The following is a 57671-nucleotide window of genomic DNA, read 5'->3' as shown; positions in this document are numbered from 1 at the left end:
TATTGAATCTGTAGCTGCGCCTACGCCAGTTTCAGCTATTATGCACGCTGGTATTGTTAATGCTGGTGGCGTGATTCTTACACGCTTTTCTCCGGTATTTAATGACGAAATAGCCATTTCACTGTTATTAATTATTGCAAGCATTTCAGTATTGTTAGGTTCTGGAATCAGTCTTGTGCATGTTGATTACAAGAGACAACTTGTAGGTTCTACGATAAGTCAAATGGGTTTTATGTTAGTACAATGTGCGCTTGGAGCATATTCTGCGGCGATAGTACATTTAATATTGCATGGCGTGTTTAAAGCGACGTTATTTCTACAATCGGGTTCTGTTGTTAAAAGATTTAACATCCCTACGCCTCCATCTGTTAAAAAGTCATATGGATGGCTTGTATTTGGTCGTCTACTAGCTATTCTTATAGCGATAATATTTTGGTTGAATAGTGATAGACATGCCTATGATGTATTGAGCGCTCTTATATTAGCTTGGTCGTTAATGGTGTCATGGAATCAATTAGTTGCTTTTAGTCATGGACTCATCGGAAGAATTATCGGAATATGTATGATTATTGTTGTAGCACTTGTTTATATTATTACGCATCATTACTTCTTCACGACATTAAGTACTGTTGATATTTATATTGTTTCACCACCACTCATAAGTATTATTCTATCGATTGCTATTTTAGTTTTCGGCAGTATGTTAAGCATATGGGTAGCACGGCGAAGAGAATCAAAGGCATTTGCGAAGTTATACCTGTGGCTTATTAAAGTAGGAGAGGCTAAAACCCAATCTATAGAAAGTCATCCCTCATATTTAAAAAGATTTTAATAAAGGAGGATAGAAATTATGCTTCAATCAGATATCAATGAATTAGTTAATCAGGCTAAACGTGTGATTACCCCTTTATCGCCGATTTCAACATTTGCTGCACGTAATCCGTGGGAGGGGCTAGAAGATGCTTCGTTTGATCAAGTGGCACATTGGTTAAAAAGTATAGGGGATATTGACATTTATCCTAATGCGTCTTCCATTCACAGAGCGATTAGTAATAAAGAAATAGATTTAAAAGTATTTGAAGAACGGTTGGATGAAAATCGTGCGCATTATAATAATAGTTCACTATCTGACAGTGATATCAACACATATATTCAAAGAGCGAAAAATTTAAAAACGATTGAAGAAGGTTACTTTGATACAAAAGATAACGAGAAACTGGAAAAATGGGTGCAAACTTATTTTAAGGATTATAAGAAAAAAGATGATGTGATAGCGCAAAGTGCTAGTGTTTTCACAAAGGAAGGTACACGACTTATTGATGTTTTAGATGCTCATATGATTAAGTGGTCTAAATTATATGTTGATGACTTTCAATCAAGTTGGACCATGCCAAAAAGAGAAAAAGGGTTCTATCATGCTTGGCAACGTTTAGTTAAACATGATCCGCTATTCACAAAAAAACAACGACTTACTTTAGTACATCTGCCAAATCAAGCAACCGAAGCAATAGAGTACGCCTTTCAAGAATTAGGGGTAAAAGAAGAATATCGACAATCATATATTGAGAGTCATTTATTATCTTTACCAGGTTGGGCAGGAATCATGTATCATCGGTCACAGACACATAGTAATGATGATTACTTATTAACAGACTATGTTGCGATTCGTCTCTCAATTGAGATGGCACTTTTAAAGGACCACCATACAACCTTATTAAAAAAATCTATATATCTTCAAAAAAAGTTAGAGCAAATACGTTATTTGCTATTTAACATACAAATGAATGTTGAGCAGTGGTTAAATCTATCAACTAAAAAGCAACAAGCATACATTGAATTGGGGACACGATTCAGCCCGTTTTATTTTAAAAAGTTATGGTTAGATGCATGGGAAGAAACGCATGAACGTCGCTTGGTTGATGAAGTTTATCGTGTTCCAACCGAAGATACTAATCAAGCAAAAGCAAAAGTACAACTTGCGTTTTGTATTGATGTACGATCCGAACCGTTTAGAAGACATTTAGAAAGTGAAGGTCCTTTTGAAACAATAGGAATTGCTGGGTTCTTTGGTCTGCCAATTCAAAAAGAAGTACTTGATGAGCAATTTGCACATCCATCTTTACCAGTGATGGTAGAACCTGCATATCGTATTAAAGAATATGCTGATCAACATGAAATGAAAATTTATAATCAACAACAACATACACTTACATCTATGTTTTATAACTTTAAATTAATGAAAAACAACGTCTTGCCAAGTTTACTTTTACCAGAATTAAGTGGTCCTTTTTTAAGTATTGCGACTATAGCTAACACAATTTTTCCTAAAAAAGCACAACGTATTGTGCATCGATTCTCACAAAAATGGCTACGTAAACCAACAGGTAAGTTAACTATTCAGCGTGAGCAAGATGCGTATTCAAAACTACCTATCGGCTTTACTTTAGAGGAACAGATTCAATTTTCCAAAAAAGCATTACAATTAATGGACTTAACAGATGATTTTGCACCACTTATTGTTCTATGCGGACACGGTAGTGAATCACATAATAATCCCTATCATGCTTCATTAGAATGCGGTGCTTGCGGCGGTGCCTCGAGTGGATTCAATGCGAAATTATTAGCAGTAATGTGTAATCAAGAAAATGTTAGACGTGGATTAGTGATGGAAGGAATCCATATTCCAAGACATACAGTGTTTATAGCTGCTGAACATCAAACGTCAGTTGATGAGTTAAAGTATATTTATGTTCCACCATTAACTACAGAAGCTCAAAATGCCTTTGACGAACTTAAGCGTGTGATGCCAAAAGTAAGTTATAAAGCTAATTTAGAACGTTTGGCATCATTGCCAAATATAAAAAAAACTGACCAAAATCCTAAAGCTGAAGCGCATCGTCACGCTAGCGATTGGAGTGAGGTTCGTCCAGAATGGGGCCTAGCACGAAATGCTGAATTCATTATTGGGAAACGTCAAATCACCCAAAATAGTAACTTAGAGGGACGGGCATTTCTTCATAATTATGATTGGACAAAGGATGAAGACGGTGAGATTTTAAATACAATTATTTCTGGGCCGGCACTAGTAGCACAATGGATTAATTTACAATACTACGCCTCAACTGTGGCACCTCATTATTATGGAAGCGGTAGTAAAACAACGCAAACTGTGACAAGTGGTGTAGGTGTCATGCAAGGAAATGCTAGTGATTTAATGTATGGCTTACCATGGCAGTCAGTAATGCTGAATGATAAAGAGGCGTATCACACACCTATTAGGCTTTTAATTGTTATTCAAGCGCCAGATGCATATATTCAACGTTTGTTAAAACATCATGATCATTTTAGACAAAAGGTTGATCATCAATGGATAAGACTTGCTAGTATTGATGAAAATAATAGTTGGAAAGACTGGTAGAAAATACTCGGTGAGATTAACAATTAAAGATTCATTAGAAGAAATTAAGTTTTTTGATTATTTCAGTTTAATGTTAAACTATAAGTAATCAAGAAATAGGAGTCGCCCAGTTATGAAAAAGACGAGAGGTATTTATGAATCTGAAATTAGTAAAGCCATTACGCAATGGGAAAAAGATTTTTTAGGGAGAGGTTCTTTGTCTGTAAAAACAGACATTCTTCGTGATATGGTGATTGTTAGTTTACAAGGCATTTTGACACCTGCTGAATATCGCGTGTGTAAAACAAATGAAGGGCTTTTAAATATTAAACGTACACGTTCTGAACTTGTAGAGTCTGGTGAAGAGGACTTGAGTCGCATTATTAAAGATTTGACTGGACTTAATGTGAAAAGTTTTCATAGTGATTTAAGTACTATAACCGGTGAACGCGTAATGATTTTTAAGTTGGAAGATCGTTTTGATAAAGCATTACATAAGTAATAAATTATTTAACGGTACTATCTTTAATAGATAGTGCTGTTTTATTTTAAATGCAAAAAGTCATTAAAGAAGATGAATAGACGATAACCTATACCCATTAAATTTGGAATCATAATCATAGTAGCGATGAGTTTATCTGATTTAAAGCCAATGATACATAAAATAATTGGAACTATGTAAAGAATAAACAACCATACTAACAACGTATCAAAGTCTGGATGTAATGGAATAAAAAAACGAATTAAGGTAATAAGGAGCGCAATATAAATCAATATTTTTTTAGTAAACAATATGTCGCCTCCTCATTAAAATTATATTTTATGTTAAATCACATTATACATTATTGTATATGTAATGAGTATGATATTTTAAAGACATTTAAAGTATTCAAGTAAATGTTTGTTAAGTAAAATTAATGATAAAACACTGATATAGTGTAAAATGAGAAAGAATGATTATGTTTGAGGTGCGAAGACATATTTCGTATTCAAAAGAAGACAAAATAACTTAACTGAACCATATTAAAGAAATAGGTGTTGATATGAATTTTAAATATATGAATATAGCAAAAGGGATAATCCCAATTTTAATATGCATGATTATTCTTTTAAGCTTTATCGCTACTCATGTGCTAGCGCATAATCAGTGGTTGGGAATGGTTGATCTTAGCGTGCAAGAGTGGTTTAGTAAACAATTTGGGGATCCTAATAGAGTGTTTGGACATGGCTTCATCAACAACATAATGACGTTTTGCGCTACCTTTGGTGATGTTAAGACTATATTAATTGTGGCTATCCTTATTGCAGTGCTACTCATGTTTTACAAGAAGGTTCAACAAGCAATATGGCTAATCATAACGATGACTAGTGGCGCATTGATTAATTATTTAACTAAGCAAACGATTGAAAGGTCAAGGCCTGAGAATCATTTAAGTATTGATACAGGATGGTCTTTTCCTAGTGGGCATTCTAATATTAATACGTTATTCTTTTTAATGATTATGATCATTATTATCCCATTAATCCGACAGCGTGCTTTTAAATTTATAATCACAATTTTAAGTATTGTATTTTGGGTTAGCGTTTTAATAAGTAGACTGTATTTTCATGCACACTATTTTTCTGACGTTGTAGGAGGCGTAAGTTTAGCGATTATATGGGTATCGTTATTTATATTAGTGTCACCTTTACTAAATTTTTTTTGGCGGAAAAGTAAGTGAAAGTAGCTTGAAAAATTTTAAAATATCAATTTTTAGACGGTCTTGAGAGCGCAGGGAGTCTATTTTATATCAACATCTACATAAATAGGAGTGAATGTAAAAATGAAAGTTAAATCACCACAATCAATCTACTTAAAAGGACATCGTCAACAAGCTGTATTGTTATTACATTCTTTTACGGGAACTGTACGTGATGTAAAACATTTAGCACAACAGTTAAATGAAGAGGGGTTTACCTGTTACGTGCCTAGTTATCCAGGCCACGGTTTGCCGCTTAAGGAATTTACTAAACACAATATTAATGATTGGTGGGAACAAGTTACTTCAGCATATCAATTTTTAAGAAATGAAGGATATAGCAGAATTAATGTGACAGGCGTATCATTGGGTGGATTATTTACTTTAAGGTTGGCTGAACATTTTAATTTAGAACGTATAGCTGTGATGTCAGCCCCACATAAAAAGCGTGAAAGCGAGATTGCTTGGCGTCTTGAAAGGTATGGGCATCGAATGAATGAAATTTTGAGTTTGAGCGAAGAGGAGCGTCGTCACCAAATGGAAACCATCTTGTCCTATGATAAAGAAATTGAAGTATTTCAAGGTGTAATTGATGAAATTATGGCTTGTCTTGCAAATATTACAATACCAGTGAATATTATGTATGGCGATGAAGATGACCCATTATATGCTCAAAGTGCGCAATACATTTATGATAATGTAAATAGTCAAGATAAAGAACTTCTCAAATTTGAAAAAAGTGGTCATCTTATGACATACGGTGATTATGCATACAAAGTAGAACAATCTATTATCCAATTTTTCAGTAAATAAAGGAGTGTAGGAATATGAAACGTACATTTTTATTAACTTATACAACTGTATCAGGAAAAACATATACGGAATTTAAAACATTTGAAAATGGTCCTGATTACGATACATGTGTATCGCGAATCATAGATGAATTTGATGAATTGGCATACTTATATATTAAAAAAGATGTTGTACATTATATTAATGTTGATCACATTGAAAGTCTAGACATTGAAGAAGTGACAGAGGGACAACACATTACTTATGATTTTGAATAAAAATACAGCAACAATCCATAAATATCAAAAAATGTGTATTTCATTATTCTGACAATATATAGGTACATTGCACATAAAATAAACTCATGATAGAGTAGGACTTAAGCATTTTAACACTTTAGCGCTTTAAAGGGAGTTGGTAATTTGAGTGGTCATTCACAATGGAAAACGTCTACCGGTTTTATATTAGCTAGCGCAGGTTCTGCAATAGGGTTGGGTGCAATGTGGAAGTTCCCATATATGGCAGGTATATATGGCGGTGGCGCTTTTCTTTTAATGTTTTTAATTTTTACTATATTTGTAGGACTACCACTGTTAATTATGGAATTTACGGTAGGTAAAATGGGGCGTACATATACAACGCAAATATATAAGAAATTAACGGGAAAGAAATGGCTTAATATTATCGGGTGGAATGGTAATTTAGCCGTATTTATATTATTTGGTTTTTATAGTGTTATTGGTGGTTGGATTATTATATATATAGGTTATGTCATAGCACAAATCGCGATTTTTAAATCAAGTACGCTGACAAATATTCAATTTGAAACAATTATTAGTAATCCATGGTTGACTGTTTTAGGTCAAGGCATATTTATTTTGATAACAATGGTAATTGTTATGTTAGGTGTTGAAAAAGGTTTAGAAAAAGCTTCTAAAATAATGATGCCTCTATTATTTATCTTTTTAATTATTGTTGTAGCACAATCTTTAACTTTAGAAGGTGCTTTAGAAGGTGTACGTTATATACTGCAACCTCGAGTTGAAGATATGTCTATTCAAGGGGTACTATTTGCGTTAGGGCAATCGTTTTTTACGCTGTCTCTAGGTACAACCGGAATGATTACTTATGCAAGTTATGCCCCTAAAAATATGACGATAAAGTCTTCAGCACTTTCAATTGTCGTAATGAATATTTTAATTTCTGTCTTGGCTGGATTAGCTATATTTCCTGCGCTTAAAACATTTGGTTACCAACCTCAAGAAGGCCCTGGCTTATTATTTAAGGTCTTACCACTAGTGTTTAGCGAAATGACTTTTGGTACATTCTTTTACTTTATATTTTTACTATTATTCTTATTTGCGGCATTAACGTCTTCTATATCATTATTAGAGTTAAATGTATCTAATTTTACTAAAAATGATAATAGTAAAAGACAAAAAGTGGCAATCATAGGTAGTATACTTGTATTTATCATTAGTATCCCAGCAACATTATCTTTTAGTAGTCTAAGTCATTTGCGTTTTGGCGCTGGTACTATATTTGATAATATGGATTTTATTGTATCTAATATTCTTATGCCATTAGGGGCATTAGGAACAACATTGGTGGTTGGCCAATTACTAGATAAAAAATTATTAAAAGAAAGCTTTGGGAAAGACAAATTCAACCTATTTTTACCGTGGTATTATTTAATTAAGTTCGTCATGCCCATTGTCATTATTTTAGTATTTATAGTTCAATTATTTTAAATCATTGAGACGTTATTGATAAAACTAAAACAAACGGTCAATTCCATTTTTTAGTGGAGTTGACCGTTTTACTATATAAAGAATGTTATGTAGTTGATTCGAAATATCTAACACCATTAAACGAGCGAATGTTTAACTATGATCTTAAATTGTTTTCTTAAGCGGAAGATAATGAATGTTAAATAGAAGTGTCTATATTTTCTAAAGTAACATCTTGTTTTTGTAATTCATTCATTAACTTTTGCGACATAGTTGAATTAGTAATAATTACATTTTTGAACTCACAATTTTTGAATTTTACATCTTTAAATGTTGTTCCTTCAATTTCTACATTTTTGAAAGAAACGTTTTTAAAAATGATATCAGTCCATTTTACGCTACGAATGAGATTGCTATCGAACATTGCATTTTGGAATAAAGTACTATTAAATACGGATTGATCAAATGGTGTATTCACAAATGTTGAATCTTTAAATTGGTTTTTGTAAAAATGAACATCTTCGAAAATACAATTATTAAACCCGCACGTTGTAAATTTACAATTACAAATTGCTTCTATATTCTTAAAAATACCTTCATTAAAATTACAGTTTTTAAAACGACTTTTATTAACCTCTAATTCATCATACATAGAATTTCTAAAACTAGATGATGTGTAACGAAGATTCTTATAATTTTCATTGGTAAATACAGATAAAGATAAATCTTGTTTCGTCATAATTAAAGCAGCTCCTTATCATTTCTAGTGTATGTAATTCGATAACTTTTATCGATGTGCTAGCTTATTTACCCCTATCATAACACTTTCGGTATGTATTCTCATATAAACGTAATCAATTATAAAAATACTTATTTTAAATAATGTTTAAATTTCAAATTGATTGTACGTTTTTCAGAAATTGCAAAAACAATGCCGATAAGTTATAATTCATATCTGATAAGTAAGAATTAGCGCTAACATAAATAAAGAAAGTGGGTTAAGTTCAGTGATACTCATTGTTGTCATCTGAACCAAAAATAATGATTGCATACGATTTGATAGGACAAACTCCATTAGTTTTATTAGAAAGCTTTAGTGACGAGAATGTTAAAATATACGCCAAACTTGAGCAATTTAATCCTGGTGGTAGCATCAAAGACCGTCTAGGGAAGTACTTAATTGAAAAAGCAATAGATGAAGGACGACTTAAAGAAGGGGATACAATAGTCGAAGCGACTGCTGGTAATACAGGCATTGGACTTGCTATTGCTTCTAATCGGCACAAAGTAAAATGTATCATCTTTGCTCCAGAAGGATTTGCAGAAGAAAAAATTTCAATTATGAAAGCATTGGGTGCAGATGTTAGACGTACCCCCAAAGCTGAGGGAATGACTGGCGCACAGCAAGAGGCGTTGGCATACGCAACACGATATGGATATTTATATATGAATCAATTCGAAACTAAAGATAATCCTGGGGCATATACACAAACACTTGCCAAACAACTCACAGATGAACTTTCACATATTGATTATTTTGTGGCAGGTGTTGGGTCCGGTGGTACGTTTACAGGAGTTGCACAACACTTAAAAACGTATGATGTAAAAAATTATATTGTAGAACCAGAAGGCTCTGTCTTAAATGGTGGTGTCAGTCATCCTCATGCAACTGAAGGGATTGGTTCTGAAAAGTGGCCATCATTTTTAGAAAAAGAATTAGTAGATGGTATTTTTACTGTTGCCGATAAAGATGCTTTTAATAATGTTAAACTTGTCGCGAATAAAGAAGGATTGTTAGTTGGTAGTTCTTCGGGAGCGGCATTACAAGGAGCGTTGGAATTAAAAAAAAGCATTCAAAATGGTGTGATTGTTACCATCTTTCCAGATGGAAGCGATCGATACATGTCCAAACAAATATTCAACTATAAGGAGAGTTTTAATAATGAATAAAAAAACGCAAATGATACATGGGGGACATACGACAGACAACTATACTGGAGCAGTGACAACACCTATTTATCAAACAAGTACTTATTTACAAGATGATATTGGTGATTTAAGACAAGGGTACGAATATTCACGTACTGCAAATCCTACACGTGCGTCTCTTGAAAGTGTTATTGCTAATTTAGAACATGGTAAGCATGGTTTTGCTTTTGGTTCAGGAATGGCAGCAATTAGTGCAGTTATCATGTTATTAGATAAAGGAGATCACTTAGTTCTTAATTCTGATGTTTATGGTGGCACATATCGTGCATTAACTAAAGTATTTACTCGCTTTGGTATAGACGTAGATTTTGTTGATACAACTAAAATTGAAAACATTGAACAATATATTAAACCTGAAACTAAAATGTTATATGTAGAAACACCTTCAAATCCATTATTGCGTGTGACTGATATTAAAGCATCAGCAAAAATTGCAAAAAAATATGATTTGATATCTGTAGTCGATAATACATTTATGACACCTTACTACCAAAACCCTTTAGACTTTGGTATTGATATCGTATTGCATTCGGCTACAAAATATATTGGAGGCCATAGTGATGTTGTAGCTGGTCTTGTTGCTACTGCTGATGATGATTTAGCAGAACGTCTAGGCTTTATTTCAAATTCTACAGGTGGTGTACTTGGACCTCAAGATAGCTATTTATTAATCAGAGGTATTAAAACGCTAGGTCTAAGAATGGAGCAAATAAACCGAAACGTTGAAGGTATTGTGCAAATGTTACAAAAGCACCCTAAAGTTCAACAAGTATTCCATCCTAGTATTAAGGAACATATGAACTATACTATCCATCAAAATCAAGCAACTGGGCATACAGGGGTAGTATCTTTTGAAGTTAAAGATACAGAAGCGGCTAAACAAGTGATTCACGCAACAAACTACTTTACACTGGCAGAGAGTTTAGGGGCAGTTGAAAGTCTAATTTCTGTACCGGCACTTATGACGCATGCGTCCATCCCATCAGATGTAAGAGCCAAGGAAGGTATTACGGATGGTCTCATTCGTTTATCTATTGGTATTGAAGACACAGAAGACTTAGTTAATGATTTAGAACAAGCCTTAAATACTTTGAGATAATATCACTTATTTAGAGATTAAGATGATGAAATGAAACGTTTTGCATCTTAATCTCTTGTTTTATATTTACTATTGAGTTGCGTAATTTCCACAATTTTTGAGATAAGTAACCAATTGTAGAACATTATTTTTCAGAATATTAATTAATTTTGGAAAAATCAAAAAAGATTGTTGACGGTACGACATCAATTCAATATAATGCAAATATTCAGATAATTTTAATCGGAAATTGGAGGGAGAGATTAGGTGATTGAATTCAAAAATGTTAACAAAGTTTTTCGCAAAAAAAGAGAAACTATTCAAGCTTTGAAAAATGTATCATTTAAGATTGACCAACATGATATTTTTGGTGTTATTGGTTATAGTGGTGCTGGTAAAAGTACATTAGTTCGGTTAGTCAATCAACTTGAGACAGTATCAGATGGTCAAGTTATTGTTGATGGTCATGAGATTGATACATATAAAGAAAAAGATTTACGTGATATTAAAAAAGATATCGGTATGATCTTTCAACATTTCAATTTGCTTAATTCTAAATCAGTCTATAAAAATGTTGCAATGCCACTTATTTTAAGTAAGACAAATAAGAAAGAAATTAAGGAAAAAGTTGACGAAATGTTAGAATTTGTGGGGCTTGCTGATAAAAAAGATCAATTTCCAGATGAATTATCAGGTGGACAAAAACAACGTGTTGCCATCGCAAGAGCATTAGTAACGCATCCTAAAATATTATTATGTGATGAAGCGACAAGTGCTCTGGATCCAGCTACTACAAGCTCAATTTTAAATTTATTAAGTAATGTGAATCGAACATTTGGTGTGACGATTATGATGATTACACATGAAATGAGCGTAATTCAAAAAATTTGTCATCGTGTAGCTGTCATGGAAAATGGCGAAGTGATAGAAATGGGGACAGTTAAAGATGTCTTTAGTCATCCACAAACGAACACTGCAAAAAATTTCGTTTCGACGGTGATTAACACTGAGCCTTCAAAAGAGTTACGGGCCTCTTTTAACTCGAGAAAAGATTCAAATTTCACAGATTATAAACTGTTTTTAGACTCTGAACAAATTCAATTGCCAATATTGAACGAGCTTATCAACGAGCATCATCTTAACGTTAACGTATTATTTTCTTCTATGTCAGAAATTCAAGATGAAACGGTTTGTTATTTGTGGTTGAGATTTGAGCATGATGAGTCATTTAATGATTTTAAACTTACTGATTACCTTTCAAAACGACATATTCGGTATGAGGAGGTTATATAAATATGTTTGGTTCAAGTTTAGATTCATCTCAATTATTACAAGCTCTATACGAAACATTGTATATGGTGACTGTATCACTTGTAATCGGTGCTTTAATAGGTATACCTCTTGGCATCTTGTTAGTGGTAACTAGAAAAAACGGTATATGGTCGAATACAATATTGCATCAAGTATTAAATCCTATCATTAATATTTTAAGATCAATTCCGTTCATTATTTTATTAATAGCCATAGTGCCTTTTACTAAATTGCTAGTTGGCACATCTATCGGCACAACAGCAGCCATAGTACCACTCACGGTTTATGTAGCACCTTATATCGCACGCTTAGTAGAAAACTCATTACTGGAAGTCGATGACGGGATTATTGAGGCAGCTAAAGCAATGGGTGCATCACCTCTTCAAATTATACGTTATTTTTTATTGCCAGAAGCACTTGGTTCATTAATTCTAGCTATAACTACAGCTATTATTGGTCTCATAGGTAGTACAGCAATGGCTGGTGCTGTTGGTGGTGGCGGTATAGGTGATTTGGCTTTAGTGTATGGTTATCAACGATTCGATACAATTGTCATTGTGATTACAGTCATTGTACTTATTATTATTGTTCAAATTATACAAACGTTAGGTAACTTTATCGCTAGGGTTATCCGTAGAAATTAAAATACTAGTAAGTGTTTTATAAATATTTAGGGGGAATTCATTTATGAAAAAGATTTTAAGTTTTTTAATCGTTGCAATTTTAGTTTTATCAGCATGTGGCGGTAATAATGGTAAAAAGGTAACCATAGGTGTTGCATCCAACGACACGAAGGCTTGGGAAAAAGTTAAAGAATTAGCTAAAAAAGATGATATTGATTTAGAAATCAAGCACTTTTCAGATTACAATGTTCCAAACAAAGCACTTAGTGACGGGGATATTGATTTAAATGCCTTCCAACACTTTGCTTTTTTAGATCAATATAAAAAAGCTCATAAAGATACCAATATTGAAGCACTTAGCACTACAGTATTAGCTCCATTAGGTATTTATTCAGATAAAGTTAAGAACATTAAAGATGTTAAAAAAGGTGCGCAAGTTGCTATTCCGAATGATGTATCTAACCAAGCTCGAGCACTTAAGTTATTAGAATCTGCAGGTTTAATTAAGCTTAAGAAGAACTTTGGATTAAACGGAACAACAAAAGATATTGAAAGTAATCCTAAAGATTTAAAAATTAAAGCTGTTGATGCACAACAAACAGCGCGTGCACTTTCTGATGTGGATATATCAGTTATCAATAACGGTGTTGCAACAAAAGCAGGAAAAGACGCTAAAAAGGATCCTATTTATTTAGAAAAAGCAAGTTCAGATGCAGTAAAACCATATATTAATGTTGTAGCTGTCAACTCTAAAGACAAAGATAATAAAACCTACAAAAAAATTATAGAACTTTATCATTCAAAAGAAGCTCAAAAAGCATTAAAAGAAGACACTAAAGACGGTGAAAAACCAGTAGATCTTTCTAAAAAGGAAATCGAAGAAATCGAAAATGAGTTGGCAAAAAAATAATATAAAGTTTTAGCGCAACATTCACCATATAGAAATTTTTAGTCTAGAATTCCAGTTATATGTGATGGTTGCAAAACAATTTTATAGTCAATGACTAAGTTGAAGATATATTTCTATATCTTTCATGGCATTTTACCTTTTTGAAGTGGGATAAAGAATTCATAGCGAATTCTATTCCTACTTCTTTTTTTATTCGAAATGTTGCATTTAGAATCTAGAAATAAGCGTCTGTCCATTTAATATTAATTTGAAAATAGAAAAAACATTACATTCGAAATTGTAAATATAAGGTGCGAAACCATATTAATAATAATTGTGATAAAAAAGACATTGTAATTGACTGCAAAATGTATTAAATTGGATAAATGCAAATATGTTTGAGCGTAGCCCTATTTTTTATTTAAAATAATATTTGTAATCAGAATGTCATCTAAAGCAAACATGCTATACATAATTAAAGAGTATAATATCTTTGTATTGTTAAAACGCGAATAAACAAAACCTAAAGTAGAGGAGGATTTCAAGTGCAAAAAAAATATATTACTGCCATTATTGGAACAACTGCCCTTAGCGCATTGGCATCAACTCATGCACAAGCTGCAACAACGCATACAGTAAAAAGTGGAGAATCTGTATGGTCAATTTCTCACAAATATGGGATTAGTATTGCTAAATTAAAATCACTTAATGGATTGACTTCCAATTTAATATTCCCTAATCAAGTATTGAAAGTATCAGGCTCATCTTCAAGAGCAACGTCAACAAATAGTGGCACAGTTTATACAGTTAAAGCTGGAGATTCATTATCTTCTATTGCTGCAAAATACGGTACAACTTATCAAAAAATCATGCAACTTAATGGGTTAAATAACTATCTTATTTTCCCTGGACAAAAGTTGAAAGTTTCTGGTAAAGCGACGAGTTCCAGTCGTGCAAAAGCTAGTGGGTCTAGTGGTCGTACTGCAACATATACTGTTAAGTATGGAGACTCACTATCTGCAATTGCTAGTAAATATGGGACAACGTATCAAAAAATTATGCAATTAAATGGATTAACTAATTTCTTTATCTATCCTGGACAGAAGTTAAAAGTGCCTGGAGGTAGTTCTAGTAGCTCATCTTCTAATAATACTAGATCAAACGGTGGCTATTATTCACCAACTTTTAACCATCAAAACTTGTATACTTGGGGACAATGCACATGGCACGTATTTAATAGACGTGCTGAAATAGGAAAAGGTATCAGTACATACTGGTGGAATGCAAATAATTGGGACAATGCATCAGCTGCTGATGGATATACTATTGATTATCGTCCTACAGTAGGCTCAATTGCACAAACTGACGCTGGTTACTATGGTCACGTAGCGTTTGTAGAGCGCGTGAATAGCGATGGAAGTATTTTAGTTTCAGAAATGAACTGGAGTGCAGCTCCTGGAAATATGACATATAGAACAATTCCAGCTTATCAAGTGAGAAATTACAAATTTATTCATTAAGAAAATTGTTTAACAATATATAACTATCAAATTAAGCCCATTGATGATTGGATTAAGAATCATCAATGGGCTTAATTATAGTTTTATAAAGATGCTACCAAATCTTTATAATATCGGAAAACTTGACTATTTTAATAAGTCTAAGCTTTGCATAAGTTGTTTGTAATTATTCACTGCGGCGTTATATTTTAAAGTGTCTTTATTTTTCACTTTTTGTAGTGGGTGCTCAATGATGTTAATCATATGTTTTGATAAACTATCAATATCATTTTTTTCAATGAGATAGCCATTTATCCCGTTTTGAATAATTTCACTTGGACCGTAACGAACGTTATAAGATAGGACTGGACACCCCATTTCTATACTTTCCATAAGTGTTAAGCCAAATCCCTCATATTGACTTGTAAGTAGAGAGGCTTTAGAATTCTTAAATTCTTGTAAAGGTTGATTGGTATATTTAAATATTTTAACTTTATCCGATAATTTTAATTCTGAAATCAAAGTATTCATCAATGGAATTTGATTATCTTCATCTCTACCAAATAAATGTAATTCTGTTTGGTAACCACTTTGCAAAAACTTGTGATAAGCTCTAATAATATGATCAATCTGTTTCTCTGTGCTAAAACGGCCTATATATATAAAGCGATTTTGATTGTTTGAGGAATCTTGTTCTACCTCCGTATCTAATTCGATAAAATGTGGTACTAGTTGGAATTGGTCGTCACTTATATGGAAATGTTGCTGTATATCGTGCTTTTGTTGGTGAGTGAGAACAATATACTTATAAACATTTTTTGATTGATTTAAAGCAAATCGATATGATTTTTTTATTTGGTCCCCTGATAAATGCGAGCTATGTAAAACAAGAATATTTTTTGTTTGGTGCGTTTGTTTAAGTAATGGTTTATCTAAAAATCGAGCATCATTAAAGACGATATCTTGATTTTTGAATCTATTCTGAAAATAAAACTGAGCTAATAATTTATCATTTTTAAAGGTCTTATAAAGTTTTTTATTTCTATATATTTCTACGCCATTAATTTTGCTGTTTGGTTTAGTTTTGAAATATCTCTTGCAGTACATAGAGCCCTCAGTATCAAATAATTCGTCGCTATGTTTTAAAGAAGAGTCATCATAATAATATTCTTTTCTATGAAGTTGGCCGTATAAGTTATATTGATGGCGCTCATATTTCAATCCTGATGTGGGAGAAATGAAGTCCTCATATTCAAGAACATTAGACTGTCCATAATACTTTCGAGATCTCACATGACATTCATTATTATAATAATGAATAAGACCACTCTTTTTTCCTTGCTTATCAATAAGTCCTTTAATCTTTCTAGGTGTTTTAATGTATTTTGGATTCCTAGTAATCAATGTTTTTGGGACTTTAAAAAGTTTGAAATTTGATAACCATTCATACATATTCTCGAATTGTATATTTTCTGTAACTTTGTTTTCTTGTCTGTATTTTTTATAAATACTAGGATAATTACCATGATAATTAGTGGTGAGAATTTTACTTGGAATTTTAAATTCTTCATCTAACAGTTTAATTCGTCTGAGTAAAGCTTGAGTTCTACCACCATGGGATAATGGAAGGGTGGTTGTTACTGTGTATATCATAATTAATTCTCCTTTATTTCAAACTTAAATTATTAGATAAGTTGTATAAATTGTTAATTACTTATGATAAACATTTTTATGAAAATTACAAGAATTTTAATAACTATTCAGAATTTGTACTATATAACCGTGTTTGTGTTTAGTATTAAATGCAATGCTTTGTCACACTATTTTATAATTGTTTAATTTGTTTAAAATAAAAAAGAGGTGAGGAAGAATTTTTAATCTATTCATCTCCCCACCTCTTACTTTAAGATAAAAAGTTTAAAAATGATTAGAACAATATTTTTAAAACTAGTCATCTCATAAGAATATATTTTAATGTTTGGCAACTTATTTTTTCTGAAAAAATTTAATTATCAGTTTTAATTTGTTTAGTGATAGTCATATTCATCTCTAACTTTTTTAAAACTTGTGAATAAGCGTACCCCATTGATTGCAAATGATCCAAGTGCACTTAACTTACGAAGTTTAGATGCAGATTTAATAGAAATGTAAAAATCAATGATTGTTCCAAGTGCGCTTAGACCTAATGATAAATAGACAAGTTGTTTATTCTTAGCATTATAGCGAATTCCGTTATAACCATCTACAATGAATCCTGCTACATTGAATAATCTTGATAAACGTGAAGCGTTTGCTTGTTTAGCCATAAATTATGATTCCCTCCGTATACCATACTTATTTTGAAGATTAAAATATTCGAATGTATGGTTAATTGTCATATTTTCAATTAAATGTAGTTTAGTTAAATCATGTAGTAACTTATTTATGATAACATAATACTAAATATAAGTATGAAATTGAAGATATTTATTATGAATAAGGGTGAATTGATGAATGATTAAATGTGTTTGCTTGGTTGAAGAAAAGAATCATCAGTTACTACTTGTACAAGTTCGACATAGAGATAAGTATTATTTCCCGGGTGGTAAAATTGATGAGGGTGAGAGCCTTGTGGAAGCTTTACAGAGAGAATTGAAGGAAGAATTGCGCTTAGAATTAGCTAAAGATGAATTAGAATTTATTGGAACTATTGTCGGAGAAGCCTATCCACAACCTAATATGTTGACTGAACTTAATGGATTTAAAGTTAATCGAGCTATAGATTGGTCAAAAGTTGAAACCGATCATGAAATTACTGACATGAAATGGTTCGATATCAATGACAGTGAAAATATAGCGCCTGCAGTGAATACGTGGATTAAGGAATTTATCAATGATTAATAGATAGGGTTTAAATATTAACATCATATTACGCAACTCAATTTCTATTGATGTGAAGTTTTGATAATATCAAGTTTATGAAAGCGCGCTAATTGAATATTTAAACTGTGCTCATTATAGAAGCCATTAACCTAACCTAGTTGTGCAGGTACATAGATGACTGAATCTTTCTGAGTGAAAAGATTAATGGTTAGACAGTATATGAAAAAACCTATTTGCTATATTATTTTGGCGATGCATTATAGAAAGTTAATGTTGAGCAAAAGTTGTCGGTGAAAAGTGAGTAAGTTGTTACACAGATGTGAGAAAGATATATTTTCATGGGTTAAAGAATTTACGTACACTATCAAATATAAAAAAGAATATGACGAATATTTATTAAAAATGCAATTACTTTAAATTAGGTTTATACATTAAGAATAATATTAAACATCCCATCGCCATATAATAATTAAGTTAAATTGTTTGATTATCAACGCTCGCTTTAATTATTTAAAGGCGATGGGAATATTTTATTTATTTTGTTGATTCGTAAGAGTCTTCTTCTGACTGACATGTTTAATCATAAATGCTGTAATCCATGCAGTAATGGGAATGCTAATTGCAACGGCGATACCACCAAGTAAAATAGCTATAAATTCCTGTGTGAATATCTTCGAATTAATGATGTGTCCAAATGAATATTTTAATTTAAAGAACCAGAAGAATAAAGTTAATTGTCCTCCGAAAAATGCTAAATAAATGGTGTTGGCAGAAGTTGCTAATATCTCTCTACCCACACGCATACCAGACTGAAATAATTGATGCTGATTTAAATTTGGATTAGTCTCATTTAGTTCATACATAGGGGAACTAATTGTTATTGCTAAATCAATGACTGCAGCTATCACTGCAAGAACAATTGTAAATACCATAAATTGTACCATATTAATACCAATATTCATTGAATACACATATGTTTCATCCTGCTGTTCGGTGGCAAAACCTTGTAAGTGACCCATCTCAACTGAAAAGTATATCATGAGTATTAATATAAGTATTGTTACTAAAGTACCTAGAAAAGCCGCTTGTGTTTTTACATTGTAACTATTTAATACAAATAAATTAATTGCGGCTATGATAAAGCAAAATATAAATGTGACAAGATAGATTGGCACACCATATATAATTAAAAGAATACTTATTACAAGAATGATAAAATTTAAAAACAAAGTGAAAAAAGAAATGAGTCCTTTTTTACCTCCGAAAATAACCATTATCAACAATAATAAGAAACCTAAAATAGTAATTGCACTCATTGATTAACACCTCGCAGTTTAAACCATAGTTCCATTAAAGCAATTGTTATAGGAATAGTTAAAACGATACCTATCCCACCAGTTAATGCTCGAGCAACTTCTAATGACCAATTCATCGAAATAGTATAAGTAATAGTGTTAGCATTTTTTAAATAAATTAGAAACATAGGTAAGCTACCAGATAGATATGAAAAGAGAAGTATATTAGTCATTGTTCCCATTATATCCTGACCGATATGTCTTCCGGCAAGAGCCCAACGTTTCATGGAAATTTGAGGGCTACGTTTTAAAATTTCGTACATCCCACTTGCAATAGTAATAGAAACATCCATCACTGCTCCAAGTGTACCTATTAGTACGGAAGCTAGAAAGACATCCTTAGGAGGGAGAGTAAGGAAAGTGATTGTTTCGTATTTTATTCCATTTCCCCCGGTAAATTTGATGATGACTTCGGTAATTCCAACACATAAGAACGTACCAATCAGCGTACTTACAATAGTAATTAAGGTTCGGCTATGCCAACCTGTTACAAGTAGTAAAGTGAAAGAAGTGGAAATGATAATAGCACAAGTCATCAAAAAGAATAAACTTATAGCCCCATATTGATCATGTATTAAAATAGCTCCCATAACGGCAATGGTATTAACGATAAGAGATAATATAGATTGAAGTCCTACTTTTTTTCCTACAACTAAAACAGTAAGTAAAAATAAGCCGGTTATTATGACAACAATAGTATCTCGTTTTTTCTCTATAATAGTTGCGTCTTTAGGATTTTTAGAAATATGTAAAAGAACCTTGTCATTTTTGGAAAATGATTCTGAATCAGCTTGAGATTTCACATATTGGTGGGGAATCGTCGTTGTTTGCCCCTTGAATTCACCATTTAGAATCTTGAATGTTATCTTCTCTTTGTACTTAATATCTTTATTTTTGTGCTCGTCTGTTACCTTTTGTGATTGGATATCAGTAATTTGAGTGATTTGTCCTATAGGCATATTATAAAATCTATCGTTAAAAAACGTGAATATTAACGTACCTAAAAATAGGCAACTAAAGATTATCATCATCCAAGTAAAAGGTGTTTTTAAAAAATTCTTGGATTGCATCTTAAAACCTCAATTCTCAACTTAATAATCATATTGATATAGCGATTATACGACCTTTTATGATTGAACTCAAAAAGTTATCAATGAAATGTTGATGTCGAAGAGTGATAAACTTTTGAAAAGATAAGATGAATGGTTAATTTATAGTGGATTTATTTAATAATGTGTAAATTAAATTCCATGCTATATTAATGTCGTTTTTCTTGTTATCTTTTCGCATAACTACACATAGCGTTCGTTTTAATTCTGTATGATTTAAAGGGATTTTAGTCCAATTTACGTGATTATATAGTAAACAATTTTGACTAGAAATAATAAATCCCTTATCATTACTCAAAATATGTTGAGCGAGTTTCATATCTGAAATCATTCGTACTTGTGCTTTAGTCTTTTCAATCAATTTACTTTTTATAGAGTTTGCCATTGGTTCGAGACAGTATAGTGATTGATTTGTAAATTGAGATAGCGGGGGATGTATAGTCATAGCTAGCGGATGTGATTTGGGTACATACATATGATAATTTTCTTCAAATAAAGGCATGACGCGTAAATGTGTTTCCCGTTCTAACACAGGAGTAAATTCAGTGATTGCAATATCCAACTGATTGGAAAGAATTTGATCTAATAATTTATCATGTATTGTAAGTTGCGGAATCATGGTACTGTTACTTTGTTGTTCAAATGTTTGAATTAGGGGAAGAATCATTTGAGAGGCATCACTTTCTTCATATCCAATATAAATTGTCTGTTGATTATGTGATGCGTGTTGTTGAAATGAGTGAATGGTTTTATCCATTAATTCTAGTATTTGAGTTGCCTGTGAGAGTAACTGTCTACCTTCAACAGTTAATATGATATTTCTACCACTTCTTTTAAATAATGTCACCCCCAATTCTTTTTCGAGTTGAGTGATTTGACGACTAATCGCAGACTGTGCAATGTTTAGTTCTAATGCTGCATCTGAAATATGCTCTCGACGTGCAACCTCTACAAAGTATCTAAGTTGTTTTATATCCATAGTTGATTTCCCTCCATTCAATAAAATAAATACTGTCTTATTCTAAACCTAGTATATCAGTATTTTTTGGAATCGTTCTAATAATTAGATGAATTTAATCTAATTTATATATTGAACAGATAAATAAATTACATTATAGTTATTAATATCAAACAAAATTGTCAGAAAATTCTAATAAGGGAGTGTGCATCATGTACAATGAGAAATTAAAAAAAGGACTATACGATTATCGTGAAGAGCATGATGCGTGTGGTATTGGATTTTATGCCAATATGGATAATAAAAGATCTCACGATATTATAGAAAAATCTTTAGAAATGTTAAGACGGTTAGATCATCGTGGTGGAGTAGGTGCCGACGGTATTACTGGTGATGGTGCTGGAATTATGACGGAGATACCATACCAATTGTTCGAACAATTAACAGAATTCAAAGTTCCCGGCGAAGGATATTATGCCGTGGGATTATTTTTTTCTAAAGAGAAAGTTAGAGATTCAATTCACGAAGAGATGTTTAATCAATATTTTGAAAGTGAAGGTTTTAAAGTCATTGGATATAGAGATGTGCCAGTAGATACTCGCGCTATTGCTCAACATGTTGCAGATACTATGCCTTATATTCAACAAGTATTTGTTGACATCACAGGTGTAAATGAAGTTGAAAAACGATTGTTTTTAGCAAGAAAACAAATTGAAAAATATAGTGAAACACAATCCATAGATTTATATTTCACAAGTCTCTCTCATAGAACGATTGTTTATAAAGGTTGGTTACGTTCAGATCAAATTAAAGGCTTATATTTAGACCTACAAAATGAGGCATATCAATCAAAATTAGGACTTGTACACTCCCGCTTTAGCACTAATACATTTCCAAGTTGGAAACGTGCACATCCAAATCGAATGCTTATGCACAATGGTGAAATTAATACCATTAAGGGTAACGTAAACTGGATGCGAGCACGCCAAAATAAACTAGTTGAAACATTATTTGAAGATGAGAAAGATAAGGTGCATTTTATTGTTGATGAAGATGGTAGTGACTCATCAATAGTTGATAATGCGTTAGAGTTCTTATCATTAGCAATGGAGCCTGAAAAAGCAGCGATGTTATTAATTCCAGAGCCATGGTTATACAATGAATCTAACGATAAAAAAGTTCGTTCTTTCTATGAATTTTATAGTTATTTAATGGAGCCATGGGATGGACCAACTATGATTTCCTTTTGCAATGGAGATAAGATAGGTGCATTGACTGATAGAAATGGATTAAGACCTGGGCGTTATACAATAACTAAAGATAATTTTATTGTTTTTTCTTCCGAAGTAGGTGTCATTGATGTTCCGGAAGAAAATGTAGCATTTAAAGGACAACTTAATCCTGGGAAGTTATTACTTGTAGACTTTTTACAAAATAAGGTTGTAGAAAATAATGAGCTAAAAACTAATATTGCTAATGAGTTGCCCTACGAACAATGGCTAAAAGATTATAAAAATCAAAATGATTTAGATAATATTTATTACCAATCTTCCGACTGGGATGATCAAACACTCTTCCGCTTACAGAAACAATTTGCTTACACTAAAGAAGATATCAATAAATATATGACAGATTTAGTCATCAATAAAAAAGATCCCATTGGAGCGATGGGATATGATGCACCTATTGCAGTTCTTAATGATAAGCCTGAGTCGCTATTTAATTATTTTAAACAATTATTTGCACAAGTTACCAATCCACCCATCGATGCTTATCGAGAAAAGATTGTAACGAGTGAACTTTCATATTTAGGTTCAGAAGGGAACCTTTTATGTCCTGATGAATCAGTTTTAGAAAGAATTCAATTAAAAAAACCAGTTTTAAATGAAGCGCAATTATCATCAATCGATCATTCGTATTTTAATGTAACGTATTTATCTACACTTTATACAGATGATTTGGAAAGTAGCTTAACTGAACTAGGGAACCGAGCAATACAGGCTGTACATGAAGGAGCGAAAATTTTGGTGTTAGACGATACGTCGTTAACTCACGAAAATAGTTATGCAATGCCAATTTTATTAGCATTAAGTCACGTGCATCAATTATTAATTCGAGAAGGATTAAGAATGGAGACCAGCCTCATTGCGCAGTCCGGTGAAACACGAGAAGTTCATCATGTTGCATGTTTACTTGGTTATGGTGCAAACGCTGTAGTTCCATATTTAGCGCAACGAACGATTGAACAATTAACGCGTCAAGGTCAACTTTCAGGAAACGTCGCTGAAAATGTTGCTACGTATACCAATGTATTGTCAGAAGGCGTTATTAAAGTGATGGCTAAAATGGGCATTTCTACCGTACAAAGTTATCAAGGAGCACAGATATTTGAAGCGGTAGGTTTATCGAATAGCGTCATTGAAAAATATTTTACAGGTACACAGTCAAAATTATCTGGTATAAGTATTGAACAAATAGACCAAGAGAATAAAGCGAGACAAAGTGATGATTCTGATTATCTTGAATCCGGAAGTGTATTCCAATGGAGACAGCAAGGTCAGCATCATGCATTTAATCCTCGTACGATTTTTTTATTGCAGCATGCATGTAGAGAAAATGATTACGAGTTGTTTAAAAAATTCTCCAAAGATGTAAATTTACAACGTACGGATCATATTAGACATTTATTAGAATTCAAGACACGTCAATCTATTGATATTAGTCGTGTTGAACCAGCAAGTGAAATTGTGAAACGTTTTAATACAGGAGCTATGAGTTACGGCTCTATCTCAGCAGAAGCACATGAGACGTTGGCTCAAGCTATGAATCAAATTGGAGGTAAAAGCAATAGTGGAGAAGGTGGTGAAGATTCTTCACGTTACGAAATTCAAAAGGATGGAAGTAATAAGATAAGTGCAATTAAGCAAGTTGCATCAGGTCGTTTTGGGGTGACGAGTGATTACTTGCAACATGCAAAAGAAATTCAAATTAAAGTTGCACAGGGCGCTAAACCAGGGGAAGGTGGACAACTACCAGGTTCAAAAGTATATCCATGGATTGCTGAGACTAGAGGTTCGACACCAGGTATAGGATTAATTTCACCACCACCACACCATGATATTTATTCAATTGAGGACTTAGCACAGCTCATTCATGATTTAAAAAATGCAAATAGAAGAGCTGATATTGCAGTTAAACTTGTATCTAAAACTGGCGTTGGAACTATAGCTTCAGGGGTAGCTAAAGCTTTCGCCGATAAAATTGTTATAAGTGGTTATGATGGAGGTACAGGTGCATCGCCTAAAACAAGTATTCAACATGCAGGTTTGCCATGGGAGATAGGCCTTGCCGAAACACATCAAACACTTAAATTAAATGATTTGCGTAGTCGTGTAAAATTAGAAACGGATGGTAAGTTACTGACAGGTAAAGATGTAGCTTATGCTTGTGCGCTCGGTGCAGAAGAATTTGGTTTCGCAACAGCACCACTTGTTGTTTTGGGGTGTATTATGATGAGGGTTTGTCATAACGATACGTGTCCAGTAGGGGTTGCAACACAAAACAAAGATTTGAGAGCTTTGTTTAGAGGTAAGGCACAGCATGTAGTTAACTTTATGTATTTTATAGCTGAAGAATTACGTGAAATTTTGGCTTCACTTGGTTTAGAAACAGTAGAAGAGTTAGTAGGGAGAACAGATCTTCTTCAACGTTCGACGCAATTGAAACCAAATAGTAAAGCAGCGTCTCTTCAAATAGAACGTTTAATTGAACAATTTGACGGTGTTAATACGAAAGAGATATCACAAAATCATCATCTTGATGAAGGATTCGATTTGAATTATCTGTACCCAGACGCACGCTATAGCATTGAAAACGGGCACTCTTTTACCGGAAATTATGTTGTTAATAATGAACAGCGAGATGTAGGTGTAATTACAGGTAGTGCGATAGCTAAACAATATGGAGAAGAAGGATTGCCTGAAGATACGATACTTGCTTACACTGAAGGTCATGCAGGTCAAAGCTTAGCAGCATATGCACCACGCGGATTAACAATTCATCATACCGGTGATGCTAATGATTATGTAGGTAAAGGATTGTCCGGTGGAACTGTCATCGTAAATGCTCCAAATAGTCAGCGTGAAAATGAATTTATAGCAGGAAATGTAAACTTTTACGGTGCTTCTAGAGGTAAAGCGTTTATCAATGGTAAAGCTGGTGAGCGTTTCTGTATTAGAAATAGTGGCGCAGATGTTGTGGTAGAAGGTATTGGTGATCATGGACTTGAATATATGACAGGGGGACATGTCATTATCTTAGGAGACGTAGGAAAGAACTTTGGCCAAGGTATGAGCGGGGGCGTAAGTTATATTTTCCCTTCTGACGTGGAGACATTTAAAAAGGTTAATGCGCTTGAAACTTTAGAATTCAGTAGTATACGTTTTGATGAGGAAAAATCCCTTATCAAAGACATGCTCGAAGCACATTTTAAGCATACACGTAGTAATAAAGCACGCCAAATACTCGACCAATTTGACAATATTGAAAAGTTAGCAATTAAAGTTATTCCAAAAGATTACAAATTAATGATGCAAAAAATTGATTTGAAAAAACGTCAAATGGAACGTGAAGATGAAGCAACACTGGCAGCGTTTTATGATGATAGAGAAACAATTGAACAAGAGTTACAGCCAGCAGTCATTTATTAAAGAAGTGGGGGATTATCATGGGCGAATTTAAAGGATTTATGAAATATGATAAACAGTCGCTATCAGAATTGTCTTTGGTAGACCGTCTTTCGAATCATGAAGCGTTTCAACAACGCTTCACTAAAGAAGATGCTTCGATTCAGGGTGCTCGCTGTATGGATTGTGGAACACCTTTTTGTCAAACTGGGCAATCTTATGGAAGAGAAACAATAGGATGCCCTATTGGTAATTATATACCTGAGTGGAACGACTTAGTCTATCATCAAGATTTTAAAGCTGCTTACGAAAGATTGAGAGAGACGAATAATTTTCCTGAATTTACAGGAAGAGTTTGTCCAGCACCATGTGAGCAATCATGTGTTATGAAAATTAATAGAGAATCCGTGGCGATTAAAGGTATTGAACGTACAATTATTGACGAAGCATATGAGAACAAGTGGGTTCATCCCGCATATCCTGAAGAGCATAAGGACCAACGAGTTGCTATCGTAGGTAGTGGCCCAGCGGGACTTACAGCAGCTGAAGAATTAAACCTTAAAGGCTATAAAGTTACGGTTTATGAAAAGGCGCATGAACCAGGTGGCTTGCTAATGTATGGCATACCAAATATGAAACTAGATAAAGACGTAATACGTCGACGTGTATCACTTATGAAAGATGCTGGGATTTTATTTAAAACAGGCGTTGAAATTGGCGTCGATGTGAGCCGTGAAACACTTGAAGAAAATTATGATGCTATTATTTTATGCACAGGTGCTCAAAATGCGAGAGATTTGCCATTAGAAGGACGAATGGGCTCTGGTATTCATTTTGCAATGGACTATCTTACTGAACAAACCCAGTATCTAAATGGTGAGATTGAAAGTTTGAGCATTACTGCTAAAGATAAGAATGTAATTATTATTGGTGCTGGTGACACTGGTGCAGACTGTGTAGCGACTGCATTACGTGAAGACTGTAAATCTATTGTCCAATTTAATAAATATACGAAGCAACCTGAAGAGATTACTTTTGAAAGTAATACTTCCTGGCCATTAGCAATGCCTGTTTTCAAAATGGATTATGCGCATAAGGAATATGAAGCTAAATTTGGTCAAGAACCAAGAGCCTATGGTGTACAAACAATGCGCTATGATGTTGACGAGTTAGGAAATGTTAAAGGCTTATATACACAAATATTAAAAGAAACGCCTGATGGCATGGTTATGGAAGATGGACCAGAACGATTTTGGCCGGCTGATTTAGTCTTATTATCTATAGGGTTTGTTGGCACTGAAACCACTGTTCCGCATGCGTTTGATATACACACCGAGCGTAATAAAATTGTAGCTAATGATACAAATTATCAAACCAATCATGCTAAAATATTTGCTGCAGGAGATGCAAGACGAGGTCAGAGCTTGGTTGTTTGGGCAATAAAAGAAGGTCGTGAAGTAGCACAGTCTGTTGATCAATACTTAAGTAAAAAAGTTCTAGTGTAAACTCAAGAATAATTATATTGACTTTTAATTAAAGTCATTATATTATTGTTATTGTGTTAATTGGAGGAATACCCAAGTCCGGCTGAAGGGATCGGTCTTGAAAACCGACAGGGCCTTAACGGGCCGCGGGGGTTCGAATCCCTCTTCCTCCGCCATTAGAATTTAAATTCCAAGACTAATAGATACCAAAGAGGCTGGGACATAATTCCTAGCCTCAGATTTTTTATATACTCTACTTCATAATCATTTCAATGACAGCTCTAATATTTTTACCTATATATTTATCAACATGTTGAGCAAGGTAATAGTGACGTTTCACATTTAAAGTTGTTATCACTAATTTTTCATAATCTTCTGGATGAAGTGCTGATTTTGAAATAATTGCAAACCCATTTCCAGCCTCTACCATTTGTTTAATAATCTTAATATTATTAATTTCTATCAAATATGGATTTAATTTCAACTCAGAAAGACCTACTTCCTGATAAAACCTTGTTCCAGACCCTTTTTCTCTAACGAAACATATATCCATTCTAGGTTGAATCGATTTTTTGTAAATATACACCATTTCGTCTTCCATTATTTCCTTACATTTTATTGCATTGTCTTGAATTTCCTTTTCTACAATACCTATATCTACTCTGTTGTGTTTAATATCATTTATAACAGAATCTGAATTATTAACACGTAAATGAATATGTAACTTAGGGTATTGTTGCATAAGACTGGTAAGCTGTTCTGATAATAAATATTCACCGTATGTATAACTGCTTCCAATTGTTAAGGTGCCTGAGATGATTTCAGATTCCGATGTTAAGTTTTGCCATAGTTCTTGTTCAATACTTTCCCGTTGCAATGCGTATTGTAGTAGCTTTTCGCCATCTCTAGTTAGTTTTAAATATGGAGATTTAAATTCAAATATTTTAACATTATATTTTAATTCTAAACGTTTAATATCACGACTCACAGAAGGCTGCGAAGTATATAAATTTTCTGCTGCTCTAGTAAAACTTTCTGTTTTCATTACTTCAATTAATACCTTATACGGATCCATGCATCATTCTCCTTTAAGTCTAATATAACATTTTTGATATATATACTATACTTATTATTTATTTAACGCTATAACAATAACGTGCTAAGATTTCATATCGAGGTGAAAGTACATATGAAATCAATAGCGCAGACTTCATTTATAAAAGGTATTATGTTTACATTTACGATTGCAATAATCAGTTATATATTAGCTAAATTTCCTATTTTACATACGATTGGAGCATTAGCTATTGCCATCATTTTTGCGATGATATACCGCCAAGTCATAGGTTATCCTGAGCATATTCGCCCAGGTATTACGTTTGCATCAAAACGTTTATTAAAATTTGCGATTATCTTATATGGGTTAAAATTAAATATGGGAGATATTCTAGGTAAAGGCTGGAAATTACTACTTATTGATATTATCGTAATTATCTTTTCAATAAGTTTAACTTTACTTTTGAATCAAATTATTAAAGGAAATAAAGATATCTCTATACTACTTGGTATTGGTACAGGAGTATGTGGAGCTGCAGCTATTGCAGCTACAGCACCAATCTTAAAATCTAAAGAAAAAGACATTGCAATAAGTGTAGGTATTATTGCACTAGTTGGAACTATATTTGCACTTATTTATACAGCTATCGAGGCTATTTTTAACATACCTACTATAACTTATGGTGCTTGGACAGGTATCAGTCTACATGAAATCGCTCAAGTCGTTTTAGCAGCAGATATTGGCGGATCGGAGGCAATGACATTTGCTTTACTTGGAAAATTAGGCCGTGTGTTTTTACTTATTCCATTAAGCATTGTCTTAATTTTGTATATGCGTTATAAGTCACACTCAAGTCAAGTACAACAAAAAATCGGTATTCCTTACTTTCTAATTGGATTTATTATAATGGCTTGTATCAATACATTTGTTCCTATTCCTTCATTACTTATGAATATTATAAATGTTATTACAGCGTTATGTATGTTAATGGCGATGGTTGCTCTAGGATTGAATATCGTTTTAAAAGAAGTTATTTCAAAAGCACTTAAACCATTCATTGTGATCTGTATAACTTCAATTTGTCTGTCTGGTGTGACTCTTTTAGTTACTTCTATAATGTTTAAATAAGGTGACATGTTATATGTTTATATTTAAAATAAAAAAGAGGCTAGGAATTATGTCCCAGCCTCTTCCTACGATTAGTCAAGTACTTATAATTAAAATAAGCATTACTTAACTAAACCGTTCATTTTAATTTTTTTGAATAAGGTGTTAAACTATATTTGATTGTACGTTTGGCTAATGTGGTGACATTTGATAATCGTACAATTTATGATTCATTACAAGATAATGAATCGTTTTTAATAATCGATTTATACAAGCAATGATGGCAGTCTTATGAGGTTTCTCATTAGGCTGCTTTCTTAGTTTGTAGTAATAATCGACGACATGATTGTCATAATGATGCTGCCCTCTTATTATATTCATAATCACCCAAAATAAAAGTTTTCTCGCTTTTTTATTACCACGCTTGTTGATGGTATCTCTACAGTGTGTATGACCTGATTGATATCGTTTGATATCAATGCCAACAAAAGCATTGAGTTGTTTATTTGATTTAAATCGCTTAATATCACCAATCTCCCCAATAATCATAGCTGTGCTTAGCTTACCAATACCAGGTATCGAATGAATATTTTCAAAATAATCGAGTTGTTGTGCTAATTGAATCATGGCATCATCTAATTGTTTGAGATGATGAATAGATTGTTTTAATTGTTGAATAAGTAAGCGTAATTTTTCGACTAGAAAGGAATGTCTATCGACATTAGGATAGCTTTCTTGAGCAATCACTCTTAATTAAAGTGCATATTTTGTAGCTTTATCCATTGACATTCCCTTATCTGTAGAATTAAATATATGTGTAATCAGTACATCCTTGTCGATATCAAGAACCATGTCTGGATGAGTAAAGATTTCTGCGATGTTGAGTGCAATGATTGAATATCGACTACTAAATAATCTTTCTAAACCAGGGAATGTTTGATGGAGTAATTCAAGGATCTGAAATTTAAGTCGATTTTGTTCATTCTCGATTTCTAGATGAAAACGGACGCGTTCTCTTAATTCAAAGAATACTAACTCATGTATAGGTAAGCTTCCTGTTTGTTTAAGCGTCGGTCCTAAACAAGCGAGCTTATGAGCATCTGCCTGATCAGTTTTCCATGATCTTAGAGCGCTCGTTTTAAATTTGGCTTCTAACGGATTCATTTGAATATAGTTAATTTGATTTACACAACAAAATCGTTCCATACCTCTTGAATAGATACCTGTAGATTCAAAAATGAGTTGTGGGTGGTCTAAGTCATTCAAATACTTGAGTAAATAATTGTAACCATTTTTATTATTTTGGATGAAAAACTCTTTTTGGAATTTTCCATTTTTATAATGTGCAACTACACTACTTCTTTTACTAATATCAACACCTAAGTAATCGATAAAAAACCTCCTTTGAATAATTGAGAAGCTAAAAACTTTACTTAACCTTTCTCATTTCATTTTCCTATACACGGTTTCAAGAACCCAACATACTACAAACGAACTTCAAAAGGCGAGAGTAAAGCTGACTTGTTTTTTATACGGATTTAAAATCCAAGAGTCTGGACAGTCTACTTCTCTCTATAACTATAAAAAAATCTATCGTCATAGATTTCTTCATAGCTAATCTTAGTATGTTTTTTATGTTGCATTTGTAATTTATATATGAATAAATTTTTTAATGTAACTCATTGTGCAGAAAATTTAAATGCTTTTGGAGATAAAGGATTAATGACCGTAGGAGAAACGTCTTCAAAGACAATTAATCATTGAAAAGGATTCGCAATTAGATATAAGTTATTCAAGTAAGTCTGTTACTTTTGAAACTTTTTCATCTTTTGACTACGAAATTTTTGGTAATTATTTTACACCTTTTACAGCTACTGTCAGAAGTACTGCTTTTTTGAAGATACCACATATTTTTAATATATTATTTCAAAATATTTAGCCACAGAATTTTTAAGACGACGATAATTACATTTTAATGAGTTTCAAAAATCGTCGTATTTTTTTAAAGCGAAGAAGATTAAATTTTTACGCTTGCAAAGAGAGGCAGAATTATAGTAATATAGTTCTTACCGTGCTAGGTGGGGAGGTAGCGGTTCCCTGTACTCGAAATCCGCTTTATGCGAGACTTAATTCCTTTGTTGAGGGCGTATTTTTGTGAAGTCTGCCCGAAGCACGTAGTGTTTGAAGATTTCGGTCCTATGCAATATGAACCCATGAACCATGTCAGGTCCTGACGGAAGCAGCATTAAGTGGATCCTCATATGTGCCGTAGGGTAGCCGAGATTTAGCTGTCGACTTCGGTAACGTTTATGATATGCGTTCGATACAAAGGTGCATGGTTTTTTACTTTAGATTTAAGCAAATTTTTATATAGATAATAAAGGTCTAGGTTATGAAACTTAGATATATAGTCCGATGTGAAGTTATTTAAATTTCATTCAGGGCTATTTTTTTATTTACAATTTAATTTAATATAATAGCTATTGATTTCAATCTTAAAGTTGGAGTAGTTACTATGAAGCGTTATAGTTATTTATCTAAATATTAATTTCAATGTTTGATGTTAAGTGTGATGTTTTACTTCAAGTTATTTTTATTAAATGGATTAATAACGAATAATTTGTTAAAGTTATATCGTTGTAAAATGAAAACCTAGTTAATTAAAAAATTTACGTCGAAATATAGAATGGCTTATTAAAATGGAGGATACATGCATATTTATTTAAGTACTTTAACAGAGGTCGATTATGAAACGTCACTAAATAGTATAGAAAATAATTATAATCTAAATCCAGAATCCAGTTGGCAAGATCGAGCGCGCGTTAAAAATCTAAGAAAACTTGAAAACTATAATTATGAATTAGAAGTTATAGCTAAGAATGAATTGAATGAAGTTATAGGTCACGTTGTGTTAGCAGAGGTTAAGTTGTCGTCTAAAAACAAAAAAGCGATAGCGTTAGCCATTGGTGCACTGTCAGTAGATAAATCTATTCGAAACCAAGGGTTAGGTCAAGCGCTGTTAAAAGCTGTAGAAGAACGTGCAAAAGAACAAGGATATTGTGCTATTTTTGTAAATAATCATCCTCAGTACTTTGAGAAATCTGATTATGAAGCAGCTCATTTATATAATATACATATAGAAGAAAAACGAAATGATCAAACATTATTAGTAAAATTTCTAAAACCGGTTCAAAATGAATGGTCTGGAATGACAGTGTATTATCCGGAAGTACTGGATTGATTTTTAATTGAAAAGAAAATATAAGAGCGTGATATAATAATGAGTAATTGTTAATGGAGGTGCTACGGTGGATTACCAAGCTTTGTATCGTATGTATAGACCGCAAAGTTTTGATGATGTGGTTGGACAAACGCATGTAACTAAAACACTGCGTAATGCAATTTCAAAAGGTAAACAATCTCATGCATATATTTTTAGTGGTCCGAGAGGTACGGGTAAAACGAGTATTGCAAAGGTTTTTGCCAAAGCTATTAATTGTCTTAATAGTGACGATGGTGAACCTTGTAATGAATGTGCGATTTGTAAAGGAATCACACAAGGTACGAATAACGATGTAATTGAAATTGATGCTGCAAGTAATAACGGTGTAGATGAAATAAGGAATATTAGAGATAAAGTTAAGTACGCACCTAGTGAATCTAAGTATAAAGTATATATTATTGACGAGGTTCATATGTTAACTACTGGTGCTTTCAATGCTTTGCTTAAAACATTAGAAGAACCACCAGCGCATGCTATATTTATCTTGGCAACAACAGAACCACATAAAATTCCACCCACTATTATTTCGAGAGCGCAACGATTTGACTTTAAAGCAATTAGCAGTGACCAAATTATAGACAGACTTAAGTATGTAGCTAATTCCCAATCTTTGGATTACGACGACGCAGCATTAGAATTTATTGCTAAAGCATCAGAAGGTGGTATGCGAGATGCATTAAGCATTATGGACCAGGCAATAGCGTTCGGAGACGAACGACTTACGTTACAAGATGCTTTAAATGTTACAGGTAGTGTTGATGAAGCGGCGTTAAATGAGTTGTTTAATGACATTGTAAAAAGTGATGTTAAAGCTGCATTTAATAGATATCATCATTTTATTTCAGAAGGTAAAGAAGTCAACAGACTCATTAATGATATGATTTACTTTGTTAGAGATACAATTATGAATAAAACGTCTAACGAATCCGTTCATTTTGAATCACTTATTCATTTCGACTTAGATATGTTATACAAGATGATAGATATCATCAATGATACACTAGTATCCATTAGGTTCAGTGTAAATCAAAGTGTTCATTTTGAAGTGTTGCTAGTTAAACTTGCAGAAATGATTAAGACACAGCCTCAAACTGTACAAAATGTAGCAACAGCATCGGTAGCTAATGAACCAGATAATGAGATGTTATTACAACGTTTAGAACAACTTGAAAATGAGCTTAAAACCTTAAAAGAACAAGGGATCAAAGCTAATAAAGTTAATAAACAACCTAAGAAGCCAACACGCACGATTCAACGATCTAAAAATGCGTTTTCTATGCAACAGATAGCGAAAGTATTAGACAAAGCAAACAAAGATGATATCAAATTATTGAAGAACCATTGGCAAGAAGTGATTGATCATGCGAAAAGTAATGATAAAAAGTCTTTAGTTAGTTTACTACTGAATTCAGAACCGGTAGCAGCTAGTGAAGATCATGTGTTAGTTAAATTTGATGAAGAAATTCATTGTGAAATAGTAAATAAAGATGATGAAAAGAGAAATAATATTGAAAGTGTAGTTTGTAATATAGTTAATAAAACTGTCAAAGTAGTAGGAGTGCCGGCTGACCAATGGCTGAGAGTGAGAGCAGAGTACTTACAAAATCGTAACACCAATGAAACACATCAAAGCGAAAAACAAAGCACACAACAGTCTCAACAAATAGATATTGCTCAAAAAGCTAAAGACTTATTTGGTGAGGAAACTGTACATTTAGTTGATGAAGACTGATACATGACAAGCGATATATTGGTATGTATAATGTAATAAAAGCTAAATTTTTATAGAAATTGTTTACTATTAAGGAGGAAATGAAATTATGCGCGGTGGCGGAAATATGCAACAAATGATGAAACAAATGCAAAAAATGCAAAAGAAAATGGCTCAAGAACAAGAAAAATTAAAAGAAGAACGTGTTGCTGGAACAGCAGGCGGAGGTATGGTGACTGTTACTGTAACAGGTCATAAAGAAGTTGTAGATGTAGAAATTAAAGAAGAAGCTGTTGATCCAGAAGATGTTGAGATGCTTCAAGATTTAGTATTGGCGGCTACAAATGAAGCGATGAATAAAGCAGATGAGTTAACACAACAACGTTTAGGTAAGCATACTCAAGGCTTAAACATCCCTGGAATGTGATGAAATATGCATTATCCAGAACCTATATCAAAGCTTATCGATAGTTTTATGAAACTGCCAGGCATTGGACCAAAGACGGCTCAACGTCTGGCTTTTCATACTTTAGATATGAAAGAAGACGATGTTGTTAAGTTTGCTAAAGCACTAGTTGATGTTAAAAGAGAACTTACCTATTGTAGTGTTTGTGGACATATTACAGAAAATGATCCTTGTTATATATGTGAAGATAAACAGCGAGATCGTTCTGTCATATGTGTAGTTGAGGATGACAAGGATGTCATAGCAATGGAAAAAATGCGTGAATATAAAGGTTTATATCACGTGCTTCATGGTTCGATTTCACCAATGGATGGTATTGGGCCTGAAGACATCAATATACCAGCATTAGTTGAACGCCTCAAAAACGATGAGGTGAAAGAACTTATATTAGCTATGAATCCTAACCTAGAAGGTGAGTCTACTGCAATGTATATATCTAGGTTGGTTAAGCCAATTGGGATTAAAGTCACGAGACTGGCACAAGGTTTATCTGTAGGTGGCGATTTAGAATATGCTGATGAAGTGACCTTATCTAAAGCAATTGCAGGTAGAACGGAAATGTAATAATATCTACCACTTAAAAGTCTGGGATATAAGTCAATATTCTAGGCTTTCTTTATATTTAAATAGAAGAAGATTAAATACGCTTATATATGAATCTCCCCAACATAGAGAATTTCACTGAGAAATTCACCAGACAAAGCAAGTTGGGGTTCGGGGCCCCAACACAAAGAATTTCACTGAGAAATTCACCAGACAAAGCAAGTTGGGGTTCGGGGCCCCAACACAAAGAATTTCACTGAGAAATTCACCAGACAAAGCAAGTTGGGGTTCGTTAATGGATTGAAATAACGAATATGATAAGATTTTTGTTTAACTTTTTAGAATTCAGACTTATTGAGTTTACGGAGAGACTTTTATAATTACATTTATTATTAATGAGGATAAGAATTAATCCTTCGTTACTCAAGGAGTAGGTAAAGTGTTTGGAATAAAAAACAAGGATTATAGAAAAATAGTAAAAATATTTTAAAATGAACAACAAAAATAAAGTTTGTGAATAGAGCTTATATAGGCGTTTTAGTTTTGTTTTAACCATCATTTTTCTGTATAACACGTTTGTAATTGAATTCTATAAGGGAAAAGTTCGGTTTTTCTTTTGGAGTGATTTTGATTGTCTTTTGATAGTGTAATTTTTACTGTTGTTAAAACGGGGATAAGTCTGTATAGTATTTATTTGTTGAGCGAAACAACTTAACTAATCATTAAATAAACGACTAAAATTAATTTCAAAAAGTTGTTGACTTAAACAACTATGAAGAGTATAATTAATTCTTGTCGGTAAGAAAATGAACATTGAAAACTGAATGACAATATGTCAACGTTAATTCCAATAAACAGTAACGAAACGTTACAAACTATTTAGTATTTATGAGCTAATCAAACATCATAATTTTTTATGGAGAGTTTGATCCTGGCTCAGGATGAACGCTGGCGGCGTGCCTAATACATGCAAGTCGAGCGAACAGACGAGGAGCTTGCTCCTCTGACGTTAGCGGCGGACGGGTGAGTAACACGTGGATAACCTACCTATAAGACTGGGATAACTTCGGGAAACCGGAGCTAATACCGGATAATATATTGAACCGCATGGTTCAATAGTGAAAGACGGTTTTGCTGTCACTTATAGATGGATCCGCGCCGCATTAGCTAGTTGGTAAGGTAACGGCTTACCAAGGCAACGATGCGTAGCCGACCTGAGAGGGTGATCGGCCACACTGGAACTGAGACACGGTCCAGACTCCTACGGGAGGCAGCAGTAGGGAATCTTCCGCAATGGGCGAAAGCCTGACGGAGCAACGCCGCGTGAGTGATGAAGGTCTTCGGATCGTAAAACTCTGTTATTAGGGAAGAACAAATGTGTAAGTAACTATGCACGTCTTGACGGTACCTAATCAGAAAGCCACGGCTAACTACGTGCCAGCAGCCGCGGTAATACGTAGGTGGCAAGCGTTATCCGGAATTATTGGGCGTAAAGCGCGCGTAGGCGGTTTTTTAAGTCTGATGTGAAAGCCCACGGCTCAACCGTGGAGGGTCATTGGAAACTGGAAAACTTGAGTGCAGAAGAGGAAAGTGGAATTCCATGTGTAGCGGTGAAATGCGCAGAGATATGGAGGAACACCAGTGGCGAAGGCGACTTTCTGGTCTGTAACTGACGCTGATGTGCGAAAGCGTGGGGATCAAACAGGATTAGATACCCTGGTAGTCCACGCCGTAAACGATGAGTGCTAAGTGTTAGGGGGTTTCCGCCCCTTAGTGCTGCAGCTAACGCATTAAGCACTCCGCCTGGGGAGTACGACCGCAAGGTTGAAACTCAAAGGAATTGACGGGGACCCGCACAAGCGGTGGAGCATGTGGTTTAATTCGAAGCAACGCGAAGAACCTTACCAAATCTTGACATCCTCTGACCCCTCTAGAGATAGAGTTTTCCCCTTCGGGGGACAGAGTGACAGGTGGTGCATGGTTGTCGTCAGCTCGTGTCGTGAGATGTTGGGTTAAGTCCCGCAACGAGCGCAACCCTTAAGCTTAGTTGCCATCATTAAGTTGGGCACTCTAAGTTGACTGCCGGTGACAAACCGGAGGAAGGTGGGGATGACGTCAAATCATCATGCCCCTTATGATTTGGGCTACACACGTGCTACAATGGACAATACAAAGGGCAGCGAAACCGCGAGGTCAAGCAAATCCCATAAAGTTGTTCTCAGTTCGGATTGTAGTCTGCAACTCGACTATATGAAGCTGGAATCGCTAGTAATCGTAGATCAGCATGCTACGGTGAATACGTTCCCGGGTCTTGTACACACCGCCCGTCACACCACGAGAGTTTGTAACACCCGAAGCCGGTGGAGTAACCATTTGGAGCTAGCCGTCGAAGGTGGGACAAATGATTGGGGTGAAGTCGTAACAAGGTAGCCGTATCGGAAGGTGCGGCTGGATCACCTCCTTTCTAAGGATATATTCGGAACATCTTCTACGAAGATGAGGAATAACGTGACATATTGTATTCAGTTTTGAATGTTTATTAACATTCTTTGTACATTGAAAACTAGATAAGTAAGTAAGATTTTACCAAGCAAAACCGAGTGAATAGAGTTTTAAATAAGCTTGAATTCATAAATAATCGCTAGTGTTCGGAAGAACACTCACAAGATTAATAACTAGTTTTAGCTATTTATTTTGAATTGTTATTCAAAATATGGTGGAAACATAGATTAAGTTATTAAGGGCGCACGGTGGATGCCTTGGCACTAGAAGCCGATGAAGGACGTTACTAACGACGATATGCTTTGGGTAGCTGTAAGTAAGCGTTGATCCAGAGATTTCCGAATGGGGGAACCCAGCATGAGTTATGTCATGTTATCGACATGTGAATTCATAGCATGTCAGAAGGCAGACCCGGAGAACTGAAACATCTTAGTACCCGGAGGAAGAGAAAGAAAAATCGATTCCCTGAGTAGCGGCGAGCGAAACGGGAAGAGCCCAAACCAACAAGCTTGCTTGTTGGGGTTGTAGGACACTCTATACGGAGTTACAAAAGAACATGTTAGACGAATCATCTGGAAAGATGAATCAAAGAAGGTAATAATCCTGTAGTCGAAAACATATTCTCTCTTGAGTGGATCCTGAGTACGACGGAGCACGTGAAATTCCGTCGGAATCTGGGAGGACCATCTCCTAAGGCTAAATACTCTCTAGTGACCGATAGTGAACCAGTACCGTGAGGGAAAGGTGAAAAGTACCCCGGAAGGGGAGTGAAAGAGAACTTGAAACCGTGTGCTTACAAGTAGTCAGAGCCCGTTAATGGGTGATGGCGTGCCTTTTGTAGAATGAACCGGCGAGTTACGATCTGATGCAAGGTTAAGCAGCAAATGTGGAGCCGCAGCGAAAGCGAGTCTGAATAGGGCGTTGAGTATTTGGTCGTAGACCCGAAACCAGGTGATCTACCCTTGGTCAGGTTGAAGTTCAGGTAACACTGAATGGAGGACCGAACCGACTTACGTTGAAAAGTGAGCGGATGAACTGAGGGTAGCGGAGAAATTCCAATCGAACTTGGAGATAGCTGGTTCTCTCCGAAATAGCTTTAGGGCTAGCCTCAAGTGATGATTATTGGAGGTAGAGCACTGTTTGGACGAGGGGCCCCTCTCGGGTTACCGAATTCAGACAAACTCCGAATGCCAATTAATTTAACTTGGGAGTCAGAACATGGGTGATAAGGTCCGTGTTCGAAAGGGAAACAGCCCAGACCACCAGCTAAGGTCCCAAAATATATGTTAAGTGGAAAAGGATGTGGCGTTGCCCAGACAACTAGGATGTTGGCTTAGAAGCAGCCATCATTTAAAGAGTGCGTAATAGCTCACTAGTCGAGTGACACTGCGCCGAAAATGTACCGGGGCTAAACATATTACCGAAGCTGTGGATTGTCCTTTGGACAATGGTAGGAGAGCGTTCTAAGGGCGTCGAAGCATGATCGCAAGGACATGTGGAGCGCTTAGAAGTGAGAATGCCGGTGTGAGTAGCGAAAGACGGGTGAGAATCCCGTCCACCGATTGACTAAGGTTTCCAGAGGAAGGCTCGTCCGCTCTGGGTTAGTCGGGTCCTAAGCTGAGGCCGACAGGCGTAGGCGATGGATAACAGGTTGATATTCCTGTACCACCTAGTATCGTTTTAATCGATGGGGGGACGCAGTAGGATAGGCGAAGCGTGCTGTTGGAGTGCACGTCCAAGCAGTAAGGCTGAGTGTTAGGCAAATCCGGCACTCATAAGGCTGAGCTGTGATGGGGAGAGGAAATTGTTTCCTCGAGTCGTTGATTTCACACTGCCGAGAAAAGCCTCTAGATAGATAACAGGTGCCCGTACCGCAAACCGACACAGGTAGTCAAGATGAGAATTCTAAGGTGAGCGAGCGAACTCTCGTTAAGGAACTCGGCAAAATGACCCCGTAACTTCGGGAGAAGGGGTGCTCTTTAGGGTTCACGCCCAGAAGAGCCGCAGTGAATAGGCCCAAGCGACTGTTTATCAAAAACACAGGTCTCTGCTAAACCGTAAGGTGATGTATAGGGGCTGACGCCTGCCCGGTGCTGGAAGGTTAAGAGGAGTGGTTAGCTTCTGCGAAGCTACGAATCGAAGCCCCAGTAAACGGCGGCCGTAACTATAACGGTCCTAAGGTAGCGAAATTCCTTGTCGGGTAAGTTCCGACCCGCACGAAAGGCGTAACGATTTGGGCACTGTCTCAACGAGAGACTCGGTGAAATCATAGTACCTGTGAAGATGCAGGTTACCCGCGACAGGACGGAAAGACCCCGTGGAGCTTTACTGTAGCCTGATATTGAAATTCGGCACAGCTTGTACAGGATAGGTAGGAGCCTTTGAAACGTGAGCGCTAGCTTACGTGGAGGCGTTGGTGGGATACTACCCTAGCTGTGTTGGCTTTCTAACCCGCACCACTTATCGTGGTGGGAGACAGTGTCAGGCGGGCAGTTTGACTGGGGCGGTCGCCTCCTAAAAGGTAACGGAGGCGCTCAAAGGTTCCCTCAGAATGGTTGGAAATCATTCATAGAGTGTAAAGGCATAAGGGAGCTTGACTGCGAGACCTACAAGTCGAGCAGGGTCGAAAGACGGACTTAGTGATCCGGTGGTTCCGCATGGAAGGGCCATCGCTCAACGGATAAAAGCTACCCCGGGGATAACAGGCTTATCTCCCCCAAGAGTTCACATCGACGGGGAGGTTTGGCACCTCGATGTCGGCTCATCGCATCCTGGGGCTGTAGTCGGTCCCAAGGGTTGGGCTGTTCGCCCATTAAAGCGGTACGCGAGCTGGGTTCAGAACGTCGTGAGACAGTTCGGTCCCTATCCGTCGTGGGCGTAGGAAATTTGAGAGGAGCTGTCCTTAGTACGAGAGGACCGGGATGGACATACCTCTGGTGTACCAGTTGTCGTGCCAACGGCATAGCTGGGTAGCTATGTATGGACGGGATAAGTGCTGAAAGCATCTAAGCATGAAGCCCCCCTCAAGATGAGATTTCCCAACTTCGGTTATAAGATCCCTCGAAGATGACGAGGTTAATAGGTTCGAGGTGGAAGCGTGGTGACACGTGGAGCTGACGAATACTAATCGATCGAAGACTTAATCAATTTTTTTAAAAGCGTTTTGCGACGCAAAACTTACTTACTATCTAGTTTTGAATGTATAATCATTCATTTGTCTGGTGACAATGGCAAGGAGGTCACACCTGTTCCCATGCCGAACACAGAAGTTAAGCTCCTTAGCGCCGATGGTAGTCGGACTGACGTTCCGCTAGAGTAGGACGTTGCCAGGCAAATATCGTATGGATGCGATGAGCCTAATCGAGACCGGAAGGTCTCTTTTTTTTATATGAAAAGAGTTCTAAAAAAATAGGTTTCTTGGCGAGGAGAAAGCATTTGGAACTCATGAATAAAGAAGCGAGACAATGAATTTAGATGATTTAAACGAGTCAATAAGTACCATATATAAAGTGAGAGGCTAGCGCTTGTCTTAAGTGAAGAAAACTTCTTAGCACCTGCTGATGGTAGTTGGACTAACGTTTCGATAGAATAAGACGTTGCCAGACAAAGTACGAGACCGAAAGGTCTCTTTTTTATATTAAATAATCACAACAATTAGGTTTGGGAAAATTTTCTTTTTAATAAAGAACTTTAAAATCGAACATCTAAGTAAGTTGAAATGACAATGATTAAAAAGTTAGTTAAGTATTAGAGAAAATTTGTGTTTTCTAATACACTAGTAATGAATAACAAGAAATTAAGAAAGAGGGATGACTTTGATTATTAGGGCATTGGAGAAGACAGATTTATCATTTATACATCATTTGAATAATGAGTATTCCATTATGTCGTATTGGTTTGAAGAGCCTTATCAATCATTGAGCGAATTAGAAAATTTATATACAAAGCATATTTTAGATGAAACAGAGCGACGATTCATTGTTGAAGAGGGATCAACATCTGTAGGCGTGGTAGAGTTATTAGAGATTAACTTTATACATAGAACTTGTGAAGTGTTAATTATTATCGATCCACAGTATGCAAATAATGGGTACGCGAAAAAAGCTTTTAAAATGGCTATTGACTATGCTTTTTTAGTATTAAATATGAATAAGGTATACTTATATGTGGATATTAAGAATGAGAAAGCAGTACATATCTATCAAAGTAATAATTTCGAAATAGAAGGAACGTTAAAGGAACACTTCTATACAAGGGGAGAATACAGAGATTGCTATGTAATGGGCTTGTTAAAAAGGAATTGGGTTAATAAGAATGATGATGATTTGTCTCATATAAGATGAAAAATTAAATTTAGAGAGAGTTATTAATATGAAAAGACCAATAATTCAAAAATTAAATCGTTTGATAGAGAAAAACGCTATCTCTATGCATGTTCCTGGGCATAAAAACATGACAATCGGCTACTTAAATAGACTTGATTTAGCAATGGATATGACAGAAATTACTGGATTAGATGATATGCATTATCCTGAAGGAATTATTTTAGAAAGCATGGAGAATTTTAGGAAACATAAAAACTATGATGCTTTCTTACTAGTTAACGGAACGACTTCAGGTATATTATCGGTTATCCAAGCATTTTCGACAAGAAAAGGTAAATATTTAATTAGTAGAAATGTTCATAAATCAGTATTTCACGGTCTAGACATAACACAACAACAAGCGACAATAACTAAGACAGATATCAGTAAGAAAACGAATCAATATGTAAAGCCAAAGATAATTCAAGATAAAAATCAATATTATAAACTTGCCATCTGTACATACCCTAATTATTACGGTGAAACTTTTGAAATTTCTCAATATATCAAACAATTACATCACAGAGGGGTACCGATATTAGTAGATGAAGCGCATGGTGCACATTTTGGTTTAGATGGATTTCCAGAATCCTCAATGAATTTTAATGCTGATTACGTTGTGCAGTCATATCATAAAACACTCCCTGCATTAACAATGGGATCAGTTTTATATATACATAAAGATGCACCATTAAGACAACAAGTCATAGATTATTTGACTTATTTTCAAACGTCAAGTCCTTCGTACCTTATTATGTCTAGTCTAGAATTAGCAAATAAATTTTATAAAGAATATGATTCCGCATTATTTTACCAACGAAGAAAGATGTTAATTGATTTATTAATAAATATAGGATTTACAGTTATAGAACCAGAGGATCCTTTAAAATTGGTTGTGAGTTTTGAAGGTGTTACAGGTTATGATGTGCAAAAATGGTTTGAGGAAAAAGAAATATATGTAGAATTAGCTGATATGTATCAAGTGTTACTCGTTCTCCCTTTATGGCATGAAGGAGATAAATTTCCTTTTAAGTTGTTGATTGAAAAAATTAGAGAAATTAACGTGCCAAAAAAATGTACGCGCGACATAAAATCTTTTAATTTTATGACGGATTTTAGCGAATACAAAACTGTTCATTTTCAAAATACAAAAGAAGTATCTATTAAAAAGGCAGAAGGTAAAGTTTTAGCGCAACATATCGTTCCATACCCTCCAGGTATACCGGTGATGTTTAAAGGAGAAGTCGTGACGTCTCATATGATAGACTTGTTAAATAAATATGATAAGCAAAATATTAAAGTTGAAGGTTTAAATCATAAAAAAATATTAATTATTAAGGATGAATAAGAAATGTCTACATTTATAACGTTTGAAGGTCCAGAAGGAGCAGGAAAGACCTCAGTAATTAAAGAAGTAAGCGAAAGATTAGCTAAAGAATATGATATTGTTACAACACGTGAACCTGGCGGAGTATTAACTAGTGAAGAAATACGTCGTATTGTACTTGATGGAGAGAGTATAGATATTCGAACTGAAGCTATGCTGTTCGCTGCATCTAGACGTGAACACCTTGTTGAGAAGATTATCCCATCTTTACAAGCAGATAAAATTGTCCTTTGTGATAGATACATTGATAGTTCATTGGCTTATCAAGGTTATGCAAGGGGTATAGGAATTAAAGAAGTAAAATTATTAAATGAATTTGCAATTAATGGTTTGTATCCAGACTTAACGATTTATTTAGATGTTGATGCGGAAATTGGTCGTCAAAGAATTCTAAAAAATAACAGAGAACAAAACAGATTAGATAAAGAGGATAAAGTTTTTCATGAAAAAGTGATAGAAGGATATCATAAAGTGATCAGTGATAACCCTCATCGGTTTATTAAAGTCAATGCTAACCATAGTTTGGATAAAGTTGTTGAAGAAACATACCAATCTATCATCAAATATTTAAAATAATTATGATATAATGACAAAAAGAGGTGTATAAAAATGAAGATGATTATAGCGATCGTTCAAGATCAAGATAGTCAAGAGCTTTCAGACCAACTCGTAAAAAACAATTTCAGAGCTACAAAGTTAGCAACTACTGGTGGATTTTTAAGAGCAGGCAATACAACTTTCTTATGTGGGGTTAAGGATGACCGTGTCGATGAGGTTCTATCTGTCATTGATAACACTTGTGGTAATAGAGACCAACTTGTTTCCCCAATAACACCAATGGGTGGTAGTGCAGATTCATATATTCCTTATCCAGTTGAAGTTGAAGTAGGTGGCGCTACAGTATTTGTAATGCCGATTGAAGCATTTCATCAATTCTAGTTGTTAATGAAAAGTGTTTAAAATGTAATTATTATAGATGTATTTTTTATTTGGCTACTTTAAATGTAGTTTGAGATTGAAGGCATATTCATTCAAAATTTATACTTCATCCTTTGAGTTTAAGCGTGAAAGTTAGTAATTATATGCGTTTAATTCAAGGAATGCAGTTGCTAAGTCGGAATTGTTTGAAGACGTTGCTCAACAGTCTAGAACTATCATTTAAGTAGTCTTTTTACATAATGAATATCATAAAGGGAGTAAGTCGCTTATGGATGAACAACAACAGTTAGCTAACGCATATCATTCTAACAAATTGTCACATGCATATTTGTTTGAGGGTGATGATGCACAAACGATGAAACGTGTCGCAATCCATTTTACTAAATTAATTCTTTGTAATAATAGTAATCAATGCGAACTGAAAGTTGATACTTTTAATCATCCTGACTTTTCATATGTGTCTTCTGATGAAAATACAATTAAAAAAGAACAAATCGAACAACTTGTTCACCATATGAACCAACTACCTATTGAGGGTCAATATAAAGTATATATTATTGAGGATTTTGAAAAATTAACTGTTCAAGGGGAAAATAGTATACTAAAATTTTTAGAAGAGCCCCCTGATAATACAATTGCGATTCTTTTATCAACGAAACCAGAACAAATATTAGACACTATACATTCAAGATGCCAGCACGTATATTTTAAGCCTATTGATAAGCGACAGTTTATAGAGCGTTTAGTAGAGATGTCAATAGCAAGACCGGTAGCAGAAATGCTAAGTACCTATACAACTCAAATAGAAGCAGCATCGTCGTTAAATGAGGAATTTGATTTAGTTACTTTAAGAAAATCAATCATCAGATGGTGTCAATTAATATTATCTAATAAAGCTATGGCTCTTATAGGTGTCATTGAGTTATTAAAACAAGCTAAGAATCGTAGATTACAATTACTTACTTTATCAGCCGTCAATGGCTTTTTCGAAGATATAATGCATGCAAAGGTAGAAATGGATAATTATTATACATTTAGTGATTTAACTGTAGAAATTGAAAATTATGCAAACCAATTAACTTTTAATCAATTAATCCTCATGTATGATCAAATTACTGAAGCGCATAAAAAGTTAAATCAAAATGTTAATCCAACACTTGTTTTTGAACAAATAGTAATAAAAGGTGTGATTTAAAATGCCCAATGTTGTAGGTGTTCAGTTTCAAAAAGCAGGGAAATTAGAATACTACGCGCCGAATCAATTAGATGTAGAGGTTGGTGACTGGGTTGTTGTCCAATCTAAAAGAGGTATAGAAATTGGTCACGTAAAGTTTCCATTACGTGAAGTTGATGTAGAAGATGTCACATTACCGCTAAAAAATATCATTCGTAAAATGAATGAAGATGATCAAGAAACATATTATCGTAATGAACGTGATGCCAATGATGCGTTAGAATTATGTAAAAAAGTAGTTAAAGATCAGCAATTAGATATGCGATTAGTTAATTGTGAATATACATTAGACAAATCTAAAGTGATTTTTAATTTTACCGCAGATGATCGCATTGATTTTCGCAAACTTGTTAAAGTTTTAGCTCAAAATCTAAAGACTAGAATAGAATTACGTCAAATTGGGGTAAGAGATGAAGCGAAATTATTGGGTGGTATCGGTCCTTGTGGGCGTTCTTTGTGTTGTTCTACATTTTTAGGAGATTTCGAACCTGTATCCATTAAGATGGCGAAAGATCAGAACCTATCATTAAATCCAACTAAGATTTCAGGAGCTTGTGGTAGATTAATGTGTTGTCTTAAATATGAAAATGACTACTATGAAGAGGCTCGAACTCAATTGCCTGACGTCGGAGATATGATTCAAACACCAGATGGTCACGGGAAAGTGATAGGATTAAATATTTTAGATATTTCTATGCAAGTTAAAATAGAGGGTCTAGAACAACCTTTAGAATATAAAATGGAAGAGATAGAAGTATTGAATTAAGGAGGTTGAATAACCTTTGAATCGAAATGAATTATTCGAAAGACTTATGAAATTAGAACATCACGTTGAACAACTTACAACCGACATGTCAGAACTTAAAGATTTAACCGTCGAACTTGTTGAGGAGAATGTTGCTTTACAAGTTGAAAATGAAAATTTAAAACGATTAATGAACAAAACTGAAGAATCGGTTGAAACTCACTTAGATAAAGATAATTATAAGCATGTAAAAACACCATCTCCAAGTAAAGATAATTTAGCGATGTTATATCGTGAAGGTTTTCATATTTGTAAGGGTGAATTATTCGGGAAACATCGTCATGGTGAAGATTGCTTATTATGCCTTAATGTGTTGAGTGATTAATTCTTTCGATAAATAAATGTTTAAATATAAGGATGTATTATAAGTGTGTAATTTAAGTCATACTGTAATAACATCCTTTTTTTAGGAGTAAAGATATGTTAGAAGATAATGAACGCGTTGACCATTTAATAAAAGAAGGATATGAGATTATACAAAATGATGAAGTATTCTCTTTTTCTACTGATGCCCTATTGTTAGGGTATTTAACCGAAGTACGCAAAAATGATAAAGTTATGGATTTATGTTCCGGCAATGGTGTTATTCCATTATTATTAGCTGCTAAATCAACTCAACCTATTGAAGGGATAGAAATACAAGAGCAATTAGTGAGTATGGCACGTCGCAGTTTTAAATTGAATGATTTGAACGATAGACTAACTATGCACCGTATGGATTTAAAAGATGTATATCAAACATTTCAACCTGCTCAATATACACTAGTGACTTGTAATCCTCCTTATTTTAAAATGAATCAAAATCATCAACATCAAAAAGAAGCACATAAAATAGCACGTCACGAAATAATGTGTAATCTTAAAGATTGTATTGAAGCTGCAAGACATTTACTTAAAGAGGGTGGTCGTTTTATTATGGTCCATCGAGCGGAAAGGCTAATGGATGTCTTAACCGAATTAAGACACGGTAAAATTGAGCCTAAAGCATTGACGTTGGTGTATAGTAAACATGATAAGCCTGCACAAACAATTGTTGTGGAAGGAAGAAAAGGTGGTAACCAAGGTTTAGATATACGTAATCCATTATATATATATAATGAGGATGGATCATATAGCGATGAGATGAAAGGTATTTATTATGGATAAACATTTTGTTTATATTGTTAAATGTAATGACGGAAGTTTATATACTGGCTATGCTAAAGATGTAAATGCACGAATAATAAAGCATAATAACGGTAAGGGTGCTAAATATACAAAAATAAGACGACCGGTAGAGTTAGTTTATCAAGAAACATATACAACGAAATCGGAAGCATTGAAACGTGAATATGAAATTAAAACATATACTAGACAACAAAAGTTAAAAATGATACAGGAGGGATAATATGACAACTTTATATTTAGTAGGAACACCAATTGGAAATCTTGGTGATATTACATTTCGAGCTATAGAAACATTAAGAAAAGTTGATGTGATTGCATGTGAAGATACACGAGTAACACGAAAATTGTGTAATCATTATGAAATACAAACGCCTCTAAAGTCGTATCATGAACATAATAAAGAACAACAAACTGACTATTTAATCAAGCAGTTACAAACTGGCTTAAATATAGCGTTAGTATCAGATGCTGGGTTGCCGTTAATTAGTGATCCAGGATATGAATTAGTTGTCGAAGCACGTAAAAATAATATAAATATAGAAACAGTACCAGGTCCTAATGCTGGGTTGACTGCACTTATGTCAAGTGGATTACCATCTTTCACATACATATTTTTAGGTTTTTTGCCAAGAAAAGAAAAAGAAAAAATTGAAGTGCTTGATGATAGAATGTTTCAAAATAGTACTTTGATACTTTATGAATCGCCTTATAGAGTTACTGATACTTTGAAAGCAATAGCTAAAATAGATTCGCAAAGACGGATTACTGTTGGTAGAGAGCTAACGAAGAAATTTGAACAAGTTCTTACACTTACAGTTGACGATATGTTGGAATTGATTAATCAAGACAGATTACCTCTTAAAGGTGAGTTTGTGATACTGATTGAAGGTGCATTACCTAAGAGTGGGGAATCATGGTTTGAAAATTATACGGTTAAAGAACATGTTGATTATTATATTGAAACCAAACAGGTTAAAACTAAAAAAGCAATTAAACTTGTCGCAACAGATCGACATATGAAGACGGGTGACGTATATAATATTTATCATAATATTGATTAAAAAAATGTGTTAAACACTTTACTTTATAATGACTTAATTATTGTAAAAACCCCATAGCGTGTTGATTTTATGGTATTGTAGTAAAGATGATGACAATTAATTTTCAATTGATGCGAATTTTTAAAACTGATACATAACGGTACGCGACTTCATTGAAAAGAAAAATAAATTTAGATATCATTTATTATGTAATTAATGAGGAGGACCAGTGATGGCTAAAGATACATTTTATATAACAACCCCAATATACTATCCGAGCGGGAACCTACACATCGGTCATGCATACTCTACAGTCGCAGGCGACGTGATAGCTCGCTATAAAAGAATGCAAGGCTATGATGTTCGTTATTTAACTGGCACTGATGAGCACGGTCAAAAAATCCAAGAAAAAGCTCAAAAAGCTGGCAAAACAGAACTAGAATACTTAGATGAAATGATTTCAGGTATTAAAAACTTATGGAGTAAACTTGAGATTTCTAATGATGATTTTATTCGAACTACAGAAGAGCGTCATAAGCAAGTCGTTGAGAAAGTGTTTGAGCGATTATTAAAACAAGGTGACATTTATTTAGGTGAATACGAAGGTTGGTATTCTGTTCCTGATGAAACATATTATACAGAGTCACAACTTGTTGATCCTGTTTATGAAAACGGCAAAATTATAGGTGGTAAAAGTCCTGATTCTGGTCACGAAGTCGAACTTGTAAAAGAAGAAAGCTATTTCTTCAATATTAATAAATATACAGACCGCTTATTAGAATTTTACGATGAAAATCCAGACTTTATACAACCACCATCTAGAAAAAATGAGATGATTAATAACTTTATCAAACCAGGTTTAGAAGATTTAGCAGTTTCGCGTACATCATTCGATTGGGGTGTACGTGTACCATCTAATCCTAAACATGTTGTATACGTGTGGATTGATGCACTTGTTAATTATATTTCTTCATTAGGTTATCTATCTGATGATGAAACATTATTTAATAAATATTGGCCAGCAGATATACACTTGATGGCTAAAGAAATTGTACGTTTCCACTCTATTATATGGCCAATATTGTTAATGGCGTTGGATTTACCACTTCCTAAAAAAGTTTTTGCACACGGTTGGATTTTAATGAAAGATGGTAAAATGAGTAAATCTAAAGGTAATGTCGTAGATCCTAATGTATTAATTGATCGTTATGGTCTTGATGCGACACGTTATTACTTAATGCGTGAATTACCGTTTGGTTCTGATGGCGTATTTACACCGGAAGCCTTTGTTGAAAGAACAAATTACGATCTTGCGAATGATTTAGGTAATCTAGTGAATCGTACTATCTCTATGATAAACAAATATTTCCACGGCGAATTACCTGCATACCAAGGTCCAAAACATGAATTGGATGAAAAGATGGAAGCGATGGCGCTTGAAACTGTTAAATCATTCAATGATAATATGGAAAGTTTACAATTTTCTGTTGCTTTATCAACAGTGTGGAAATTTATTAGTCGTACAAACAAATATATTGATGAAACACAACCTTGGGTTCTTGCAAAAGATGAAAATCAACGTGAGATGCTTGGTAACGTAATGGCACATCTTGTTGAGAACATTCGTTTCGCTACAATCTTATTACAACCATTCTTGACGCATGCACCTAGGGAGATATTTAAGCAACTCAATATTAACAATCCGGATTTACATCAATTAGATAGTCTGCAACAATATGGTATGTTGTCAGAGGCAATTACTGTAACTGAAAAGCCAACACCAATTTTCCCAAGATTAGACACTGAAGCAGAAATTGCTTATATCAAAGAATCAATGCAACCATCTAAGTCAACAAAACAGTCTGATGAACCCGGTAAAGAGCAAATTGATATCAAAGATTTTGATAAAGTTGAAATCAAAGCAGCAACTATTATTGATGCGGAAACTGTAAAAAAATCGGAGAAACTATTAAAAATAAAAGTTGATTTAGATAATGAACAACGTCAAATAGTATCTGGTATAGCTAAGTTTTATCGTCCGGAAGACATTATTGGTAAAAAAGTTGCAGTTGTTACTAATTTAAAACCAGCTAAATTAATGGGACAAAAATCCGAAGGTATGATTTTGTCAGCTGAAAAAGATGGCGTACTTACCTTGATAAGCTTGCCTAGTGCAATTCCAAATGGTGCAGTAATTAAATAGTATAATCTAAGGATAGGAGAGATAATGATGTTAATCGATACGCATGTACATTTAAATGATGAACAATACGATGAGGATTTAAATGAAGTGATATCTCGTGCAAGAGAAGCAGGCGTAGATAGAATGTTTGTAGTAGGTTTTGATACACCTACTATTGAACGTACTATGGAGCTAATAGATAAGTATGACTTTATCTATGGTATTATCGGTTGGCATCCTGTTGATGCAATAGATTGTACTGATGAAAGATTGGAATGGATAGAAAGTCTTTCTAAACATCCAAAAATTATTGGTATTGGTGAGATGGGGTTAGATTATCATTGGGATAAATCACCTTCTGATGTACAAAAAGAGGTATTTAAAAAGCAAATTGCATTAGCTAAACGTGTTCAATTACCTATTATTATTCATAATCGTGAAGCGACTCAAGATTGCATAGATATTTTGATTGAAGAACATGCAGAAGAAGTGGGTGGAATTATGCACAGTTTTAGTGCTTCACCTGAAATTGCTGATGTCGTGATTAATAAATTGAACTTCTATGTTTCGCTTGGGGGACCCGTCACTTTCAAAAATGCAAAGCAACCAAAAGAAGTTGCTAAACACGTACCAATGGATCGTTTGTTATGCGAGACAGATGCGCCGTATCTATCCCCGCACCCTTATAGAGGTAAACGCAATGAACCAGAACGCGTTACTTTAGTAGCACAACAAATTGCAGATTTGCGTGGTATGACTTATGAGGAGGTCTGTCGCCAAACAACCGAAAATGCTGAACGTTTATTCAATTTGAATTAACTCAATGAATTTTTAGTGGGAAAGGTGTCTAACTTTAAAAAGATGAGGAACATCACTTTTTTATAAGTTTAAGATATCTTTCTCATTTTTTAAATTTAAACTGAGGTTAGTGTAAGAAATTATGATTTGATAGTTAATATTTTAATATTGCCGAAAGATTCTATAAAATTAATGATTAAGTTATCAATATTATGAAAGGTTAATTTATGAAAATAAACGAATTTATTGTTGTTGAAGGTAAAGATGATACTGAGCGAGTAAAAAGTGCTGTAGACTGTGATACTATTGAAACAAACGGTAGTGCAATTGATACATATACTTTAGAAGTGATACAACACGCACAGCAAACTAGAGGTGTGATTGTACTGACAGATCCAGATTTCCCAGGTGATAAAATTAGGAATACTATACGGGAACATGTTTCTGGTGTTAAGCATGCATATGTAGATAGAGAAAAGGCCAAGAGTAAAAGAGGTAAAATAGGAATAGAACATGCAAATATTAAAGATATTCAAGAAGCATTAATACATGTAAGTTCACCGCTTGAAGAAGCTAAAGAAACTATTGATAAAAGTGTACTCATTGATTTGGGACTAATAATCGGTAAAGATGCAAGACACCGTAGAAATATCTTAGGTCGAAAATTACACATCGGTCACTCTAATGGAAAGCAATTATTAAAGAAACTTAATGCTTTTGGCTATACTGAAGACGATGTCAGAAAAGCGCTATTTGAAGAAGAGGAGAATTAAATGGAATATAAAGATATAGCAACACCATCTCGAACACGTGCTTTGCTTGATCAATATGGGTTTAATTTTAAGAAAAGTTTAGGACAAAATTTTTTAATAGATGTAAATATCATTAATAAAATTATCGAAGCGAGTCATATTGATTGTGCAACGGGTGTAATTGAAGTTGGACCAGGTATGGGATCATTGACTGAACAACTTGCAAAGAATGCTAAGAAGGTGATGGCTTTTGAAATTGATCAAAGGTTAATACCTGTGCTTAAAGATACACTTTCGCCATACGATAATGTAACGATTATCAATGAAGATATACTTAAAGCTGATATTGCTAAAGCTGTAGCTACACATCTACAAGATTGTGACAAGATTATGGTTGTTGCTAATTTACCGTATTATATTACCACGCCTATTTTACTTAATTTGATGCAACAGGATGTACCTATTGATGGTTTTGTCGTAATGATGCAAAAAGAGGTAGGAGAACGTTTGAACGCTCACGTAGGTACCAAAGCATACGGCTCGTTATCGATTGTTGCTCAATACTATACGGAGACAAGTAAAGTTTTAACAGTTCCTAAAACTGTATTTATGCCTCCTCCAAACGTTGATTCTATCGTTGTAAAATTGATGCAACGCCAAGAACCACTTGTACAGGTTGATGATGAGGAAGCCTTTTTTAAGTTAGCAAAGGCCGCTTTTGCACAACGACGTAAAACAATTAATAATAACTACCAAAACTTCTTTAAAGATGGTAAGAAGAATAAAGAAACTATACGACAGTGGCTGGAAAGCGCTGGTATTGATCCTAAAAGACGTGGAGAAACACTCACGATTCAAGATTTCGCCACATTATATGAACAAAAGAAAAAATTCTCCGAATTAACAAATTAAAATGTTGACAAAGACCCTGCACATTGATAAAATTTAAATTTTATTTGACGAAAACGGCTCAAATATGGTAAAATGTAATGTGTAGTGAGGTGGGGCAATATGCCAAAATCAATTTTGGACATCAAAAATTCTATTGATTGTCATTTAGGAAATCGTATTGTACTTAAAGCCAATGGTGGACGTAAAAAGACAATTGAACGATCAGGGGTTTTAAAAGAAACATATCCATCTGTTTTTATTGTCGAATTAGATCAAGATAAACACAACTTTGAACGCGTATCTTATACATACACTGATGTGCTTACAGAAAATGTACAAGTTTCATTTGAAGAAGATAATCATCAAGAAGCAGTTGCACACTAACAAAAACATAATTTATGAGCGTCGTCGATAACTCTAAATTTAATATTTTTATTATTTAAGGTGAGTCTGGACATTGAAGATATGTTCAGGCTCTTTGTTATTGTAGTCTTTATTCATTCCCATTTTCATGAGATTATGCAACTTACGTTTATTATTAATACACAAATTATTTAAATTAAACGAATAATCATTTAAATAAGTCGCATTTTTGTAATATCCAAAAGTGATTCGCTTTAGTTGTTAAATATATTTTTAAAAATTGAAAATGCGTATGTTGAGTGTTAAAAAATTACTCTTCATTAAGATTTTACGAGAAATTGCACATAATCTATCAAATATTTAAAGGCTTTATGTTAAAATCATTTTAATAACAATTCAAAGCGAGGGCGGAAAAATGATATATGAAACTGCGCCAGCTAAGATAAATTTTACGCTCGACACCCTTTTTAAAAGAGATGATGGTTATCATGAAATTGAAATGGTGATGACTACAGTTGATTTAAATGATCGATTATCTTTTGAAAAGCGAACTGATAAGAAGATTGTTGTCGATATTGAGCATAATTACGTTCCTAACGATAATAAAAACCTTGCGTATAAAGCAGCTGATTTAATGTTTGAGAGATTTAATATTAATGAAGGTGTGACAATTACAATTGATAAAGATATACCAGTTTCAGCTGGTCTTGCAGGAGGTTCTGCGGATGCAGCCGCTACAATGAGAGGGTTGAATCGATTGTTTGGTTTAGGTCAATCTTTAGACGATTTAGCTGCATTAGGCATACAAATAGGCACAGATATACCTTTTTGTATTTATAACCAAACTGCTGTGTGTACGGGGCGTGGAGAGCAAGTAACTTTCCTAAAAAGACCACCATCTGCATGGGTTGTTTTAGCTAAGCCTAACATCGGAATTTCATCGCCTGATGTATTTAAAGCACTAGATTTAACTGAAGAACATATAGTTCATAACGAAAAGTGTAAACAGGCTTTAGAGAATAATGATTATCATTTATTATGCAATAGTCTTTCTAACCGGTTAGAGCCTGTTTCTATGGCTATGCATCCTGACATTAAAAAGATTAAAGATAACATGCTACAATGTGGTGCTGATGGTGCTTTGATGAGTGGAAGCGGTCCTACTGTTTATGGGCTAGCTCAAAAAGAAAGACAAGCTAAAAATATTTATAATGCAGTGAATGGTTGTTGTAATGAAGTTTACTTAGTAAGATTATTAGGATAGAAGGGTTTGAAAAGATGAGATATAAAAGAAGCGAACGTATTGTATTTATGACACAATACCTCATGAACCACCCAAATAAGTTGATACCCCTCACTTATTTTGTAAAGAAATTTAAACAAGCAAAATCGTCAATTAGTGAAGACGTTCAAATCATCAAAACTACGTTTCAAAATGAAAAATTAGGAACTATTATTACTACGGCAGGTGCAAGTGGTGGAGTAACCTATAAACCTATGATGAGTAAATCAGAGGCCACAGAGGTTGTTAATGAGGTGATAGCGCAATTACAAGAGAAAGACCGTTTGCTACCTGGAGGATATTTATTCTTATCCGATTTAGTTGGTAATCCTTCTTTATTAAATAAAGTAGGCAAGTTAATTGCTAGTATATATATGAACGAAGAACTTGATGCTGTTGTTACCATAGCGACTAAAGGGATATCACTTGCGAATGCAGTCGCAAACGTATTAAATTTACCTGTAGTGGTTATAAGAAAGGACAATAAAGTTACAGAAGGTTCTACGGTTTCAATCAATTATGTTTCAGGATCATCTAGAAAAATAGAAACAATGGTGTTATCGAAACGAACTTTAGCTGAGAATTCTAATGTCCTCGTAGTAGACGATTTTATGAGGGCTGGTGGCTCAATCAATGGGGTAATGAATTTAATGAATGAGTTTAAAGCTCATGTAAAAGGGGTATCAGTACTTGTAGAATCAAAAGAAGTAAAACAAAGATTAATTGAAGATTATACTTCCTTAGTCAGATTGTCAGATGTCGACGAGTACAACCAAGAATTTAAAGTGGAACCAGGCAACAGTTTGTCTAAATTTTCTTAAAAAAGGAGTGTCAATTTCATCATGAAAATAATCAACTCAGATAAGGTACCCGAAGCATTAGGTCCATATTCGCATGCAACTGTTATAAACGGTTTTGTTTTTACATCAGGTCAAATTCCACTCACACTTGATGGAACAATTGTTAGCGATGATGTTCAAGAACAAACTAAGCAAGTTTTAGAAAATTTAACTGTGGTATTAAAAGAAGCAGGTTCTGATTTGAATTCTGTTGTTAAAGCGACAATCTATATTTCTGATATGAATGATTTTCAACAAATTAATCAAATCTATGGAAACTATTTCGTCGAACACCAACCAGCTCGTAGTTGTGTTGAAGTGTCACGGTTGCCTAAAGACGTAAAGGTAGAAATTGAATTGATAGGTAAAGTGAAGGAATTATAATTTTCTTAAAAGTTGTCAAGCTTCTAATAATATAAAGATATACTAGGGGGGCTCACTACATGAAAGTGACAGATGTAAGACTTAGAAAAATACAAACAGACGGCAGAATGAAAGCACTCGTTTCTATTACGCTAGATGAAGCTTTTGTAATTCATGATTTACGTGTAATTGAAGGAAACTCAGGTCTTTTTGTCGCAATGCCAAGTAAACGTACACCAGATGGTGAATTCCGTGACATCGCGCATCCTATCAATTCTGATATGAGACAAGAAATCCAAGATGCAGTGATGAAAGTATATGATGAAACTGATGAAGTTATTCCAGACAAAAATGCTACTTCAGATAACGAAGAATCAGACGAAGCTTAATTAAAAAATGTATTCATTTATAAAATAAGCCTGAGACATTGATGATATATTGTCTCAGGTATTTTAATGTATTGTTAGTCATTGGCAAAACTAGTAATGATTGTGTAACGGATTACTTGAACTTTATACCATATTGTTGGGGAGGGACTACAACTTCTTATTGAAGTTGTAGTCCCTCCCCTTTATTTTTAATGTGTTTTGTATTTCCATAAACGAAAACGATATAAACATTTAACGATAAATAAAAATGATAGAAGTAAAATGCTGATATGTTTCTCTGACAACAATCCACCTATAAAAATTTACTTATGATAGACGTAATTAATATGTCTGTATGATTATAACTTTATTATCATAAATTATGATTGATAATATAATGGTTTGGACACTGAAATAAAATACTAATGATTAATAAAGAGGTTGAATATGTATTGTAACTATTGGGTTTAATGACCTCATTTGCCTTTTTAAAGCATAACAACCTATTTGAATTTCTAAAATTATCAAACCTTTAATGAATGATTAACAAAACCTTTTATAAGTTGAAACTCTCTTTGTTATTCAACTATAATAACTATGAAGTGTAAATTTTAATGGAGGGTTAGCATTCATGCAAAGACATGCGATTATTCTGGCAGCAGGTAAAGGCACAAGAATGAAATCAAAGAAATATAAAGTGCTCCATGAGGTTGCTGGCAAACCAATGG

General features: G+C 34.1%; 50 protein-coding genes, 1 tRNA gene, 3 rRNA genes, 1 other RNA gene and 1 pseudogene (2 of these 56 only partly in view). 46 read left to right on the top strand and 10 right to left on the bottom strand.

Going from position 1 to position 57671, the window contains the following annotated elements; all coding sequences use genetic code 11:
• The 3 genes from NST35_RS11525 to NST35_RS11515 all read left to right on the top strand — a co-directional run.
• Positions 1–832, top strand: partial view of an NADH dehydrogenase subunit 5 gene (locus tag NST35_RS11525; protein ID WP_002458589.1) — the 3' portion only. 665 nt of this gene lie to the left of the window's left edge; 832 of the gene's 1497 nt are visible here — the last part of the coding sequence; the start codon falls outside the window, past its left edge; its stop codon occupies positions 830–832.
• 18 nt (positions 833–850) lie between these two features.
• Complete coding sequence (locus NST35_RS11520) at positions 851–3418, top strand: DUF2309 domain-containing protein (protein ID WP_002458588.1); 2568 nt, start codon at positions 851–853, stop codon at positions 3416–3418.
• 112 nt (positions 3419–3530) lie between these two features.
• Positions 3531–3899 (top strand): DUF2294 domain-containing protein, encoded by a 369-nt coding sequence (locus tag NST35_RS11515; protein WP_002458587.1) that lies wholly within the window; start codon positions 3531–3533, stop codon positions 3897–3899.
• A 41-nt stretch (positions 3900–3940) separates the two neighbouring features.
• On the opposite strand, the gene NST35_RS11510 is transcribed toward NST35_RS11515, so the two are convergent.
• The gene (locus NST35_RS11510) at positions 3941–4189 is read right to left on the bottom strand and encodes a hypothetical protein (RefSeq protein WP_002447720.1); all 249 of its coding nucleotides are present in this window, start codon (positions 4187–4189) and stop codon (positions 3941–3943) included.
• Positions 4190–4440: 251 nt separating this feature from the next.
• Between NST35_RS11510 and NST35_RS11505 the strand changes: the two genes are divergently transcribed.
• From NST35_RS11505 to NST35_RS11490, 4 genes are all read left to right on the top strand, one after another.
• A complete protein-coding gene (locus NST35_RS11505; RefSeq protein WP_002458586.1) occupies positions 4441–5118 on the top strand; it encodes a phosphatase PAP2 family protein in 678 nt (225 codons plus the stop codon).
• Positions 5119–5220: 102 nt separating this feature from the next.
• The gene (locus NST35_RS11500) at positions 5221–5949 is read left to right on the top strand and encodes an alpha/beta hydrolase (protein ID WP_002458585.1); all 729 of its coding nucleotides are present in this window, start codon (positions 5221–5223) and stop codon (positions 5947–5949) included.
• 14 nt (positions 5950–5963) lie between these two features.
• Complete coding sequence (locus NST35_RS11495) at positions 5964–6206, top strand: hypothetical protein (protein WP_001829367.1); 243 nt, start codon at positions 5964–5966, stop codon at positions 6204–6206.
• Positions 6207–6350: 144 nt separating this feature from the next.
• Complete coding sequence (locus NST35_RS11490) at positions 6351–7679, top strand: sodium-dependent transporter (RefSeq protein WP_002447723.1); 1329 nt, start codon at positions 6351–6353, stop codon at positions 7677–7679.
• 178 nt (positions 7680–7857) lie between these two features.
• Here the strand turns inward: NST35_RS11490 and NST35_RS11485 are convergent, their stop codons facing one another.
• A complete protein-coding gene (locus NST35_RS11485; RefSeq protein WP_002456835.1) occupies positions 7858–8397 on the bottom strand; it encodes a pentapeptide repeat-containing protein in 540 nt (179 codons plus the stop codon).
• A gap of 302 nt (positions 8398–8699) precedes the next feature.
• On the opposite strand from NST35_RS11485, the gene NST35_RS11480 reads away from it, so the two are divergent.
• The 6 genes from NST35_RS11480 to aae all read left to right on the top strand — a co-directional run bounded on the left by NST35_RS11480 (position 8700) and on the right by aae (position 15068).
• A complete protein-coding gene (locus tag NST35_RS11480) occupies positions 8700–9608 on the top strand; it encodes a PLP-dependent cysteine synthase family protein (RefSeq protein WP_001829369.1) in 909 nt (302 codons plus the stop codon).
• Entirely contained in the window at positions 9601–10746 is a 1146-nt protein-coding gene (locus NST35_RS11475; RefSeq protein WP_001829386.1) for a bifunctional cystathionine gamma-lyase/homocysteine desulfhydrase, read from the top strand. The genes NST35_RS11480 and NST35_RS11475 overlap by 8 nt, the downstream gene beginning before the upstream one ends.
• A gap of 246 nt (positions 10747–10992) precedes the next feature.
• Positions 10993–12018, top strand: a complete 1026-nt coding sequence (locus NST35_RS11470; RefSeq protein WP_001832450.1) for a methionine ABC transporter ATP-binding protein — start codon at positions 10993–10995, stop codon at positions 12016–12018.
• Positions 12019–12020: 2 nt separating this feature from the next.
• On the top strand, positions 12021–12680 hold the full coding sequence (locus NST35_RS11465; protein WP_001829353.1) for a methionine ABC transporter permease: 660 nt from the start codon (positions 12021–12023) through the stop codon (positions 12678–12680).
• Between the two features lie 43 nt (positions 12681–12723).
• Complete coding sequence (gene gmpC, locus NST35_RS11460) at positions 12724–13569, top strand: dipeptide ABC transporter glycylmethionine-binding lipoprotein (RefSeq protein ID WP_002456836.1); 846 nt, start codon at positions 12724–12726, stop codon at positions 13567–13569.
• Between the two features lie 524 nt (positions 13570–14093).
• Positions 14094–15068, top strand: a complete 975-nt coding sequence (gene aae, locus NST35_RS11455) for an autolysin/adhesin Aae (RefSeq protein WP_001829380.1) — start codon at positions 14094–14096, stop codon at positions 15066–15068.
• 126 nt (positions 15069–15194) lie between these two features.
• Here aae and NST35_RS11450 read toward each other — a convergent pair whose 3' ends face one another.
• Entirely contained in the window at positions 15195–16700 is a 1506-nt protein-coding gene (locus tag NST35_RS11450; protein ID WP_001832460.1) for a glycosyltransferase, read from the bottom strand.
• A gap of 374 nt (positions 16701–17074) precedes the next feature.
• A complete protein-coding gene (locus tag NST35_RS11445) occupies positions 17075–17353 on the bottom strand; it encodes a hypothetical protein (protein ID WP_001829373.1) in 279 nt (92 codons plus the stop codon).
• Between the two features lie 187 nt (positions 17354–17540).
• Between NST35_RS11445 and NST35_RS11440 the strand changes: the two genes are divergently transcribed.
• A complete protein-coding gene (locus NST35_RS11440) occupies positions 17541–17927 on the top strand; it encodes an NUDIX domain-containing protein (RefSeq protein WP_001829379.1) in 387 nt (128 codons plus the stop codon).
• Between the two features lie 512 nt (positions 17928–18439).
• Here NST35_RS11440 and NST35_RS11435 read toward each other — a convergent pair.
• The 3 genes from NST35_RS11435 to gltC form a co-directional block, all read right to left on the bottom strand.
• Positions 18440–19225, bottom strand: a complete 786-nt coding sequence (locus NST35_RS11435; protein WP_001829362.1) for a YibE/F family protein — start codon at positions 19223–19225, stop codon at positions 18440–18442.
• Positions 19222–20334: a YibE/F family protein gene (locus tag NST35_RS11430; protein WP_340747309.1), complete on the bottom strand. Its 1113-nt coding sequence runs from the start codon at positions 20332–20334 to the stop codon at positions 19222–19224. The genes NST35_RS11435 and NST35_RS11430 overlap by 4 nt, the downstream gene beginning before the upstream one ends.
• A 136-nt stretch (positions 20335–20470) precedes the next feature.
• A complete protein-coding gene (gltC, locus tag NST35_RS11425; protein WP_002458578.1) occupies positions 20471–21352 on the bottom strand; it encodes a glutamate biosynthesis transcriptional regulator GltC in 882 nt (293 codons plus the stop codon).
• A gap of 191 nt (positions 21353–21543) precedes the next feature.
• Between gltC and gltB the strand changes: the two genes are divergently transcribed.
• The 3 genes from gltB (at position 21544) to NST35_RS11410 (ending at position 27676) form a co-directional block, all read left to right on the top strand.
• Entirely contained in the window at positions 21544–26040 is a 4497-nt protein-coding gene (gene gltB, locus NST35_RS11420; protein ID WP_002458577.1) for a glutamate synthase large subunit, read from the top strand.
• Between the two features lie 17 nt (positions 26041–26057).
• Positions 26058–27521, top strand: coding sequence for a glutamate synthase subunit beta (locus NST35_RS11415; protein ID WP_002458576.1), 1464 nt, complete (start codon positions 26058–26060; stop codon positions 27519–27521).
• A gap of 62 nt (positions 27522–27583) precedes the next feature.
• A tRNA-Ser gene (locus tag NST35_RS11410) sits at positions 27584–27676 on the top strand.
• Positions 27677–27753: 77 nt separating this feature from the next.
• Here the strand turns inward: NST35_RS11410 and NST35_RS11405 are convergent.
• Positions 27754–28575 (bottom strand): LysR family transcriptional regulator, encoded by an 822-nt coding sequence (locus tag NST35_RS11405; protein ID WP_002458575.1) that lies wholly within the window; start codon positions 28573–28575, stop codon positions 27754–27756.
• Between the two features lie 114 nt (positions 28576–28689).
• On the opposite strand from NST35_RS11405, the gene NST35_RS11400 reads away from it, so the two are divergent.
• Positions 28690–29685 carry a YeiH family protein gene (locus NST35_RS11400; protein ID WP_002458574.1) on the top strand — a complete coding sequence of 332 codons (996 nt, stop codon included), beginning with the start codon at positions 28690–28692 and terminating at the stop codon, positions 29683–29685.
• 354 nt (positions 29686–30039) lie between these two features.
• On the opposite strand, the pseudogene NST35_RS12550 reads toward NST35_RS11400, so the two are convergent.
• Both NST35_RS12550 and NST35_RS12545 read right to left on the bottom strand, forming a co-directional pair.
• Positions 30040–30291, bottom strand: a pseudogene (locus tag NST35_RS12550) (IS110 family transposase); the annotation flags it as partial.
• 126 nt (positions 30292–30417) lie between these two features.
• Positions 30418–31035, bottom strand: a complete 618-nt coding sequence (locus NST35_RS12545; RefSeq protein ID WP_420181787.1) for an IS110 family transposase — start codon at positions 31033–31035, stop codon at positions 30418–30420.
• A 698-nt stretch (positions 31036–31733) separates the two neighbouring features.
• Here NST35_RS12545 and ffs point away from each other — a divergent pair.
• From ffs to glmU, 28 genes are all read left to right on the top strand, one after another.
• An RNA gene (gene ffs / locus NST35_RS11385) (signal recognition particle sRNA large type) lies at positions 31734–32003 on the top strand.
• 371 nt (positions 32004–32374) lie between these two features.
• Positions 32375–32905 (top strand): GNAT family N-acetyltransferase, encoded by a 531-nt coding sequence (locus tag NST35_RS11380; protein WP_002458571.1) that lies wholly within the window; start codon positions 32375–32377, stop codon positions 32903–32905.
• Between the two features lie 67 nt (positions 32906–32972).
• Positions 32973–34679, top strand: a complete 1707-nt coding sequence (dnaX, locus tag NST35_RS11375; RefSeq protein WP_002458570.1) for a DNA polymerase III subunit gamma/tau — start codon at positions 32973–32975, stop codon at positions 34677–34679.
• A gap of 88 nt (positions 34680–34767) precedes the next feature.
• On the top strand, positions 34768–35085 hold the full coding sequence (locus NST35_RS11370; protein ID WP_002447741.1) for a YbaB/EbfC family nucleoid-associated protein: 318 nt from the start codon (positions 34768–34770) through the stop codon (positions 35083–35085).
• Positions 35086–35091: 6 nt separating this feature from the next.
• Entirely contained in the window at positions 35092–35688 is a 597-nt protein-coding gene (gene recR / locus NST35_RS11365) for a recombination mediator RecR (protein WP_001829377.1), read from the top strand.
• A gap of 892 nt (positions 35689–36580) precedes the next feature.
• Positions 36581–38131, top strand: a 16S ribosomal RNA gene (locus tag NST35_RS11360).
• A 263-nt stretch (positions 38132–38394) separates the two neighbouring features.
• Positions 38395–41316, top strand: a 23S ribosomal RNA gene (locus NST35_RS11355).
• 70 nt (positions 41317–41386) lie between these two features.
• Positions 41387–41501: ribosomal RNA gene (gene rrf / locus NST35_RS11350) — 5S ribosomal RNA — on the top strand.
• Together the 16S, 23S and 5S rRNA genes form the textbook arrangement of a ribosomal RNA operon.
• 477 nt (positions 41502–41978) lie before the next feature.
• Positions 41979–42512: a GNAT family N-acetyltransferase gene (locus NST35_RS11345; RefSeq protein WP_002440739.1), complete on the top strand. Its 534-nt coding sequence runs from the start codon at positions 41979–41981 to the stop codon at positions 42510–42512.
• Positions 42513–42540: 28 nt separating this feature from the next.
• The gene (locus tag NST35_RS11340; protein WP_002447872.1) at positions 42541–43881 is read left to right on the top strand and encodes an aminotransferase class V-fold PLP-dependent enzyme; all 1341 of its coding nucleotides are present in this window, start codon (positions 42541–42543) and stop codon (positions 43879–43881) included.
• A 3-nt stretch (positions 43882–43884) separates the two neighbouring features.
• Complete coding sequence (gene tmk, locus NST35_RS11335; protein ID WP_002458665.1) at positions 43885–44496, top strand: dTMP kinase; 612 nt, start codon at positions 43885–43887, stop codon at positions 44494–44496.
• A gap of 33 nt (positions 44497–44529) precedes the next feature.
• The gene (locus tag NST35_RS11330; RefSeq protein WP_001832200.1) at positions 44530–44859 is read left to right on the top strand and encodes a cyclic-di-AMP receptor; all 330 of its coding nucleotides are present in this window, start codon (positions 44530–44532) and stop codon (positions 44857–44859) included.
• Between the two features lie 268 nt (positions 44860–45127).
• Positions 45128–46054 (top strand): DNA polymerase III subunit, encoded by a 927-nt coding sequence (locus NST35_RS11325; RefSeq protein WP_002458666.1) that lies wholly within the window; start codon positions 45128–45130, stop codon positions 46052–46054.
• Position 46055: 1 nt separating this feature from the next.
• Entirely contained in the window at positions 46056–46859 is an 804-nt protein-coding gene (locus tag NST35_RS11320; protein WP_001832240.1) for a PSP1 domain-containing protein, read from the top strand.
• Between the two features lie 16 nt (positions 46860–46875).
• Positions 46876–47223 (top strand): DNA replication initiation control protein YabA, encoded by a 348-nt coding sequence (yabA, locus tag NST35_RS11315; protein WP_001832238.1) that lies wholly within the window; start codon positions 46876–46878, stop codon positions 47221–47223.
• 95 nt (positions 47224–47318) lie between these two features.
• Positions 47319–48044, top strand: coding sequence for a tRNA1(Val) (adenine(37)-N6)-methyltransferase (locus NST35_RS11310; RefSeq protein WP_002458667.1), 726 nt, complete (start codon positions 47319–47321; stop codon positions 48042–48044).
• Positions 48037–48285 carry a GIY-YIG nuclease family protein gene (locus NST35_RS11305; RefSeq protein ID WP_002447876.1) on the top strand — a complete coding sequence of 83 codons (249 nt, stop codon included), beginning with the start codon at positions 48037–48039 and terminating at the stop codon, positions 48283–48285. The genes NST35_RS11310 and NST35_RS11305 overlap by 8 nt, the downstream gene beginning before the upstream one ends.
• Position 48286: 1 nt before the next feature.
• Entirely contained in the window at positions 48287–49126 is an 840-nt protein-coding gene (gene rsmI, locus NST35_RS11300) for a 16S rRNA (cytidine(1402)-2'-O)-methyltransferase (RefSeq protein WP_002458668.1), read from the top strand.
• Between the two features lie 211 nt (positions 49127–49337).
• A complete protein-coding gene (gene metG / locus NST35_RS11295) occupies positions 49338–51308 on the top strand; it encodes a methionine--tRNA ligase (protein WP_002458669.1) in 1971 nt (656 codons plus the stop codon).
• A gap of 27 nt (positions 51309–51335) precedes the next feature.
• A complete protein-coding gene (locus NST35_RS11290; RefSeq protein WP_002458670.1) occupies positions 51336–52106 on the top strand; it encodes a TatD family hydrolase in 771 nt (256 codons plus the stop codon).
• A 206-nt stretch (positions 52107–52312) separates the two neighbouring features.
• The gene (gene rnmV, locus NST35_RS11285) at positions 52313–52858 is read left to right on the top strand and encodes a ribonuclease M5 (protein WP_002458671.1); all 546 of its coding nucleotides are present in this window, start codon (positions 52313–52315) and stop codon (positions 52856–52858) included.
• Entirely contained in the window at positions 52859–53749 is an 891-nt protein-coding gene (gene rsmA / locus NST35_RS11280) for a 16S rRNA (adenine(1518)-N(6)/adenine(1519)-N(6))-dimethyltransferase RsmA (protein WP_002447881.1), read from the top strand. It begins immediately after the preceding gene.
• Between the two features lie 99 nt (positions 53750–53848).
• A complete protein-coding gene (veg, locus tag NST35_RS11275) occupies positions 53849–54112 on the top strand; it encodes a biofilm formation stimulator Veg (protein WP_001832193.1) in 264 nt (87 codons plus the stop codon).
• A 394-nt stretch (positions 54113–54506) separates the two neighbouring features.
• On the top strand, positions 54507–55355 hold the full coding sequence (gene ispE, locus NST35_RS11270; RefSeq protein WP_002458672.1) for a 4-(cytidine 5'-diphospho)-2-C-methyl-D-erythritol kinase: 849 nt from the start codon (positions 54507–54509) through the stop codon (positions 55353–55355).
• Positions 55356–55369: 14 nt separating this feature from the next.
• Positions 55370–56194: a pur operon repressor gene (purR, locus tag NST35_RS11265; protein ID WP_002458673.1), complete on the top strand. Its 825-nt coding sequence runs from the start codon at positions 55370–55372 to the stop codon at positions 56192–56194.
• A gap of 21 nt (positions 56195–56215) precedes the next feature.
• The gene (locus NST35_RS11260; RefSeq protein ID WP_001832217.1) at positions 56216–56596 is read left to right on the top strand and encodes a RidA family protein; all 381 of its coding nucleotides are present in this window, start codon (positions 56216–56218) and stop codon (positions 56594–56596) included.
• A 59-nt stretch (positions 56597–56655) separates the two neighbouring features.
• Positions 56656–56964: a septation regulator SpoVG gene (gene spoVG, locus NST35_RS11255; RefSeq protein ID WP_001832195.1), complete on the top strand. Its 309-nt coding sequence runs from the start codon at positions 56656–56658 to the stop codon at positions 56962–56964.
• Positions 56965–57574: 610 nt separating this feature from the next.
• Positions 57575–57671: the 5' portion of a bifunctional UDP-N-acetylglucosamine diphosphorylase/glucosamine-1-phosphate N-acetyltransferase GlmU gene (glmU, locus tag NST35_RS11250; RefSeq protein ID WP_002458674.1), read on the top strand. 1259 nt of this gene lie beyond the right edge of the window; only the first 97 of its 1356 coding nucleotides appear in the window; the start codon lies at positions 57575–57577; its stop codon lies off the right edge, out of view.

It is taken from the genome of Staphylococcus sp. FSL W8-0304, from assembly GCF_038006565.1.
Lineage (GTDB): Bacteria > Bacillota > Bacilli > Staphylococcales > Staphylococcaceae > Staphylococcus > Staphylococcus epidermidis.
Note: the sequence above shows the minus strand (reverse complement) of the source record. Positions and strands in the feature narration are given on the sequence as shown.

Coding starts and splice junctions, on each gene's coding strand:
- NST35_RS11520 (WP_002458588.1), top strand. CDS start 851: ATGCTTCAATCAGATATCAATGAATTAGTTAATCAGGCTAAACGTGTG.
- NST35_RS11515 (WP_002458587.1), top strand. CDS start 3,531: ATGAAAAAGACGAGAGGTATTTATGAATCTGAAATTAGTAAAGCCATT.
- NST35_RS11505 (WP_002458586.1), top strand. CDS start 4,441: ATGAATTTTAAATATATGAATATAGCAAAAGGGATAATCCCAATTTTA.
- NST35_RS11500 (WP_002458585.1), top strand. CDS start 5,221: ATGAAAGTTAAATCACCACAATCAATCTACTTAAAAGGACATCGTCAA.
- NST35_RS11495 (WP_001829367.1), top strand. CDS start 5,964: ATGAAACGTACATTTTTATTAACTTATACAACTGTATCAGGAAAAACA.
- NST35_RS11485 (WP_002456835.1), bottom strand. CDS start 8,397: ATGACGAAACAAGATTTATCTTTATCTGTATTTACCAATGAAAATTAT.
- NST35_RS11480 (WP_001829369.1), top strand. CDS start 8,700: ATGATTGCATACGATTTGATAGGACAAACTCCATTAGTTTTATTAGAA.
- NST35_RS11475 (WP_001829386.1), top strand. CDS start 9,601: ATGAATAAAAAAACGCAAATGATACATGGGGGACATACGACAGACAAC.
- NST35_RS11465 (WP_001829353.1), top strand. CDS start 12,021: ATGTTTGGTTCAAGTTTAGATTCATCTCAATTATTACAAGCTCTATAC.
- gmpC (WP_002456836.1), top strand. CDS start 12,724: ATGAAAAAGATTTTAAGTTTTTTAATCGTTGCAATTTTAGTTTTATCA.
- NST35_RS11450 (WP_001832460.1), bottom strand. CDS start 16,700: ATGATATACACAGTAACAACCACCCTTCCATTATCCCATGGTGGTAGA.
- NST35_RS11445 (WP_001829373.1), bottom strand. CDS start 17,353: ATGGCTAAACAAGCAAACGCTTCACGTTTATCAAGATTATTCAATGTA.
- NST35_RS11440 (WP_001829379.1), top strand. CDS start 17,541: ATGATTAAATGTGTTTGCTTGGTTGAAGAAAAGAATCATCAGTTACTA.
- NST35_RS11435 (WP_001829362.1), bottom strand. CDS start 19,225: ATGAGTGCAATTACTATTTTAGGTTTCTTATTATTGTTGATAATGGTT.
- NST35_RS11430 (WP_340747309.1), bottom strand. CDS start 20,334: ATGCAATCCAAGAATTTTTTAAAAACACCTTTTACTTGGATGATGATA.
- gltC (WP_002458578.1), bottom strand. CDS start 21,352: ATGGATATAAAACAACTTAGATACTTTGTAGAGGTTGCACGTCGAGAG.
- gltB (WP_002458577.1), top strand. CDS start 21,544: ATGTACAATGAGAAATTAAAAAAAGGACTATACGATTATCGTGAAGAG.
- NST35_RS11415 (WP_002458576.1), top strand. CDS start 26,058: ATGGGCGAATTTAAAGGATTTATGAAATATGATAAACAGTCGCTATCA.
- NST35_RS11405 (WP_002458575.1), bottom strand. CDS start 28,575: ATGGATCCGTATAAGGTATTAATTGAAGTAATGAAAACAGAAAGTTTT.
- NST35_RS11400 (WP_002458574.1), top strand. CDS start 28,690: ATGAAATCAATAGCGCAGACTTCATTTATAAAAGGTATTATGTTTACA.
- NST35_RS11380 (WP_002458571.1), top strand. CDS start 32,375: ATGCATATTTATTTAAGTACTTTAACAGAGGTCGATTATGAAACGTCA.
- NST35_RS11370 (WP_002447741.1), top strand. CDS start 34,768: ATGCGCGGTGGCGGAAATATGCAACAAATGATGAAACAAATGCAAAAA.
- recR (WP_001829377.1), top strand. CDS start 35,092: ATGCATTATCCAGAACCTATATCAAAGCTTATCGATAGTTTTATGAAA.
- NST35_RS11345 (WP_002440739.1), top strand. CDS start 41,979: ATGACTTTGATTATTAGGGCATTGGAGAAGACAGATTTATCATTTATA.
- NST35_RS11340 (WP_002447872.1), top strand. CDS start 42,541: ATGAAAAGACCAATAATTCAAAAATTAAATCGTTTGATAGAGAAAAAC.
- tmk (WP_002458665.1), top strand. CDS start 43,885: ATGTCTACATTTATAACGTTTGAAGGTCCAGAAGGAGCAGGAAAGACC.
- NST35_RS11330 (WP_001832200.1), top strand. CDS start 44,530: ATGAAGATGATTATAGCGATCGTTCAAGATCAAGATAGTCAAGAGCTT.
- NST35_RS11325 (WP_002458666.1), top strand. CDS start 45,128: ATGGATGAACAACAACAGTTAGCTAACGCATATCATTCTAACAAATTG.
- NST35_RS11320 (WP_001832240.1), top strand. CDS start 46,056: ATGCCCAATGTTGTAGGTGTTCAGTTTCAAAAAGCAGGGAAATTAGAA.
- NST35_RS11310 (WP_002458667.1), top strand. CDS start 47,319: ATGTTAGAAGATAATGAACGCGTTGACCATTTAATAAAAGAAGGATAT.
- NST35_RS11305 (WP_002447876.1), top strand. CDS start 48,037: ATGGATAAACATTTTGTTTATATTGTTAAATGTAATGACGGAAGTTTA.
- rsmI (WP_002458668.1), top strand. CDS start 48,287: ATGACAACTTTATATTTAGTAGGAACACCAATTGGAAATCTTGGTGAT.
- metG (WP_002458669.1), top strand. CDS start 49,338: ATGGCTAAAGATACATTTTATATAACAACCCCAATATACTATCCGAGC.
- NST35_RS11290 (WP_002458670.1), top strand. CDS start 51,336: ATGTTAATCGATACGCATGTACATTTAAATGATGAACAATACGATGAG.
- rnmV (WP_002458671.1), top strand. CDS start 52,313: ATGAAAATAAACGAATTTATTGTTGTTGAAGGTAAAGATGATACTGAG.
- rsmA (WP_002447881.1), top strand. CDS start 52,859: ATGGAATATAAAGATATAGCAACACCATCTCGAACACGTGCTTTGCTT.
- veg (WP_001832193.1), top strand. CDS start 53,849: ATGCCAAAATCAATTTTGGACATCAAAAATTCTATTGATTGTCATTTA.
- ispE (WP_002458672.1), top strand. CDS start 54,507: ATGATATATGAAACTGCGCCAGCTAAGATAAATTTTACGCTCGACACC.
- purR (WP_002458673.1), top strand. CDS start 55,370: ATGAGATATAAAAGAAGCGAACGTATTGTATTTATGACACAATACCTC.
- NST35_RS11260 (WP_001832217.1), top strand. CDS start 56,216: ATGAAAATAATCAACTCAGATAAGGTACCCGAAGCATTAGGTCCATAT.
- spoVG (WP_001832195.1), top strand. CDS start 56,656: ATGAAAGTGACAGATGTAAGACTTAGAAAAATACAAACAGACGGCAGA.